Consider the following 57,671-nt stretch of genomic DNA (forward strand, 5'->3'; position numbering starts at 1 on the left):
CTTTTTGGGGTCAGATCAAAGTGAAATACGCACTTTTTAATGTAATGACTAAAAAAGCTAGAAACGAATCTCAACGGAGGCGGCAAAATTTCTGCCCGGTGCATAGAAACGTTGAAGTCCATAACCGTTACGGTCAACAGTATTTGTTGTGCTATGCGCATTAATTCCCCGTAACGCATCCCAAGTGTGATATTTTTTATCAAACAAATTATAAACGCCCGCACGCAATGTGATGCTTTCCGTTGGATTGTAATAACCGAATAAATCGGTAATAAAGGCTGATTTATTGAGATATTTATACTTAACAATTTCTTGTTTAAATTCATGTTCGACACATTGAAACATACCATACCAATAATCAAATTCTTCACGGACACAATACCGATTATTTTCAATGGTTTTTGCATCTTTTGCTTTTTTGCCGCCTAAATAAGTGAAACGGCTAAAAATACCCCATTTTCCATTTGGATCTTCATAATCTAATCCAAACACGGTTTTTATCGGTTGGATAGAAAGTAAATCGGTACCATTTGAAAGTTTGCCTTTGCTATAACCTAAGGAACCATAAAACTTAAATCCTTTTGGAATGAATGAGACGATTTGATCCAAATTCAAATGGGTTTTAACTTCAATACCGCTCACTCTTGCACGATCAATATTGACCATTTGTTGTTCCAAACTTTGGAATTTTTTGCCATAAGGATAAGAAGTGATCACACTTTCTTGTTCAAATAAGAAATTGCGATAACGGGATTGGTAAACACCGACATCAAATAATCCAATGTTGTTACGGGATTGAGCAAAAAGCGTGTGGCTAATACTACGTTCCGATTTTAAATCCGGATTTGCCCGCCAAGAACCATAAGCATTTTGAAAGGTGAAATACATTTCTGATGCTGTTGGAATGCGATAGCCTGTCGAGAGTTGATAACCGAGTTTCCAGGTTTCCGTCACCTGGGCATTTAATCCGATAAAACCGCTCCAATTCGCAAAACTACTTTGGTTTGGTTCTCCACCTTCCAAACAAGCTTTAGAACATTGTGCATTAAGTGCTTTAGGTTTTAATTTGGCATAGTCATAGCGAATGCCTAAATCAGAAGAAAAAATAGGATTCCAAACAATATGATCTTTTAAAGAAAAGCCATACATTTTGGTTTTAACCGGACGTTGAATCGTGTACCAAATATCGCTTTCATAATTTTTCCCAATGCCGATTTTATCGTGGTTGATATTTTTAAATTCACGTTCACTTATATAGCCTTTTAGCGTAAGCGTATGTTCGCCCAATAAATTAAACGATAAACTTTCAAGTTCCAGACTTGCACGTTTAAACTCGGTTTTCATTCTTCTATCGAAAATTTCATCAAGCTCTTTTGCATTTGTCTGCCAATTAGAACCACCTTTATAATTAACTGATGCAAGATCTGTTTTTTGATAATCCAAATCCAGTTTTGCAAAAGCCAGCCAATTTGATTCCGGCGCATAGGTATAATTCAAATTAATGTTGTAGCGTTTATTTTGGTCATCCGCTTCGCGCCAAGCGCCACCGTAAAGCGCATAGCTACGTTCATCCGTATAACGATTTCCTTTTTGTCCGTTTATTGCAAAGGCAATCCGATGATGATCACTAATTTGATAACCTAATTTTGCTAAATAGCTATGGAAACGATGTGTCGATGGATCAGGATGTTGACTTTCACTACTGTAGTATAAATCCCCTTCACCATTGCTTTTCATTTCATGACCCGTACGTTGTGAATACATAAGCAATGCATCAAATTTCTCGCCTACGTAACCTACGCCGAAGGTACGAATCCATTCACTGTTTTTTCCTGCATAGCCACCACGTAATAGAGCACCGAATTTTTGACCGGGTTTAACAATATCAATTGCTTCAAGTGTACGGTAAGCCACAACACCGCCTAAAGCACCACTTCCCGAATTAAAGGCATCTGCACCTCTCACAATGTCGATCTCACGCACTAATTCAGAATCAATGGATAAACGTGAGCTGTTAAAGTTGCCATAACGGGCATATAAAGAATTTTCTTCGCTATCTGGTAAATTAACGCCATCAATACTAATACCAACCCGATTTCCTTCAACTCCCCCGAATTGAAAAACCTTTTAAAAAACGCCCGTTATCACTGATACCGACATCGGAGGTATAGCGCACTAAATCTCGGGTATCGCGAATTAATTCTTTTTGAATTGTTTCTGCATTTTTGTGAATCACGGAGGACTGTGTTTGACGATTTGAAATCAGTTCATCTTGAACATTAATTTCATCTAATTTTTCTTCTGTATTTGCTAAACTGGCACTTGATAAAGCAACGCCTATAGACAATAGAGCGAAAGTTGCCATCAAAGGTTTATGTGGTTTCATTCTCATTTTCCCCAAAGTTAAAAGATGAGAATGATTATAAAAAAGGAAACTAAAGAAAAATAGGGTTGTTGAGAATTATTTTCATTTTATGATATTTGTCAAAAAAATAACCGCACTTCATTTCTAAAGTGCGGTCATTTTTCCCGATGTTTTTAACTAAATGTCGAGATTTGCTCTTAAAGCGTTTAATTCGATAAACTCACGACGAGGTTCTACTTCATCACCCATTAGCGTGGTGAAAAGCTGATCGGCGGCAACCGCATCTTTAATTGAGACTTTCAACATACGGCGGGCATTCGGATCCATGGTGGTTTCCCAAAGCTGATCGGCGTTCATCTCACCCAATCCTTTATAGCGCTGTACTTCTAAGCCCTTGCGGGATTCTTTCACTAACCATTCTACGGCTTGTTCAAAGGTGCGTACCGGTTGGACTTTCTCACCACGGGCAACATAAGCTCCCTCTTCCAGCAAGCCGTTTAATTGATGATTAAGTGAAACGATTTTCGCGTATTCATTACCGCTCACAAAATCAAAATTAATAAAGTAATCGTTGTCGATACCGTGTTTACGAACAGTGATAATGGCTTCATAAACCTGACGTTCAGCATTAAATTGGGTGCGCAACGCATATTGATGGGCTTCCGTTTCTTTTTCTTCAAGTAATTGAACAAAAGATTTAGCCCAATTTTCAACGGCATTTTCTTCACGCATCATCTCAACTGAAATCGCCGGTTGATAAATCAACCCTTGTAATAAAGGTGTCGGATAATGGCGGCTTAAACGCACAATCAATTTTTGTACACTATTGTATTCCGCCACCAATTTTTCAAATGCAAGGGCATTCATTGCCGGGGCATTTTCGCTAATATGCAATGCCGCACCATCAAGGGCGAGTGTCAGTTCATATTGCTCCATTTCCTCTGCATCTTTAATATAACGCTCTTGTTTGCCTTTTTTTACTTTATAAAGTGGTGGTTGAGCGATATACACATAACCCCGCTCAATTAGCTCCGGCATTTGGCGATAGAAGAATGTGAGTAAAAGGGTGCGAATATGTGAGCCATCTACGTCCGCATCGGTCATAATGATAATGTGATGATAACGTAATTTATCCGGGTTATATTCATCACGTCCAATACCACAACCCAATGCCGTAATTAATGTTCCCACTTCTTGAGATGACAGCATTTTATCGAAACGGGCTTTTTCAACGTTTAGAATTTTTCCTTTTAACGGCAAAATAGCTTGGGTTTTACGATCACGCCCCACTTTCGCCGAACCACCTGCAGAATCCCCCTCCACTAAATAGAGTTCGGAAAGTGCCGGGTCTTTTTCTTGACAATCTGCCAGTTTGCCCGGAAGTCCAGCAATATCCAATGCGCCTTTACGGCGTGTCATTTCACGGGCCTTACGCGCGGCTTCACGAGCACGTGCCGCCATAATGATTTGATTTACAATGATTTTGGCATCTGCAGGATTTTCCAATAAATACTCCTGCATTTTTTCATTCATTGCCGATTCCACCGCACTTTTTACTTCAGAAGACACCAATTTATCTTTGGTTTGTGAAGAAAATTTCGGATCAGGCACTTTCACGGAAATAATCGCCACCAAACCTTCACGGGCATCGTCACCGGAAGTGGATACTTTTTCTTTTTTCAATAACCCTTCATTTTCCATATAGCTGTTTAAGCTACGGGTTAATGCACCACGGAAACCGGCTAAATGCGTACCGCCGTCACGCTGTGGAATATTGTTGGTAAAACAATAGACGTTTTCATTCACCCCATCATTCCATTGCAATGCGACTTCCACACCAATACCGTCTTTTTCTGCGGTGAAATAGAAAGGTTTTGGGTGAATGGGGTTTTTATTTTTGTTTAAATATTCCACGAAAGCTTGAATTCCGCCTTCATAGTGGAAATGATCTTCCGTGCCATCACGTTTATCCACTAAACGAATAGACACACCGGAATTTAAAAATGAAAGCTCACGCAAGCGTTTAGCGAGAATTTTGTAATCAAAGGTGGTGATCGCAAAAATATCAGGGCTCGGCCAAAAACGTACGGTTGTACCGGTTACCTCGGTATCACCAATAATCGTTAATGGCGATTGCGGTTCGCCTAAATGATAAAACTGTTCGTGAACATGGCCTTGACGACGAATAGTGAGTTGCAGCTTATCAGAAAGCGCATTAACAACAGAGACCCCCACCCCGTGTAAACCACCGGATACTTTATAAGAGTTGTCATCAAATTTACCGCCGGCGTGTAACACCGTCATAATCACTTCTGCTGCAGAAACGCCTTCTTCCGGGTGAATATCCACAGGAATACCACGTCCATCGTCCTGCACGGAAACAGAATTATCATCGTGAATAGTGACGATAATATCAGAGCAGTAGCCCGCTAAGGCTTCATCAATGGCGTTATCCACCACTTCAAACACCATATGATGTAAACCGGTGCCATCATCGGTATCACCAATATACATCCCCGGGCGTTTGCGGACGGCATCAAGCCCTTTCAATACTTTAATACTGGATGCACCATAGTTCTCGGTCGTGGTCGTTTCTGACATAATTAATCTCTGTTTTGTAAATGGAAAATTAGGCAGAATTATAGCAAAAAATAGACGGATTGGCGAATTTGACTCGGGGAGATAAAAGGAAAGTGCGGTCGAAAATCTTGATGAATTTTAACCGCACTTTTGTTTTAGATTACCAATGATAGCGATAAAGCGCTTGGATTTGATAAGGTTTGTCGTAACGTTTTCCATCCGCTCGGCTTACTTCTAAACCGATACGATGGTTGGCGACACCTGCATTCACACCCAACACACTTTCAAAACGTCCACGGCTGTCTTCAACATTCAGCGCCGTATTGGAATGATGAATTTTGCTGTCGTTGTTGCGGCTGGTGATCCCATTGATTTCCGCATAAGGTTGTAAATTCCAGCCGTTTGCAAGGGCGAAACTTTTTGCGACACGAACACCGACACGAGAGTAAATGGAAGAGAGACTGTCTTCATTATCTTTACCTTGAATATGTGTCCAAGCTAATTGCGCTTGCGGTGTGATGACCCAATCGCTACTTAGTTTGAATTGTTTACCAAACTCGCTTGACAGCGTATAGGTATTATAATGGCGGTAATGGTGTGTTTTCTTGTGATCGTATTGGGATTTTAAGCGGCTATATTTCGCAATGTTATCCACATAAATGCCGTTATCGGCGAGGTAAGTAGCGTATAACCCCACGCTATGGCTACGCACTTTGCTATCACCATAATTGCCGTTGAAATCAACATTGGCTTGGCTGCGGCCGACAAATCCACCAAGGCGGAAATTATCACTCACAGCGGCATCCGCTCCCACTTGTAGGCTGTGAACATTTTGCTTAAAGCCTGAAGTTTGGCTGTCACCGGTGGAAAGTGCGGTCAATTTTTCACGAGAATTCACATTGCGTACCCACACATTGCCTTTTTCGCCGTTTTTCACTTCTCCTAAGCGTTGGTGAATACCGCTGAGTTCATTTTCCAAAAGCAATAATTGAGCCTGACGGAGTGAAACCTGTGCGTTGGCTAAATCAGATAATAATTTTGTTTCCGGCAATGGCGGATTGGTAGGCTGAGCCGGGTTCACCGGTGTTGGTGGCGTAGGTGTGATCGCACTTCGTGAATTTGCCAAGACCCAGTTATCCCCTTCTTTGGCTAAGCCATATTTATAGGCACCTAAATCCACAAGTCCATTTGGATTGGTTAAGCTAAATTTAGCATCACCTCCGTGGGTTTCCACAAGTGTTAGTTTGTGATTGGCAACAGGCGTGCCGTGATCGGTAACGTTGAGTTTGTGTTCGCCGCTCGCCGTGCCTTCTACGATAATTTTATCGCCTTTGTTTTCCGAAATATTGGTATTGAGATTAAATGTACCGTTGCCGGTGAGATTGCCTTTGATGGTGAGGGTTTTATATTCTGAGTTTGGTTCGAATGTCACAACTGAATCATTAACGGTTAAGTGATTCAACCGGCTTGATTGATTAAAACGCCATTGACTCTCTTCCAAATAAAGATTCGTTTCAACCTTCGCCGGTTTCTCAGGGTTTTCGATAATCGCACCTGTGAATATTGAGTTTCGTGAACCTGTTATATTTAGTTGATATACTTCTGCTTTTGCTATATCAATAACTTCATCGTCATCATCTCCATCCCCATCAAGTAGCATTTTGTCATTAATAGAAACTAAAGCTTGAGTTGCATTGAGGGTGCTATTTTGCAAGTTCAGATTAGTCGTGTAGCGATCAAGTGGAAATATAAGCACGCCATAACCGGTCTTAATATTTGAATGATTAAAGTTAACAATAGATGAAGTGGAATCTGAGTTTGTCATTAATCCACTTTTATCATTAAGTGATACATTTAAATGGTCTGCATTAATATTGGCAGTTTCACTATCATCATTTCCTATATCAAAAGCAAATTGTTTATCTCTATTACCGGAAATATTGACATTGTTTATAGTTAAAGTATCTCTACCAAATAAAGCATAAGCAATGTTATTTTCACCATTCATTATTATGCGGTGATTTGATGAGGTTATATTTGAGCTTTCTTGTGATTCGATTGCTACATTTGCACCATTATTATTGATTTCAATATCGGCTTCGGTATCAACTCTACTATTGCGAGTCGAAATAGCTGAATTTCCATCATCATCATCGCCGTAAGCATCTGTCGTATTATGAAGTTGAGCATAATTTTGCTCTAGTATTAATTTGACACCCTTTTCAAGGGTTGCAGTTGCTCTCCATAAGTCAATTAGGTTACTTGAAGGATAATCTTCTTTAAGTGTGGCATTAACACCAGATTTAAAGGTGATTATATTGTCTCTGTTTGATAAATCCCGAATACGAAATAAGGCATCGGCAGAAGCAATGGACTCTCCATCAGTTATAATTGTTCCTACATCGGTTTTAGCGATATTTTGATAATTTCCGGGTAACACTTCCACATTGATGGTATCGTTAAATGAAGTACTTTGGTTATTGATCATCCAAGTATTATCTCGCCCACCGTGAAAATCATATTTACATCCTGTTAAAGTAGAGCAAGTGAGATCTGTTGCCCACGCCTGATTGAATAACCCGAGTGCGATAGCCAACAAACTCAATTGAAAAGTGCGGTTAAATTTTGCTTTGTTTTTCATTTTTGGTTCCTCTTAAATATAAAAAAAAACACTATGCTAATAACAAATTGGTTAAGATTTTATCGATTTAATAATTAACCTGCAACCAAGATTTAGACGAGGCGTGGCGCCTCTCATATTCTAATAATGTCAGGCGTTTACGGTAAGTTTTTAATACGGTTTCAATATGAGATTGAGGCATAAAAGAATGTTGGTAAACGCTTTCGACTTTCTCTTTGGTGATTTCCGGTATTAATTTCTGCAATATCACTTTCTTGTTCAAACCAATATTTTCACCAAACTCAATAAAATCATCACCAATGTATTCGCTGTAGCGGTATGCCTTGATAATCAGGCTTATAGGCAAAATAAAAACCATGCTTATCCTCCCGAAGTAGATCAATAAATTCACCGTGGAGAAAGACACGGGCTGAACGCACTAGATCGCGCATAGTGATACTCCTAATGTTTGTGAGACGGTGAGTACGGTGGAAAACCGCACCTGACTTGGATCTTGGAACAAACGGTTTAAGGTGGAGATTGAAACGCCGGTTTGCAATTTAAGCATACTGAGCTCAATGCCAAGGGCTTTGCGTTTATCATTTAATGCATGTCCAAATGCTTTAAGATCAACAATTTTCCCCTCATAAAGTTGGTTGCGTTGTGCTTCTTCATAAGCGAGAAAGGATTTTTGCAGCTTTTTTAATTCATTGATTTGTGTTTCTAATTTTGCACTTAGATTTTCCATATTTGAAATTTTTTTTAATTAAAAATGTTTTAAATAATCATAAATGAAATTTCAAAGAGTTTAAATGTCTTTTTTGATATTTCTAATAAAAAAATTATTCAAAATAATCAAAAATAGTATTTTTGTAGTTCTAAATTTCTTTTGTAGTACTTTTTAAGAAAAGATAACAATAAAAATATCATAAATGATGATTTTGAGACTAAACTTAAGAAATGGGGGAAACAAAAAACCGGCTTAGTTTGCGCTAAACCGGTATTTCATTAGATTAATTTGAAATTAACCACCAACCGCAATACGTTTCATATCCGTCATATAACCGCGTAGCTCTTGACCGATTAATTCCACCGGGTGGTTGCGGATGGCATCGTTGACATCACGCAAGGTGATGTTGTCGATTTCAACAGTCGGAGTCGGTTCACCCAAGTCACCTTTTTGCAAGGTTGGGATAATTTCTTTGGCAAGAATTGGGGTCGCGACGTTAGAGAATAAGTAGTTACCGTATTCTGCCGTATCAGAAATGACCACGTTCATTTCATATAAACGTTTACGCGCAATGGTGTTGGCAATTAATGGTAATTCATGAAGAGATTCGTAGTAAGCGGATTCTTCATAAATGCCACTTTCCACCATCGCATCAAAGGCAAGTTCCACACCGGCTTTTACCATGGCAATCATTAACACGCCGTTATCAAAATATTCTTGTTCACTGATTTTGCCATCATATTTCGGGGCATTTTCAAAGGCCGTTTTGGCGGTGGCTTCACGCCAAGCGAAGAGATCTTTATCGCCGTTTGCCCAGTCTGCCATCATGGTTTCAGAGAACTGACCGCTGATGATATCATCCATATGTTTGTAGTATAAGAAACCGAGTTTTTCTTTAATTTGCTCGGAAAGCTCAAAGGCACGCAATTTCGCACTGTTGGATAAGCGATCCATCATTAAGGTGATACCGCCTTGTTTTAAGGCTTCAGTGATGGTTTCCCAGCCATATTGGATTAATTTTCCGGCATAGGCAGGATCTTTACCGTCAGCCACTAATTTGTCGTAGCACACGATAGAACCGGCTTGTAACATACCGCAAAGAATGGTTTGTTCACCCATTAAGTCAGATTTTACTTCTGCTACGAATGAGGATTCCAGCACGCCCGCACGATGACCGCCGGTTGCCGCAGCCCAAGCTTTTGCAATCGCCATACCCTCACCTTTCGGGTCGTTTTCAGGGTGAACGGCGATTAAAGTTGGCACACCAAAACCACGTTTGTATTCTTCACGCACTTCTGTCCCCGGGCATTTTGGTGCCACCATCACCACGGTTAAATCCGGGCGAATTTGTTCACCTTGCTCAACGATGTTGAAACCGTGGGAATAACCGAATGCCGCACCTTGTTTCATTAACGGCATCACATCTGCCACCACTTTCGAGTGTTGTTTATCCGGCGTGAGGTTTATCACTAAATCGGCTGTTGGAATTAATTCTTGATAAGTGCCGACGTTGAAACCGTTTTCGGTGGCACGTTGGAATGAGGCACGTTTTTCTGCAATGGCCTCAGGGCGTAAGGCATAGCTCACGTCTAAACTGGAATCACGCATATTTAAACCTTGGTTTAAACCTTGTGCACCACAGCCCACGATAACGATTTTTTTCCCTTTTAAGAAATTTGCTTCATCGGCAAATTCTTCACGATCCATAAAACGACAACGACCTAATTGGTCTAATTTTTGACGTAAATTCAATGTGTTGAAATAGTTAGCCATATGTTTTCCTTGATTTTATCAGGGTGAATGATTGTATGATGTTGTGTTTGCATAGTTTTTAATATGAGTAGGATTATAAGGTTTTTTGTGATTGCGTAAAGTGATATTATGGGAATGATTTGTTTCATTTTTTGCAATTATTAATTTGGTATTGGGTTTCGCTGATGACGAACTACTTTCTTTATTTATTTGAAATCGCCTTTCGCTCGATGAGCGACCTACTTTTTCTTTGCTCGTGCAAAGTAAAAGTAGGCAAAAAGAAAGCACGCCCTGCTTTTCCTTGTTTCCTTTGTTCCACTGAATTTGCTTAACGGAAATTTTCTGAACTCGCTACGCTCAAACAGACGAAAATTTCCTACAAATTCAATTCCACAAAGGCGGAAAAGAAGGGAATTTATTTCTTTCTACAAATAAAGTGCGGTTAAAAATTTTAATATTTTTAAAACCATGCGCTCTTTTAAATAATGCTCCGATAAAGGAACCCCATATAAATCGCCTTTGCGACTTGGCATTTTTAGCTAAATTTGTACTGTTTGAGCGAAGCGAGTTGACAAATTTAGCGTGAAGAAAATGACAATAAAGCAAAGATCAGCGATTTAACTGGGGTGTGTTTTCTTTGCCTACTTTCTTTTACACAAGTAAAAGAAAGTAGGTCGCTCATCGAGCGAAAGGCGATTTCAAATAAATAAAGAAAGTAGGTCGCTGTCAGGCGAAATCTGACTTTGATAAAACCGGAATGATTATGGACTTTACCGATCTCAACTTATTCATAAAACTAGCGGAAACCAAAAACTTCGCCAAAACCGCTACGCAAAATCATATGTCCCCTTCTACCCTTTCACGTCAAATTCAACGTCTGGAAGAAGAGCTGGGGAAAACCCTTTTTGTTCGTGATAACCGTCAAGTGAACCTCACCGAATATGGTGAGAAATTTCTTCGCTTTGCCAAGGCAGAGTGGCAAAACTGGCAACAGTTTAAACAACAGCTTAATGATGAATCGGATGAATTAAGCGGTGAATTAAGGCTTTTTTGTTCCGTTACGGCTTCTTATAGCCATTTACCACAGATATTAAAGCAATTTCGCCAACGTTATCCGAAAGTGGAAATTCAACTCACCACTGGTGATCCGGCGCTCGCTTTGGAATTAGTGCAAAGTCAGCAAGTGGATCTTGCACTTGCAGGGAAACCGAATAATCTGCCCGCCAGTGTAGCATTTCATAAAATTGACGATATTCATCTTTCACTGATTGCCCCCCGCATTGCCTGCTTGGCGACACAATTATTACAAGAGAAGCCTATTGATTGGCAACACATGCCGTTTATTTTTCCCGTGGAAGGTCATGCAAGGCAGCGGATTGAACAATGGTTGCGTGAAAAACACATTAAACACCCGAAAATTTATGCCACCGTGGCAGGGCATGAGGGCATTGTCCCTATGGTGGGGCTTGGTTTTGGCTTGGCGATGCTGCCTGATGCGGTGATTGATAACAGCCCTATGCGTGATCAAATTTCCCGGCTAAATTTAGATAGGCCTATTGCACCTTTTGAATTGGGAATTTGCACCCAAAAAAGGCATTTGGTGCAACCCTTAATTCGTGCCTTTTGGTCTATGTTGGAATAAAATGGTGCAAAAATTCTGATTAAGGATTTTCTATGTTAAAAGGTATTTTGGTTTCGCTCTTCGCCTCGTTTTTGTTTGGCTATCTGTATTATTTTTCCACCTTGCTTAAACCCTTAAGCGGTACGGATATTTTTGGCTATCGAATGATTTTTACTTTTCCCTTTGTGGTATTAGCCGTGCTGATGTTCAAACAAAAAAATGCTCTGATTGAACGTTTAAAATACCTTCAAAAACGACCGCACTTTGCCCTTACTTATATTTTCTGCGGGGCATTAATGGGCTTTCAAATGTGGTTGTTTTTGTGGGCACCGAATAACGGTAGTTCGCTGAGTGTGTCTTTTGGCTATTTATTATTACCTATTGTGATGGTGGCAGCGGGACGATTAATTTTTAAAGAACGGATTTCTACCTTTAAATTGATTGCCGTATTCATTGCTGCACTAGGTGTTATTTCAAATATCGTCATCAAAGGCGGATTATCTTGGGAAGCCATTGTCATTTGTGTGGGCTATACCACCTATTTCTCTATCCGAAAAGCATTAAAAAATACGGATCTTGCCTCTTTTTGCCTTGAAATGCTCAGTTTAATCCCGATTAGCATTTACTTTGCCTTACAAACGGATTTTACCATTGTGGAACAAACCAACCCCAATATTTGGGCGTTATTAGTGCTGCTTGGCATTATCAGCGGGACGGCATTGATTGCCTATGTGATTGCCAGCAATATGTTGCCGATGAATTTGCTCGGACTGTTGGGCTATGTGGAAACGATTTTGATGGTGTTTATTTCCTTTTTTATTGGAGAAAACATTGATCCGGAAAGCTACCCGCTTTTTATTTGTTTAATATTGGCGATGAGCCTTGTGATGATTGATGGTGTGTATAAACAGCACGCAAAAGGAACTTTATAATGTCGTTTAAAGAAATTACCCCACAACAAGCGTGGGAAATGGTGCAGCGGGGGGCTATCCTTGCCGATGTGCGTGATGCGCAGCGTTATACCTATTCACACCCCAAAGGGGCCTTTCATTTAACCAATCAAACCTTTTTACAATTTGAAGAATTAGTGGATTTTGATACCCCCATTATTATCAGCTGTTACCACGGTATCAGCAGCCGCAATGTCGCCGGCTTTTTAGTGGAACAAGGCTATGAAGACGTGTATAGCGTAGTAGGGGGATTTGATGGCTGGATGAGGGCGGCATTGCCGATTGATAAAATATCCAATAAATATAAATAATGTTTAGCTTGTAAAAATAACTGATAAAACTAACCGCACTTTTGAATTATGCGGAAGGCAAATAACACATCGTACCACTTGCGAATATTAAGTTTAAAAATGCGCTTTAAAATAACAAAATCTTGTTTTAATTAATTGATTTTGTTATTTTTTTTTTTTTTTTTTTTGAGGTGATTTTGCCTAAATATTTAATGATTTTTTAACAAAAAAATGCTTGTCTTTTATTTTCTTTAGGGTAAATTTTCAGAAATTTATAGGTTGAAAAATTATAAAAAGAGAGCGTCTTATGAATAAAGTGTTTAAAGTTATTTGGAATAATGCGATGCAAAATTGGGTTATTGTATCGGAAGTCAGTAAATCAAAGGGGAAAACAAAGTCTTTCTCTTTGGTTCATTCGGGAATTTTAACCGGTTTGTTTTTTGCTTGCGGTCAAGTTTTGGCGATAACCGGTACGGAAAATCAATCTTCAGGCAATAGCGTTAATTATTGTTATTACAACCCTCAGTATCCTAATGGTCAAATTGTATGTGGCAGCGGTTCAACACAAGCTACTGGATTCGGTGCTATTGCAATAGGCAATGGTTCGGTTGCTAATTCTATACATGGCAATGGTGTTGTTGCAATCGGTATTAATTCAAAAGTAGATGGTGCATCATCGGTTACATTGGGTGCGGGAAATATAGCAAACGCTTCATATTCAAATGCAATTGGTTACGGTAATTTCGTAAATAGTAATTATGCTAGTGTTTTGGGATTTCAAAATAGAGTTGTCACTCGTGATGTTAGTGGGGCTTTTGGTCAAGGTAATCAAATATTTAATAGTGATCACTCTTATGCATTTGGGGTAGATAATATTATCGGTTCTACAACTAATTCTGTCGGTAACGGGCTAGCATTAGGCAGGGGTAACAATATTTTGGGTTCTAATTCTATCAGTATTGGTGGGGCTACTATTGGAGCTCGAGAATCTAATGCTATTGGTAGAAATAATATTATTAGTAGCTCTTCCGAATTTAGCACAGTGATTGGTAGTGTCATTCAAATTGGCGCGAGTGAGACCACTATTACGAAGGGTAATAATGGAAATCATACCGTAACTTATCAAAATCAAACAAGAGCTCCGAATACCGTTGCAATTGGTAATAGGATTAATGTAAATAATGGCGGTAATTCCATTGCAATTGGTGCTAACCTTAATGTGAGTAATGGTAGTAATTCCATCTCACTGGGGAAATTAAATACTGTAGAGGGTAGCGATTCTATTACTACAGGGGTAAACAATAAAGTAAATGGCTATAATTCCATTGCGACAGGGCGTGCGAATACTTTGAAGGGAAATGAAGCATTCGCCTTAGGAAGTGAGAATATTATTAATAATGACGGTGTGGTATATCAGTTTGTAAATATGGGGTTAGGAAAATGGAATACGATATTTAATAGCAAGAAGGCTTACGCCCTTGGGTTGAATAATGTGATTGGTTCTTCAAATCATCCTGTAGAAGGTGCTTTGGCATTGGGTAACCAGAATTTTGTATTTGGGACCGGTTCTACCAGTATTTCAAGTGGTTATAACGGACGATGGAATGATGTCACCAGATACCATGCAAGTATCATTGGCGGAGCAAATTCTTATTCAATAGGAACCTACAATGTTCTAGGCTCTTCATCGAGTGATAGTGTGTTACTTGGTAATAGTATACGGGTTGGGGCAAGTAATGCACTTGTTCATACGAGCAATGATGGAAATCATACTGTAACCTATGACGATCTAAATTATGCGGCTAACACCGTGGCAGTTGGTCGAAATATTACAGTGAATAACGGTACTCAATCCATTGCGGTAGGGGATTCCGTTTCTGTTAATGGAGCTAGTTCGATTGCTATGGGAAATAGAGCTAAAACAAGTGCAATTAATACCATTGCTGTCGGTCAGAATGCAAATGCCTCAGGGATTTATTCAACGGCAATTGGCACTAATTCTGTGGCATCCAATAATCAGGCTTTAGCACTTGGTTACGGAGCGCAAGCAACCAATCAATTTGCCGTTAGTCTTGGTGTTCTCACTAATGCTTCCGGCAATCGTGCCATCGCTTTAGGGGCGGATACCAATGCGACAGGAGATTTTTCAACCGCAATTGGACGTCTAGCCAAAGCAAGTGAAACCAATGCGATTGCAATTGGGCGATCATCCAATGCTTCTCACGAAAATTCGGTAGTATTAGGCAGCAATTCGGTTTCGGCTGCAGCCAACCCAACGGCAAGTATGGCAATCAATGGTACAACTTATAAATTTGCCGGAACAAACCCGACTTCAACGGTAAGTGTAGGGCGTGTTGGAAATGAACGCCAAATTGTGAATGTGGCGGCAGGGCGTGTTTCTGAAACTTCTACCGATGCGATTAACGGTAGCCAATTATATGCTTTTGCACAGCAGATCAATAATAATATGGCTGCACCTAATACTTATTTCCATGTGAATGATGGCACAAATGGTGGCACCGGTAATGCCACAACAAATCTGGGCGGTATTAATGATGCAGCCGGTGCTCAAACTAAAAATTCCATTACTATAGGCATAGGAGCGAGAACGCCAACGTCTCCAAAAGGAGGGGAATCTTCAATTGCTATTGGTACAAATGCGGTTTCTGCACACCAAAGTGTGGTCCTTGGAGCGAATGCAACCAATGAGCAAGAAAATTCGGTTGTGATTGGGACCAATGCAAAAAGTGTAACTAAAATGGGGTATAGCCAAGCAACTGCGGTAGGTTTTAGTTCTACTGCGGCGAATGATAGTGTAGCGATTGGTTCAGGTGCTAGTGCAACAGGGCATTTAACAAATAGCGCTTATAGTGGTTGGGGGACGGCGGTTGGTCGTCTTTCAAATGCAAGTGGGCGGGGTGCGACAGCAGTAGGTAATGGTGCAACTGCTTCGGGGATTGATTCTATTGCCTTTGGCTCTTTTGCCAACGTTAGCGGGTTTCATGCATATTCGTTTGGTTATCGTTCCAATTCTTCCGGCAGTTATGCCCTTGCTTTTGGCGATTATGCAAATGCTACCGGGTCTTCATCAATGGCTTTAGGGGCTCAGGCGGATTCTAGAGCTCCTTCAGCAATAGCTTTGGGGAACAGCGCGAGAGCTATGGGAGGGGCTTATTCGGCAATTGCTTTAGGTAATAAGGCAACGGTATATGGTTTAGGAGCACTTGCTTTAGGTAATAGTACACTAGCAACTGAAGAAAGCTCTATTGCTTTTGGTAACGAGGCGGAGGCTCTAGTTAAAGATAGTGTAGCCCTTGGTGCTCGATCATATACAGGGTATCTGGCTGATCCGCTTGTTGGAACAAGTAATGCAACAGTAAATGGAATCACTTATGGCAACTTTGCGGGGGATTCACCTATTGCAACGGTTTCCGTAGGGAATACTAATGAAAAACGCACCATTACCAATGTGGCGGCTGGGCGTATTTTAGCCAATTCAACAGATGCGATTAATGGTAGCCAATTATATATGGTCGCTAGCAAACTTGCCGATGAGATCGCAAATGTCACCAAAAAGATAACTTGGTATGCAAATGCAACGGCAAATAGTGATGGTACTGTAAAAAATAATAATACACCTGCCGAAATAGGCGACAAAGACACCGTTACCCTTGAGGCAGGTAAAAATATTACCATTACCCAAGACGGTAAAAAATTTACTATTGAAGCGAAGGATTCAGGTTCAAACAACGTTAATATCGTTGGTGGAAAGGGGATAAATGTTGAATCAAACAGCGGAACTTATACTATAACCGCAAAAACTGATGGCACGACCATCATAATTGATAGTGACGGGAATATTGCGGCAAATACCGGCACGATTAATACCGCACCGCAAAGCGGAGATGGTGCAGGTGTTGTTACCGTAGATGATTCGGATAAAGGCAAACTCGCCACAGTTGATAATGTCGCTAATGCAATCAACAGTGCGGGTTGGATTGTCAATACAGGTAAAGCCGAAGATCAAAATAGCTTTGATACCACAGCACAAACCCACAGTGAAACGACAATTTCCGCCGGTAAACGGGTAAACTTCAAAGCCGGTAAGAATATGGAAGTGAAACGTGAGGGCGATAATATTATCTATGCCACATCCGATAATGTTAGTTTCAATAAGGTAACTGTGGGGGATACTGAAGTGAATAATAACGGTGTGACGATTAAAAACGGTCCGAGTATGACCATTGAGGGGATTAATGCCGGCAATAAGAAAATCACTAATGTTGCCCCGGGCGAAGTTTCCGCAACATCCACTGAGGCGGTGAATGGGTCCCAATTATACGCCGTTAATCAAAATGTCAATAATATCAACAATAGAGTGAACAAAGTTGATAAAGATTTGAGAGCGGGTATTGCGGGTGCCGCAGCGATTGCCGGTTTACCGCAAGTGAGAGGGAATGGTAAATCAATGGTGGCGGTTGCAGCGAGTAATTATCGCGGCGAAAATGCCGTAGCTTTAGGTTATACCCGAGCCAGTGATAATGGAAAAGTATTGCTAAAATTAAGTGGTAGCTCCAATACGAGGGGGGATGTCGTGAGTGCTGTGGGCGTCGGTTATGAGTGGTAATCCTCACTAACGCATCCATATCTCGTTAATTTTCAGTCCCTAAATGTCGCAAATATTTAGGGGCTTTTATTTTCCTAAAAGTGCGGTCAACATTGATGTTGTTTTTGTCTTTCACTGTTTTATTTTCCTTATTGGTACATTTTGTGAGAGCATAACGAAAAATTGTGAAAATCCAGACCTCTACTGATAATTTAGTAAATTAACACTAGAATAATCCTAGAGGTCTAATTATGCGTACAAAAACACAGGGGGAAATTGCCTATAAACTTCGTGTCTTTTCCCACACCATAACAATTTGGTAATGTTTCTTCGTTTTTTCATCAATAAATTTTATACTGATGCCATTTTTATTTAGAGGTTTTTTTATGTCATATTCAATTCAAGACTTTATCCAACTAATCGCCCGGCTTCGTGATCCAAATGGCGGTTGCCCTTGGGATCTTAAGCAAAACTATGAATCAATGATTCCTTGTCTTATTGAAGAAACCTATGAAGTGGTTGAGGCTATTCAAAAAAAAGATATTCCTAATTTACGCGAAGAACTGGGCGATTTGCTTCTCCAAGTGGTTTTCTTTAGCCAACTCGCCTCAGAAGATCAGCATTTCACTTTTAATGATGTGTTAAATGACGTGGCTGAAAAAATCGTTCGCCGTCATCCACATGTTTTTGCAGATGCTACAGCAGGCAATGAAGAGGAAGCCCTTGCACGTTGGAATAGTATTAAAGCCTTAGAAAAATCCAAAACACAAAACCAATCCATTTTAGATGAAATTCCCTCTGCCTTTCCTGCATTAATGAGAGCGCAAAAATTGCAGAAACAATGTTCAAAAATAGGTTTCGACTGGACTGAAATTTCTCCTGTTTTTGAAAAAATTGAAGAAGAATTGCAAGAAGTGAAAGAGGAAGTAAATAAAAATCCACAAAATAAGGAAAGTATTGAAGAAGAAATCGGCGATTTGTTCTTTGCCACCGTTAATTTATCCCGCCACTTAAAATGCAATGCTGAAGAAAGCTTACGCAAAGCAAATCATAAGTTTGAACAACGTTTCCGTAAGGTTGAACAAAAAGCTAAGGAAATGGGAAAAGAATTGACCGCACTTTCTTTAATCGAAATGGATGTATTGTGGGATGAGGTAAAAAAAGAAGAGAAAATAGCGAGCTAATGCTCGCTATTTTTTACGGTTTAATAATCGCTTTGTATATTATTGGCTTGACCGATAATGGCAATACCGGCACTTGCACCAATTCGTGTTGCACCGGCTTCAATCATCGCCAAAGCCGTGGCGGTATCACGCACACCACCGGAAGCTTTTACGCCGATATGTCCCACTGTTTTTTTCATAAGCGCCACATCTTCCACGGTTGCCCCACCTTTGCTAAATCCGGTAGAGGTTTTGACAAATGCCACGCCTAATTCTTTGCAGATTTCACAGGCTTTAACAATTTCATCTTTGGTGAGTAGGCAGGTTTCTAAAATGACTTTCAAAGGCACAGCATTACAGGCATTCAATACAGCCTGGATATCTTCTTTTACCGCCTGCCATTGGTTCGATTTAATCCACCCCACATTAATCACCATATCAATTTCGTTCGCCCCGGCTTTGATGGCTTCTTGGGTTTCAAAGGCTTTTACCGAGGTGAGATTAGCCCCAAGAGGAAAACCCACAACAGTACAAATTTTCACTGCCGTTCCTGCCAATTTTTCTTTTGCTAAAGGGATATATCCCGAGTTGATACACACAGAATAAAAACCATATTTTATGGCTTCATCACAGAGTGTTAAAATATCTTGCTCGTTTTTTTCAGCGGTCAATGCGGTGTGGTCGATATATTTTGCTAGGGTTTTGCTGTCCATTTTTCTTCTCCTTAATAATGAAAATTTTGTCGGGCTATGATAACAAAATATGCTGAAAATTGACCGCACTTTTATGATAAATTATCGCCATACTTTTTTATCAAACAGATTATGAAACTCACCACCTTACTCAAAAATGGCGTTTCCCTTGCGCTTACCTTCATTGTCGCAAGTCATCTTTTAGATGTTATTCGTCAACCTGAAATTCCGCCCGAAATCAGCAAAACAGCCCTCTATGATTTACAAGGTAATGGTTTTTTCTCCCACAAATCGCCCAAGATAAGCCCGTATTAGTTTATTTTTGGGGAACCTGGTGCGGTTATTGCCGATATACCTCACCTGCAATCAATGATTTAGCAAAAGAAGGGGTTCCGGTGGTGTCGATTGCCCTGCGTTCAGGCAATGAAAAAGAGGTTGAAGATTATTTAACCCAACATAATTATCGCTTCACAACGGTCAATGACCCCCAAGGGCAGCTCGCCCAAAAATGGCAAGTGAATGTCACCCCTACGATCATTATTTTAAATAAGGGAAAAATGGATATTGCGACAACGGGCTGGACAAGTTATTGGGGGTTAAAAGTGCGGTTATTTTTCAGTGAATTTTTAAGTTAAGCGCCGTGTGGCTTTTACCTTATTCTGAAAATCCATTACAATGACAACACATTTATACATCTAAAAAAGGACAAGATTATGATTATTGTAACCGGTGGCGCCGGCATGATTGGCAGCAACATTGTCAAAGCATTAAATGAAATGGGACGTAAAGATATTTTAGTCGTCGATAATTTAAAAGATGGGACGAAATTTATTAATTTGGTGGATTTGGATATTGCCGATTACTGCGACAAAGAAGATTTTATCGCCTCCATCATTGCCGGTGATGATTTTGGTGAAATTGATGCGGTTTTCCATGAGGGTGCTTGTTCTGCTACCACGGAATGGGATGGCAAATATTTAATGCAAAACAATTATGAATATTCGAAAGAATTATTGCATTATTGCCTAGATCGCCAAATTCCGTTTTTTTATGCCTCCAGTGCCGCCACTTATGGCGGACGTACCGAGAATTTTATTGAAAAACGAGAATTTGAAAGCCCGCTTAATGCCTACGGCTACTCAAAATTCTTATTTGATGAATATGTAAGAAAAGTTTTACCAACAGCAAACTCGCCGGTTTGTGGGTTCAAATATTTCAATGTGTATGGGCCAAGAGAGCAACATAAAGGCTCAATGGCCAGTGTGGCATTCCACCTCAATAATCAAATGTTGAAAGGGGAGAATCCGAAATTATTTGCCGGCTCAGAAAACTTTTTGCGTGATTTTGTTTATGTGGAAGATGTGGCGAAAGTCAATATTTGGGCATGGCAAAATGGCATTTCCGGTATTTACAATCTTGGGACGGGCCGTGCGGAATCCTTCCAAGCGGTTGCCCAAGCGGTGATCAAATTCCACGGTAAAGGACAGATTGAAACCATTCCTTTCCCTGATCATCTCAAATCCCGCTATCAAACCTTTACTCAGGCGGATTTAACCGCATTACGCGCCGCCGGTTACAAAGGCGAGTTTAAATCCGTTGCCGAAGGAACGGCAGACTATATGGCGTGGCTCAATAAAAAGTAATCGATCATTAGATTGAATTTATCTGAGATATTTAAAAAGTGCGGTCAAAAATTTCGGTATTATGCAGCAGTTGCACAACGTTGTTTTTTGTTATCTTGTAGGGACACACTGCGTGTGTCCGAATTTTAACTTATTGAAATAATTTGATTTTATAACGGATACACGCAGTGTGTCCCTACGTTTTGGTTAAAATTTCTGTTTTGTGCATTTGCTACATAATACCGAAAAATTTATTTGTTTTTCACCGCACTTTCCACAAGGTGAAATATGAACATTCTCATTATCGGCCCCTCTTGGGTAGGCGACATGATGATGTCGCACAGTTTGTATCAACAACTCAAAATCCAATATCCTCAATGCAATATTGATGTAATGGCACCGAATTGGTGTAAGCCGTTGCTCGCCCGTATGCCGGAGGTTCGAAATGCTATTGAAATGCCTTTAGGACACGGTGCATTGGCACTCGGTACACGTTATCGTTTAGGAAAAAGCCTCCGCCATCAATATGATATGGCGATTGTTTTACCCAACTCATTAAAATCTGCTTTTATTCCCTTTTTCGCCAACATTCCTTTACGACGTGGCTGGAAAGGGGAAAGCCGCTACCTTTTATTAAATGATTTGCGATCCAACAAAAAAGATTACCCAATGATGGTGCAACGTTATGTTGCGCTCGCCTTTGAAAAAAATCGTGTTCCCGAAGCGGCAACGATTCCGGTATTAACGCCTTATTTAACCGTCAATCAAACACAGCAGGCAGAAACCTTAAAAACCTTTGAAAAACAAACCGCACTTTTAGCAGACCGCCCGATTATCGGCTTTTGCCCCGGGGCGGAATTTGGACCTGCAAAACGTTGGCCTCATTATCATTATGCGAAACTGGCTGAAATGCTCATTGAGCGAGGTTATGCAATAGAAATTTTCGGTTCGCCGAAAGATGTGGAAGCGGGGGAAAGCATCCGCAACGCCTTACCGCAAGCACAGCAAGTGTTTTGTCTAAATTTAGCCGGGCAAACCAATCTCAATCAAGCAGTGGATTTAATTGCAAACTGTACGGCGGTGGTGAGCAATGATAGCGGTTTAATGCATATCGCCGCCGCAACCCAACGTCCGCTCATCGCCCTTTACGGCCCAACCAGCCCAACTTATACCCCACCGCTTTCCGATAAAGCGGTGATTATTCGGTTAATTGAGGGGGATTTAATCAAAGTGCGGAAAAGTAAAGACAGTGCAGAGGGATATCATCAAAGTTTGATCGATATTACACCTCAAAAGGTGATAGAAAAATTGGATGAATTATTAGCAAAATCATGAAAATTTGTTTAGTAAAAACCTCCTCAATGGGCGATGTTATCCACACCCTGCCAGCCTTAACAGACGCCCTTCAGGGTATACCAAACTTGCAAATTGATTGGGTGGTGGAGGAAGGTTTTGCAGAAATTCCCCAATGGCACCCTGCGGTAAACCAAGTGATCCCTATTGCCCTTCGCCGTTGGCGAAAATCCCCTTTTTCAGCCAACACGAGGAAAGAATGGAAAACCTACCGCACTTTACTTGAAAAAGAACGTTATGATGCTGTAATTGATGCTCAAGGCTTATTGAAAAGTGCCTTTTTCGCTACCCACCTGACCCAGGGCATAAAGTATGGCTATGATCGCCACAGTATCCGAGAGCCTATCGCCTCCTTTTTCTATGATAAAAAATATGCCATTTCCTATCAGCAACATGCGGTAGAGCGTATTCGACAACTCTTTGCACTCAGCTTGAATTATGCATTGCCGACTTCACAGGGTGATTATGGTATCGCACAGCATTTTGCGTCCCCCCTCCCCTCTCCTTATGTGATTTTTTTTCATTCCACCACCCGAGAGGATAAACATTGGGTTGAACAGGAATGGCAAAATTTAATCGAAAAAATGGCTGCACTTTCCCAGCAAATCCGTTTACCTTGGGGCAATGAAAAGGAAAAAGCCCGAGCAGTGCGTCTCGCCCAAGGTCACCCCAATGTGGTAGTGCTTCCCCGCTTATCCTTAACTGAACTTGCACAGCAAATCGCCGCCTCACAAGCTGTCGTTTCTGTTGATACGGGATTGGCACATTTAACCGCCGCCTTAGACAAACCTAACATCACACTTTATGGCGCAACGGATCCTAAACTTATTGGCTGTTATGGTAAAAACCAACATTATTTATCTGCTAATTCGATGAATAACATTTCTGCCGATCAGGTTTTTGAATGCCTTAATTTATTAATCGATGGAAATTAAGTGGGGTTATGCTTTTTCGTCATATCATAGATGAAAAATTGCTTGATCCCTTTCCCGCAGAGGGATAAACTCCAAAAAGTTCAATTTTTTTCTCCATTTTTATAAGGAAAGCATTATGAAAAAACACTTCTTGCATTAACCGTAGCAGCCTTCACTGCAGGTTCAGCCCAAGCTTACCAATTCAACATTGAAGAAACCGGTACTGAAATTGATTTCAGCGGTTCACTTCGTTTGAAGTGGGAAAGTACATCAAATAAAACAAACTATGTAAATGGCGCAGAAACCAAAGAGCATATCAATCATGCTGTGGATAACAATGGTTCACGTTTTGGCTTCAAAGTAAAACAAAATCTTGGCGGTGATTTCTATGCGCTAGGTCGTGTTGAGTGGCGTTTCCGTGGTGAGGCTGCATCACAACATGATTTTGATCATATTTATACCCGTCAGCTTTACGCCGGTTTTGGTCATAAACGATTCGGTGAATTGGTTTACGGTAATATGACAACAATCACTGATGAAGTGAAACAAACCGATTTGCCGAACACCTATAGCTTATCCGATGGTTTATTAGACTCCGCTGCTCGTCGAGTACTTCAATATACCTATCGCGGTAACTATGGTGATAATAAAGTAAAATTTGGCGTGTACTACGGTGGCGCAAGTAAACGTGGTGATACAAATTTAGACTTAGCGAATCGCCGTAAAAATGTGTGGGGTACCGCATTTATTTTCAATCACAAAATTGATGATATCCAAAATTTCACCGTTGCAACCGGGTTTACTCGTGAAATTTCCGAAAACCAATCTATTGCACCATCATTCTCACAAAACGCCTATGCACTAGGCTTGGCTTATAATTTTGCTCACACCACTTATGGTTTGGATATTGAGCAACAAGTAACCAAAAATAAAGGGGCAATTGGCAATAAACAAACGAAAAATGAAGTTCGTGCCGTGGTGCGTCAAGGGTTGAATGAAGACTGGAATGTTTATGCGATGTACGCTTATAAAACGGATAAAAAAGAACCAGCTTCCGGTTTAGAAACCAAGGAAACAAAACGTCAATTTATGGTGGGAACCGAATATTATCTTTATCAGCAAGGTTCTCTGAAAGTAAAACCATTCTTAGAATGGCAAGCGACACGCACAAAATATGAAAATAGCAGTGTTGATCGTAGCCGTGATTTAAAAACAGTCATTGGTTTACGAGCATACTGGTAATCATTAAATTTATCTCTTAAAGCGGGTCAGAAATGGCTCGCTTTTTCTTTGGGATTGTAATTGTCTAAAATGCCCCCATAATAAAGCCCAAGCTAAAAGTGCGGTGGCGATTATTCATCAATCACTAAAGTGATTTATTTACGCCTTTGGCATCGTGGGCAGCACCAGCGTTCAAAGCACCTTATTTTTTGACCGCACTTTTTAGTTCACTAAAATAAAGGAACAAACAATGAATGACACACAAGACAATGACAAACTTTACCGCTATCTTTTCCAAAATCGTGCCGTTCGTGGGGAATGGGTACGCCTAAATCAAAGCTTTGTCGATACTTTAAATACCCATCACTATCCAGAGCCTGTGCAAAATTTGTTGGGTGAAATGATGGTCGCCACGACATTACTCACGGCAACATTAAAATTTGAAGGGAATATCACCGTACAAATTCAAGGTGACGGCCCCCTTCGATTGTCATTAGTCAATGGCAACGATCAGCAACAAATTCGTGCTTTAGCACGTGTGGAAGGAGAAATATCACCTGAAATGACCTTGCATGAGATGATCGGCAAAGGGGTACTAGTGATCACCATTGCCCCCAAAGAAGGTGAGCGTTATCAAGGGGTAATCGGATTGGATAAACCCACCATTACCGAATGTTTGGAAGATTATTTTGCCCGCTCCGAGCAACTTCAAACTCAGTTAATTATTCGCACAGGGGAGTACGCCGGCAAACCGGTGGCGGCAGGAATGTTATTGCAAATTATGCCGGATGGTGAAGGCTCTCCAGAGGATTTTGAACATCTCGCCACCTTAGCGTCAACAGCAAAAGACGAAGAACTCTTCGGTTTACCGGCAGAAGAAATGCTCTATCGTCTTTATCACGAAGAAACCGTGGAAGTGTATGAACCACAAAACATTCAGTTTTTCTGTGGTTGCTCCGCTGAACGTTCAGGCGCTGCCCTCTTATTAATTCCTGAGGCAGAGATTGATGAAATTTTGGAAGAGCACAAAGGCAGTATTGATATGCAATGCGAATGTTGTGGCACCCATTATTTCTTTAATAAAGAAGCCATTAATAAATTAAAAGCAAACGCACAGGCAGAATAGCAAAAATCCCCGTTTATGCGGGGATTTTTCTAAAGTGCGGTTAAATTCCGCTTTGTTTTATTCCGGCGTAATCCATTCCACCGTCCATCTAGCGGTTCCTTCCGGTATGAGGGTTTTCGCTAAATAAGGCAAAATGGCTTTCATTTGGTTTTCTAATGTCCAAGGCGGGTTAATCACAATCATACCGCTTGCAGTCATTCCTCTCTGCTCGCTATCTGGGCGAACAGCTAATTCGATTTTTAGAATTTTCCGAATACCGGTGGCTTCCAATCCTTTAAAAATCCGTTTCGTTTGTTGGCGTAGCACCACGGGATACCAAATGGCATAAGTCCCGGTGGCAAAACGTTTATAGCCTTCCTCGATGGCTTTAACCACTAAATCGTAATCTTCTTTAAGTTCATAAGGGGGATCAATTAGTACAAGCCCACGGCGTTCTTTGGGGGGCAAGGTGGCTTTAAGCTGTTGAAAACCATTATCACGTTTTACGCTGATATTTTTAAATTCCTTAAAATTATTGCGTAATAATGGGAAATCGCTAGGGTGTAATTCGGTCAGCAACGCACGATCTTGTGGACGCAATAATTGCGCTGCAATCATTGGCGAACCGGCATAATAACGTAGGGCTTTTCCGCCATAATTGAGCGTTTTGATTAAGCCCACATAGCGACTCACCATTTCCGGTAAATCCGTTTGTTCCCACAAACGCCCAATGCCTTCTTTATATTCCCCGGTTTTTTCTGCCTCATCCGAAGATAAACGATAACGCCCCACGCCTGAGTGGGTATCCAAATAATAAAACCCTTTTTCTTTAAGTTTTAGATTTTCCAAAATGAGCATAAGCACAATATGTTTTAACACATCGGCATGATTGCCCGCATGGAAGGAATGACGATAACTGAGCATAGTTGTCCTTTTGTTAAAAAGTGCGGTGAAAATTATTCACAAATAATGAAAGTGATTTATTCACACCTTTGAAAGTATTGGTTGCACTAACGTTCCAAACACCTTGTTTTTTAACCGCACTTTAGCGTGATTAGAATAATTCTTCCGGTTGTGCAACCGGAGTTGCATCTTGAATTTTGCCTGTACCGCCATTTAAGCGTTGTTGCAATTCAGGTGGTACATAATAACCGCGTTCTTGCATTTCTGCCGCATAGGTGCGTTTTGGCTCTGTACCAACAATAAAATATTCTTTGCGTCCGCCATATTCTGAAAGTAACCCTGAATTACTATCAATGGTTTTCTCCATAATATTTGGCGGAAGCTCAAGATTGCGCTCCGGAATATCTGAAAGTGCGACTTTCATATAGGCAATCCACGCCGGCATTGCGGTTTTTCCACCGGATTCACCACGCCCTAATACCCGTTTATTATCATCAAACCCGACATAGGTAGTGGTGACAAGGTTTGCACCAAACCCGGCATACCAAGCCACTTTGGAACTGTTTGTCGTTCCGGTTTTACCGCCAATATCGTTGCGTTGTTTAATTTCGTTAGCCATTCGCCAACTGGTCCCTTTCCAACTTAAGCCTTGTTCCCCATAAATGGCAGTGTTTAATGCACTACGAATTAAGAAAGCCAATTCACCACTAATTACGCGTGGTGCATATTCCACTTTTGATGTGCCATCTTTGGCATTTGCCATTAAATTAACCGCATCATCATTTAACATTCCACTCTGTGCTTGTAATTCTGGTAAATCAGGCACATTGTCAGGTTGAACATCTTCTTCCGTGTCCGTGTTGATATTGCCTTTTGCGGCTTTTAAATCATCGGGTTTGGCAATATTTTGGAAACCATCAATTTTATTTTTTGTTTCGCCGTAAATTACCGGGATATCGTGACAGGTTATACAGGCTATTTTAGGGTTGGCAATAAATAAATCCTTACCGTTATTGTCTTGGATTTTTTCAATAATATAAGGATCGATTAAAAATCCGCCATTATCAAACACCGCATAAGCCCGAGCCATTTCAAGCGGTGTGAAAGAAGCCGCACCCAAGGCTAACGCTTCGCTGGCAAAATATTGTTCCCGGTTAAAACCAAAACGTTGTAAGAAATCGACGGTGAAATCAATACCGGCAGTTTGTAAAGCTCGAATGGCGATCATATTTTTTGATAGCCCTAACCCAACCCGTAAACGCATTGGGCCATCATAGCGATCCGGTGAGTTTTTAGGGTTCCATACTTTTTGCCCCGGTTTGGCAATAGAAATCGGGCTATCTTGCAACACACTGGAAAGGGTTAATCCTTTTTCTAATGCGGCAGCATAAATAAAGGGTTTAAAAGAAGAGCCCACTTGAACCAAGGATTGCGTTGCTCGGTTAAATTTACTTTGCTCAAAACTAAAGCCGCCCACCAAGGCTTCAATCGCCCCGTTATCGGAATTTAAAGAAACCAAGGCCGAATTGGCAGCGGGGATTTGTCCTAAAATCCATTCGCCGTTATCACGCTGACGAATCCAAATTTGATCGCCCACTTTAACCGGGGATTTTCCAGCCCAACGCATTGCATTAAATGAAAGGGTCATGGTTTGATGATTAGCCAGTAATAATTCCGCCCCATTTTTACCTAATGCGGTCACTGCCGCAGGAATAAAGGGAGCGGAGTTGGGTAATTGTTTCAAGAAAGCCACAATGCGTTCAGGCTCCCATGCTGTTTCGCCTTTTTTCCACAATGGTGCACCGCCACGCCAACCGTGACGCATATCATAGTTAATCAAATTATCACGCACCGCTTTTTGGGCTTGGGCTTGGTCTTTGGAAAGTACGGTAGTGAACACTTTATAACCGCTGGTATAGGCTTTTTCCTCGCCGAAACGTTTTACCATTTCCTGACGTACCATTTCCGTCACATAGTCTGCTCGGAAATCAAATCTAGCCCCGTGATAGCTTGCACTAATCGGCTCTTTCAATGCAGCATCATATTCTTCTTTCGTGATGTATTTTTCATCAAGCATGCGTGCCAAAACGATATTACGGCGTTCTTCCGCACGTTTTAGTGAATAGAGCGGGTTCATTGTGGAGGGGGCTTTTGGTAGACCGGCAATCATCGCCATTTCCGACAAAGTGAGCTCATTTAAAGATTTCCCAAAATAGGTTTGCGCAGCGGCGGCAATGCCATAAGAGCGATAGCCTAAGAAAATTTTGTTTAAATAAAGTTCAAGAATTTCCTGTTTACTTAAAGCGTTTTCAATTTCAATCGCCAGCACCGCTTCCCGGGCTTTACGTATCAGTTTTTTTTCCGGTGTTAAGAAAAAATTCTTTGCTAATTGCTGGGTGATCGTACTGGCACCTTGCGAAGCCTCACCACTGCTTAATGCCACATATAACGCACGGGCAATACCCAACGGATCGATGCCATTATGATCATAAAACCGGCTATCTTCTGTGGCTAAAAATGCCTCGATTAAACGTGGTGGCACATTTTCCAATTTCACCGGAATACGGCGTTGTTCTCCTACCTCGCCGATTAATTTTCCATCTGCCGTATAAATCTGCATCGGCTGTTGTAATTCGACATTTTTTAAACTTTCCACCGAAGGTAATTCGGATTTTAGGTGAAGATAAAACACACCACCTGCCACTAATCCCAAAATGCACAGGGTTAAGAGGCTACTGAATATTAATTTTGCGATCCTCATCGTAAAATTCTCTCTTAATTGATGATAATAACTTAAATCACATTATGATTTGGCTGCTAAGTATAAAAGATTCAATGCCCAAATAATAGGAAAAGCATATGCCAATACCTTATAAAAAACGACAAATAATACAAATTGGCGTCCATCAACAAAGGAATCAATTTCAATTTGTTTGGTTTGACAAACAAAGCCAAATTCAATCCTTTTCGATCTCTGATAACGAAAGGGATATCGAAACACATTTAATGAACCGTTTAATACAAGATTTTTCCCAAGTCCGCTTAAAATTGCGTTTGGTTGGCTGCATTTCTCCTCATTTAATTTGGTCAAAAAGTTTGATTTTGCCGCAATCTTTGAATGCACAAGAATGTGAGCAACAATGCCGTTTTGTCTTACAAAAAGAATTACCCATCCCTTTTGAAGAACTTTGGTTTGATTACATCTCAACGCCGCTAAAACAAGGTTTTCGTTTAGAAATTTATGCGGTTCGCAGGATGGTGGCACAGGAGGCACAAAAAGCTTATGGGGCTTTATCGCTTGATGTCTTGGATGTTGCCTATTACGCGATTCTTCGTTCTTTTCGTTTGTTTTTAGGTGAAGATCAAGATAATTCGCTTTATTTATACCAAGATGAATCCCACTGTTTTGCCATGATGAATACTCATCAAGGGTTACAATTGTTACAAACTCAGGAAAATTTAACCGCACTTTATACACAATTTTGCCAACGTTTTGAGACGGAGAGCGCTCGTATTTATGTATATCAAACCGATGATGTTCAACGAACGGATTTACCGGAAAGTTGGCAACGGGTTGAAACTGAGCTCCCTTTTATTGCTCTAGGGAATTCTCTTTGGCAAAAGGATTTCGTGCAAAATAATGGAGATAGTTCAACCGCACTTTTAAACGGGTGTCTCAATGAAGGGCATTAATTTACTTCCTTGGCGGTTAGAAAAATATCGGCAATCACTGATTCTGTTTTTGTTCAAAATGTTTGCCGTATTATTGATTGCTTTTTTGTGCTATGCGGTGTTGGATTGGTTTCAACATCAACAAAAAGCAGCATTAAATCTGCAGTTACAACAGTTTGAACAGCAAAAAAACCGTTTAACTCAAACGCTTCAAAAGGTTGGTCAAATGAAACAAATTATGCAAGATTTAACAGAATTGCATGCTATTGACCCAGAGTTGGTTGAGCAGATTCTTTCTTTATTACCCCAATTTCCATTGCAACAAGGGGAATTGGAGCATTTTAGTTTTAATGAAGACGGGATTCGAATTGACGGTTTTTGCTTGTCACAACAGGAATTTGAATCGCTACATGAATTTTTAAGCAGGCGTTTTAGTAGCGTGAAACTGATGCAATTTAAAACGGAACAAGGACGTTTGATTTTTCAATTCGATCTTTCCTCCGAGATGGTGAGGGGGGGGAATGATACTCCAGATTAAACATCGCATACCGCTTATAGAAAAATGGTTGGCATTGCCAAAAATGTATCATTGGGGCTTTTTTGTTTGTTGCTTAAGTGCGGTTAATTTTGCGACGATTTTCGAGGGATGGTATACCTATCAAAAAGGACAAACGCTAGAACAGGAAGCCAGCCGACAAGCAATGGAATTAGCCCATCAAGAAAAATTGCTTTCCACGTTGAAACAGCATTCCGATAGTCGAGAATTATCCCCTCAGCTAACAAAACAAATTGTGATATTGGATGAGCAAATTCACTCGTTATTAAATGACGAAACCGAGTTGGTGAGCTATCAATGGGATTTTTCTTCTCAGCCTGTTTTACAAATTCAATTAGCCGGGCGCTTTCAAGATTTATATCATTTTCTCACCGCACTTTTGGCACAGGGTTCGCTTTCTTTCGTTCAGTTGGCGATAGAAAAAACGGAAAGTGGGGCACTTCAAAGTCATTTAATTTTACAACTTAAAAGAGGGGAATGAGAATGTGGATATTGCGTCGTTATTTAGGCTTGTTCTGCCTGTTTTTCAGTCTTAATGCGGTGGCGGTTGATCCTTTCGATAGTTCACAACGTCAAACGGGGGAGAATAGAATTAATCTCCCCAAAATACGAAAGGTGCAATGTGCTTTCGATGAGCCTGCTTTCGCAACAGAAACCGCCTTTGAACAACTGAAATTGGTTGGCGTGGTATTGTACAAAAATATGCCTGAAGCCTTATTTTTAGATTCACGGCAACAATTAATTGTGGTCAAGCAAGGACATCGTTTAGGGCTGGAAGGGTATTTATTACAACAAATCCAAAAAAACGGAGTGGTATTGTTGCGCCCCAAAACAGGGCAATGCGACCAAAATGAGCCCGTAGCACTGCAGTTTTAGGAGGACAAATGAAAATAGGGATAAAAAAGTGCGGTCTGTTTTTGTTCGGTTTTTGTGTTGGAAATGGGATGGCGGCAGAAAATCAAATTTTTTCTATTCGCTTGCAACAAGCCCCCATGGTATCAAGTTTGCAGGAACTTGCCTTGGTGCAAAGTACCAATTTGATTATGGACGATGAATTGGATGGTTCGCTTTCCTTACAATTAGATAACGTAGATTTTGACCGGGTATTGAAATCGGTCGCCAAAATGAAAGGGCTTTCCTTACGGCGGGAAGACGGCATTTATTATTTAGGCAAAAAAACATTGGTTTCTTCGGCAATGGCATCGTTGCCCACTGGACAAGAGGTTTTGGCTCATATAAAACCGACCGACACCGCACTAATCAGTAAAACCGTTAAATTACACTTTGCCAAAGCCTCGGAAGTGATGAAATCCCTCACTACCGGTAGCGGATCATTACTTTCGGCAGTGGGGAGTATTGCCTTTGATGATCGGAGCAATATGTTGATAATTCAAGATGATACACAATCCGTTAAAAATTTGCTGAAATTAATTAAGGAATTGGATAAGCCTATCGAGCAAATCGCCATTGAAGCCCGCATTGTCACCATCACCGATGAAAGCCTGAAAGAGTTGGGCGTGCGTTGGGGGATTTTTTCTCCTACGGAAAATGCACATCGTATCAGCGGTAGCCTTGCGGCGAATGGTTTTGCCAATTTAACGGATAATTTAAACGTGAATTTTGCCACGAACACCACACCGGCCGGTTCTTTGGCATTGCAGGTTGCAAAAATTAACGGACGATTATTAGACCTGGAATTGACCGCACTTGAGCGTGAAAACAGCGTTGAAATTATTGCCAGTCCAAGATTGCTCACTACCAACAAAAAAAGTGCCAGCATCAAGCAGGGGACGGAAATTCCCTATGTGGTGACGAACGGCAAAAACGATACCCAATCTGTTGAATTTCGTGAAGCGGTATTAGGATTGGAAGTTACGCCGCATATTTCTAAAGACAATAATATTCTGTTGGATTTATTGGTTAGCCAAAATTCACCGGGCAGTCGGGTATCTTACGGGCAACAAAATAATGAGGTCGTGTCCATTGATAAACAGGAAATCAATACGCAGGTTTTTGCTAAAGACGGGGAGACTATTGTGTTAGGCGGCGTGTTTCACGATACCATCACCAAAGGGGTGGATAAAGTGCCGGTTTTAGGGGATATTCCGTTGATAAAACGTTTATTCAGTAAAGAAAGCGAACGCCATCAAAAACGTGAATTGGTGATTTTTGTCACGCCTCGCATTCTTAAGCAAGGCGAAAGTTTGGAAGGGCTCAAACCCAAACCTAAACCTAAACCGAAAAACCTCTCAGAAAAATAATTGGGGAAATAAAAGTGCGGTTAAATTTCAATGCATTTTTTCGGTTTAGTTGCGTGCTGTGCCAATCATCGTTGAAACAAGGTGCAAACGGTTTATGTTCGACCTGTAGGCGGAAGATTCAGTATTATTCTTATTGTGCCGGGTGCGGTATGCCTTTGCCCTATATCGCCCTCCATTGTGGTTATTGTCGGCAAAATAAATTTATTTGGGATCGCATGGTCGTCATCGGGCGTTACAATCCTCCCCTTTCCTATTTAATTCATCGCTTCAAATTTCAAAAACAATTTTGGCTTGACCGCACTTTGGCAAGTTTAATGTTACTAGCCGTTTATGAGGCGAGACGAACACAAGGGCTGAGTTTTCCCCAAGCGATTATTCCTGTTCCTCTCCACCATTTTCGTCAATGGCAACGGGGCTATAATCAAGCAGATTTATTGGCGAAAATCATTGCTCGATGGCTTGAAATTCCCTGTTTATCCCATATTGTTAAGCGGGTGAAACATACGCCTACCCAGCGTGGTTTAACTGCAACCGCTCGGCGAAAAAACTTGAAAAATGCCTTTGAAATTGAGTTGTCAGCCTCCTTTCATTATCAACGGGTAGCTTTGCTTGATGATGTGATCACCACGGGCAGCACGCTGAATGAGATCGCCAAATTATTACGTCAATCAGGTGTAAAAGAAATTCAGGTATGGGGATTGGCACGTGTTTAATCAGATTGGGTGATAGGTTTAATTCTGATAAAAAAGTGGAAAAAATACCGAGCTAGGCGTATCATCTGACAAATTTTCTCAAGTATTAAGGAATATTTATGGAACAAATTACTATCTCGGAAGCAGCACAGGCGCATTTTCGTAAATTATTGGAGACACAAGAAGAAGGCACAAATATTCGTATTTTTGTCGTCAACCCCGGCACACCGAATGCGGAATGTGGTGTGTCGTATTGTCCACCAAATGCAGTGGAAGAAAGCGATATTGAAATGAAGTATGAGGGCTTTTCTGCTTTTGTTGATGAAATCAGTTTACCGTTTTTAGAGGAAGCGGAAATTGATTATGTCACAGAAGAACTGGGGACACAGCTCACATTAAAAGCACCGAATGCCAAAATGCGGAAAGTGGCGGATGATGCACCGTTAATTGAGCGTGTGGAATATGTTATTCAAACCCAAATAAACCCGCAATTGGCAAGTCACGGCGGACGAATCACCCTCATTGAAATTACCGAAGACGGTTATGCGGTTTTACAATTTGGCGGCGGCTGCAACGGTTGCTCAATGGTGGATGTGACCTTAAAAGACGGCGTGGAAAAACAGTTAGTCGGGCTTTTCCCTAATGAATTGAAGGGCGCAAAAGATATTACCGAGCATCAACGGGGCGATCATTCTTACTATTAACCCTCCCAACTGAAGTTATCCGAATTTTATCTTGGATGCCGGTGTGGTGTCCCTTATTGATGTCTAAAGAGCGGTTAATTTTTCTACGTTCTTATTTTCTTGATGCCGATTGTGATCCGAATCACAAATTTGTAAGAATTTCTTTTTGATAGAAATAAAATCCCGTAAAACTTTACAGAAAACTTGCTATACTTTTTTCGCCTTATTTTATGTTTAAGAGGAAAATACAATGAAAAAAACATTAAAAATGACCGCACTTGCAGCGATTTCTGCGTTGGTATTAGTCGGCTGTTCAAACAAAATGGATCCACAAGAACACGCCAATATGCAATTGGAGCAACAGGCGGTGTTAGGATTAAACTGGATGCAGGATTCGGGTGAATATCAAGCTTTAGCTTATCAGGCTTACAATGCGGCAAAAGTGGCATTTGATCATGCTAAAGTCAGCAAGGGTAAGAAAAAAGCCGTTGTTGTGGATTTAGATGAAACGATGTTAGACAACAGTCCTTACGCCGGTTGGCAAGTGAAAAACAATAAACCGTTCGATGGAAAAGACTGGACCCGTTGGGTGGAAGCCCGTCAATCCCGAGCCATTCCGGGCGCGGTGGAATTTAATAATTATGTCAATTCCCACGGTGGAAAAATGTTTTACGTGAGTAATCGTAAAGACAGTTCCGAGAAAGCGGGAACAATTGATGATATGAAACGCTTAGGCTTTAAAGGCGTGGAAGAATCCGTCTTTTATTTGAAAAAAGATAAATCAGCCAAAGCAGCTCGTTTTGCCGAGATTGAAAAACAAGGTTATGAAATTGTGCTTTATGTGGGCGATAACTTAGACGATTTCGGTGATGCCGTTTATGGTAAATTAAATGCCGAACGCCGTGATTTTGTTGTAAAAAATCAGGCAAAATTTGGTAAAACTTTTATTGTTTTACCAAATGCAAATTATGGTGGCTGGGAAGGCGGTTTGAAAAAAGATTACTTTAAAGGCGATACGCAAAGTAAAATTAAAGCGCGGTTAGATGCTGTTCAAGCTTGGGACGGTAAATAATTTTGATAAAAAAACAAAGCGTTGCGGGAAAAGCAACGCTTTTTTTATGTTATTTAGGCAATTGTTTCTCTTTGGCATTGGCAAAATCCGCTCCTTTTGCCATCATTCGGAGCTGTAAAATCACCCGCTGTTTAAGCTGTTCACGCTCTTGCTTTGTCATGTCCAGTGCATTGGCACCGGCAGTGAACACTATGGTCACGATGCCTTCTGCTTGGACATAAGCGATATATGGCGAATATTGATGTTTTTGTGTGATATATTCCGCCAGCTCATCCACAAAATGTTTAATTTCCCGCGCAGCCGCCGTGCGAAATGCTTGGGATGTACCGGAACTTTCCCGTAATAACAAGCGGAAGACGTTTGTGCTGTTTGTAATAAATTCAAAAAATGTATCAACGGATACGGCAATCACGCTCCCTCCTGCATCAATCCGCTTTCGAGCCTGACGCATAAGTTGGCGTAAAATTAAACCGGCTTCGTCTACCATTTCTAAGCCTAATTCATCCATATCGCTAAAATGGCGATAAAAAGAAGTGGGTGCAATGCCCGCTTCACGTGCCACTTCCCGCAAACTCAGGTTAGAAAAACTTTTCTCCGCACTTAATTGATTAAATGCGGCATCCACCAATGCTCTGCGTGTTTTTTCTTTTTGAATTGCACGGATCCCCGCCATTATTTTGCTCCTGCAAGGATAGATTTAACCGCAGAGCCGACCGCACTTGCTACGCGTTCATAACGATTACGCAATGGCGAGCCCGGACGATAAACCAAGGCGATACTGCGCGCCGGCTCAGGCGAATGGCAGGGAATATATTTCACCCCTTGGCGGGCTCCTTCATTTCGCACTGCCAGTTCCGGCATAAATGTCATACCGGCGTTAGCGGCAACCATATTGCGCAAGGTTTCAAGGCTTGTGGCTTGGAAATGTGAATTTTCCTTCGCACCGGCGGTAAAACAATAATCCAATGTTTGATTACGTAAACAATGTCCATCATCCAACATCAACATTTCCTGCCCGGTCAGGCTGTTCATTGAGATATTTTTTTCTTTCGCCCAAGGATGTTCCTCTGACACCGCCAGTAACATTTTCTCTTCAAAAATAGGCACTTCAATAAACGCCTCGGTCTGTGGTACGCGGGCTAAAATGGCACAATCCAACCGTCCGGTTTCAAGTTGTTCTAACAATTGCTGAGTTTGGGCTTCATAAAGGAAAATTTCTAAATCGGGGAAGGCTTCCTTTAAAGTTGGTACGATGTAGGGGAGTAAATAAGGCCCCACCGTTGGGATTAAACCAATATGCAACGGTCCTGTCATTTCTTTACCTTGGTTACTTGCCATTTCCTTTAGTAATTTTACTTCGCGTAAAACAGTGCGGGCTTGCTCCACCAATAACATTCCGGATTGGGTAAAGAGTACTTTTCGACTGGTGCGTTCTAATAAAATAATCCCAAGTTCGTCTTCAAGTTTACGAATTTGTCCACTTAAAGTGGGCTGACTGACATTACAGGAATCTGCTGCACGGCGGAAATGTTTGTGTTCGGATAACGCTACCAAGTATTCTAAATCGCGAATATTCATCAAATCTCCTCTTATAGAAAAAGTCAATTGAAAAAATAGAATTAATTGATTGCAACTATATCATAAGTTTGACTATAATCCAGCCCGAAAATAAAACTTCACGTCAATAAGTAAGGAGAAAATATGGCACTAACCGACATGACCGGTAAAAAAGTACCGAGCGTTACATTCCACACCCGTCAAGGCGATGCTTGGGTTGATGTGACCACTGATGAATTATTTAACAATAAAACTGTTGTAGTATTTTCACTTCCGGGTGCGTTTACTCCGACCTGTTCATCTACCCACTTACCGCGTTACAACGAATTGGCTTGCGAATTTAAAGCGGCGGGCGTGGATGACATTATCTGTATTTCGGTGAATGACACCTTCGTAATGAATGCTTGGAAAGCGGATCAAGAATCCGAAAATATCACTGTGATCCCGGATGGTAACGGTGAATTTACCGAAGGCATGGGTATGCTTGTCGGTAAAGAAGATTTAGGTTTCGGTAAACGTTCTTGGCGTTATTCTATGCTTGTTAAAAACGGCGTTGTAGAAAAAATGTTTATTGAACCGGAAGAGCCGGGCGATCCGTTCAAAGTGTCTGATGCGGACACGATGATCAAATATTTAAAACCGGGTTGGGAAGCAAAACCTTCCGTTACGGTATTCACCAAACCGGGCTGCCCGTTCTGTGCTAAAGCAAAAGCATTATTAAAAGCGAAAGATTACACTTTTGAAGAAATCGTTTTAGGTCGTGATGCAAGTACCATCTCTGTTCGTGCGATCACCGGCAAAACCAGTGTGCCACAAGTCTTTATCGGCGGTGAATACATTGGCGGTAGCGATGATTTAGAAAAATACTTTGCCTAATGTAGGAAAGCGATTTTAGCGGATTAATTTAATTTGGAACTTTAACGAAAAAGCCAAATCCTTAGGGAATTTGGCTTTTTGTTATTCAATCCTTATTGGCATTTGTGTAAATCAACATTCCAATTTGCACCGGAGTAAACGTCATAGGTTTTAGAAAAACTATCCATATTTAGTGCAAAAGATACATTCAGCAAACTATTTAAATAAAGTAACGGTTTTCCTTCTTCCACATCGCCAAAACTGCTTACATAAGGCATTTTCCCCGAATATTTAATTTGCTCTCCTTCTTTGATTTCAACACAAGCTAAATCCCCTTTTTTAATGTTGGATTTTTCTAATAACTCATCGGTAATATTTGTCCACACATTGCCATATTGAATATCTAAAATAGGAATGTTGCCTTTTAGATGCCCTTGTTCCAATACTGGTTTTTGATAAGGAATCACCAGCACTTTTTTCTCTAATTCATTTCCCACTTCTTCAAATGGAATCGTACCTGAGGCAAGTCTTGCACCGGTATAAGCATAGACATCACGCCCGTGGAATGTATAGGATTTTTCAGAGCCGGAAAGACGGTTTTTCTTTTCATCAATTTCTCTCACTGATTCAATGCCTAAATGTTCTGCTACTAAAGTTAATGTGCCGTTATCAGGAGTGACAAAATAATGCCCTGTCTTAGTTTTTAACACGACCGATTTGCGATCCGTCCCCACACCGGGATCGACCACGCTGACAAAAACAGTTCCCGGCTTCCAATAAGGGGCGGTTTGATGTAAACGATATGCCGCTTGCCAAATATCATAAGGCGGAATTTCGTGCGTTAAATCAAACATTTTGAGGTTTTCATCTACGGAAAACGCCACGCCCTTCATCGCCGAAACTGCACCGTCTTTCAAACTGAAATCCGTTTGTAAAACAAGGGCATTATCCGCCAAAACCATTTTGGAACAGGCGAGAGTAAGAATAAAGGGTAAAAGTTTTTTTGTCATATTTTCTCCTTATGGAAATGGTGAATGTTAGAAAACGCTTAATATTAAAAAATGCCACCGTTTTTTCAATGTTCGTCAAATCATCTAGGAGATTTGGTAAATATCCCGCATTTTAAAATCTTCCTCAAATTTGACCGCACTTTACCCCTTGATTAACGCCATCAATTTGTCGCCGAAGAAATAAAAAATCAGCCCAAAGCCGACAATTGCCAAACCAATGAGTTTTGTACTATTGACCTCCCTTACCGGCATACCGATTAAGCCAAAGTGATCAATCGTTGAGGCCGCAAGAAGTTGACCGACAATGATAAAAAATAACATTGCAGTAATGCCGAGTTTCGGGGCAAGTAATATCGTAGTAAACACCGCCAGCGCTCCCAATGCACCGCCTAATAATTTCCACCAAGGTTGGTGTGGTAGTGCGCTCAGGTTTTGCCATAAATCTGCTTTGAATAAGGCAATAAAAAAGAGCAGGATTGTGCCCACCGCAAAGGAAATAAACGTAGCGATAATAGGTTCGTTACCTACCGCTTTTGCAAGCTGGGTATTAATAGCTGATTGGGATGCCAACGCCACTCCTGCGATAAATGCAATTAATATATAAATGAAAAACATAGCCCCTCCGAACCAAGAAAATTATAGAAGTTTTGCAACAATCGTCAAATGGGAAAATGCTTATAAAATTGACCACACTTTATTTTTTTACGCGGCTATCGTGCTATACTCGCGACCCATTATGACAAAGAAATAATTATTATGATTAAAAAAGCAGGTTTAACAGGGCTTCTGTTATTCGGTATGTTTTTTGGTGCCGGCAATTTGATTTTTCCTCCGAGTTTAGGGGCGTTATCCGGCGGGCAATTTTGGCCGGCGATTTTAGGGTTTGTGTTATCCGGTGTCGGCATTGCCGTACTCACCCTGATAATAGGTATGCTAAATCCCAAAGGCTATGTGGATGAAATTTCGCAAAAAATTTCACCTTGGTTTGCGACCCTTTATTTAGTGATGCTCTATCTTTCCATCGGCCCTTTTTTCGCTATTCCCCGCACGGCAACGGTTGCTTATGAAGTGGGCATTGCACCCATGTTGTCGGAAAATACCGGGGCAAAGGAATTAGGACTATTTACACTATGTTATTTTCTTGCTGCTTATTTTATCGCTCTCAATCCGTCTAAAATCTTAGATAGCATCGGTCGCATTCTCACGCCGATTTTCGCTCTATTAATTGTAGCGTTAGTGGGATTGGGTATTGCCAAATACGGTGCTGATTTGCCACAAACGGCAAGCGGCGATTACGCCCAAAATGCTTTTGGTACTGGCTTTATTGAAGGTTATAACACTTTGGACGCACTGGCTTCTGTGGCATTCAGTTTAGTGGCAATTCAAACGCTGAAACAGCTGGGTTTTCGCTCTCGTAAAGAATATGTATCAACCATTTGGTTGGTCGGTATTGTCGTGGCATTGGGCTTTAGTGTGCTTTACATCGGACTTGCTTATCTGGGTAATCGTTTCCCTGTGCCGATGGAAGTGATGAATACCGATATCAATAAAGGCGTGTATATTTTATCCCAAGCTACGCAGGCTATTTTTGGCAAATCCGCCCAATGGTTTTTAGCGGTCATGGTGGCAATGACCTGTTTCACCACCACCGCAGGGTTAATCGTTTCTACCGCTGAATTTTTCGCAAGCCGTTTCCCACACTTTTCCTACAAACACTATGCCGGTCTGTTTACTTTAATGGGATTAGCGGTCGCCAATTTGGGTTTGAATGCGATTATTCATTTTTCATTGCCTGTATTATTGATTCTTTACCCCATCACCATTTCCATCGTTATGTTAGTGATAGTCAATAAATATGTGGCTTTGTCAAAAATAGGTATGCAACTCACGATTGCCTTTGTCACCATCGTTTCACTTGCAAGCGTACTGGGCGAACAATTCCAAGTTCTATTGCTTCAACAATGGATCAACCATCTACCTTTTGCCGATCTTTCGTTACCTTGGTTCATTCCGTCATTGGTGGGATTGATGCTCGCCTTGGTTTTGCCCCATCGCCAAAAGGGGAATAACGAATAAAAAGAGCGGTTAATTTCGTAATAGTTTTCGAAATTATGTAGCAGTTGCACAAATTTGATTTTAGGTTTATCGGTAGGGATACATTGTGTTTTCTTTATAAAATTCAATTATTTCAATATGTTACAATCTGACACGCACAGCGTGTCGCTACATTTTATCGAAATGATGGCTTTTGTGCATTTACTACATAATCCGATAGTTTTCGTGATGATGTCGCAATCAACAAAACGCACCAAAAGGTGCGTTTTTTTATGGAATTTGGGGGGAATCAGGATAGCTATAAATCCCCAAATAAAGTTTGTGTATCAGCGGCATTGACCTAAAGGGCAGTAAAGAAAGCGATTAAGCCCAATATAACGCCGGGGGAATTGGCTAAGGCAACGGGTAAATCCCGTTTTTGTTTGAATAATCCATAAGTAACCCATAGACTACAATTCACAGCCGTTGCCAGAGGCTGTAAAATCCCCCCCTTTTGTCCTGTAAGATTTAAATTTATTTGCTCTAAATAAGAAACATACATACAAACTGCGGTAAAAGTTGCGATCCATCCTAAAATAGTAATAAAACGTTGATTCGTCATTTTTTCTCCTCATGTTTATTGCTAATTTTTTACTTTTGGTAAAAAATTTCGATTTATTATAACTTATTTTTATATAAAAGTAAATTTAAGACTAGTTTAGGCATAATTAACCTGCCGGTTACCGTCTTTGACGGAGTCTTGTTCTACCCAATTAGGGGATGAGATCTCCACTGTGGGGAAAGATTAAGAGAGATGAGGAAATTAAAATTTATCGAAAATAAAAGGTCGGGCAGAAAAGGCGGCATTATTTTCAGACCGAACTTTTGAGAGATGGTTTTAGTCGGCTTTCGCCTCAGTTCCCGTTAAAATATTTTCCAATAGCTCAAACACAATTTGAACCCGTTTTGGCGTAACAGGTTGGTAGGGGCGGTAAAGATACTGCCCCCAATAAGGGGATTCCGTACCGTTTAGCACCACCTGTAATGTGCCGTTTTCAATGTATTTTTTGCAGTCGTGATACATTATCGGGGCAAAAATCCTCCCTGCCAACACCGCTTGTAACAGACTGCGAATATCGCTCGTCACCACGCTCGGATTTTTTCGTGTATTTTTTAAATCAATTATAAGTTTTTACCTTATTCTCTTTTTATAATTTCTAGGCTAATCAATAGAAATTAAAAAACGTAAAATAAGGGTATTCAAACAACAGGAGAAAAAACATGAACAACATTCAAGGTAAAGTGGTGATTATCACCGGAGCATCATCAGGTATTGGTGAAGCCACCGCCTATAAATTGGCAGAAAACGGTGCGAAATTAGTATTAGGTGCTCGCCGTGAAGCGAAATTACAGGCGATTGTGGAAAACATTAAAGCCAAAGGGGGTGAGGCGGTTTATCGGGTCACCGATGTGGTAAAAGCGGAAGATAATGCGGCGTTGGTGGAATTGGCGAAATCGGCTTTTGGTCAAGTTGATGCAATTTTCTTAAATGCCGGTTTAATGCCAAATTCTCCCCTTTCTGCGTTGGAAACCCACAATTGGAATGCCATGGTGGATGTCAATATTAAAGGGGTGTTAAATGGTATTGCGGCGGTGTTGCCAACCTTTGAGGCGCAAAAATCGGGGCATATTTTAGCGGTGTCTTCTGTGGCGGGCTTGAAAGTTTATCCCGGTGCCAGTGTTTATTGTTGCACAAAATGGGCGGTAAAAGCCATTATGGAAGGCTTGCGTATGGAATCTGCCCAAGCCGGTACGAATATTCGCACAGCAACCATTTACCCGGCAGCGGTGCAATCGGAATTGGTGGATCACATCACTAATGAAGCCACCTCGAAAGGCTATCGTGAACTTTACGATAATTTTGAAATTCCGGCAGACCGTGTCGCCAATGTGGTGGCATTTGCATTATCCCAACCGGAAGATACCAATATCAGTGAATTTACCCTAGGCCCAACAACACAGCCTTGGTAATTCTCTCCAAAAATTCACCGCACTTTAGATTTTGTGTTTAAAGTGCGGTTGTTTTTGGTAAGATTTTTTGGGATTTTCACAGTTTTAATTCTTCCACTAAAGCTTTAAATAAAGGGGAATTTTGTCGGCGGTTTGGATAATAAAGATGATATCCCTCATAATTAAGCGCATGGTCGGATAAAATTTCCACCACTTCACCTTTTTTTAATTCTTCAGCGATTCTATCTTTAGGAATTAAGGCTAATCCTAAGTGGGATAGGCAAGCTTTTTTGACTAAAAAGTTATTATTGACTATCAATCTCCCCGAGGGGGTAAATTTAATGAGCTCTTGGGTTTTAGGAGAGCGAAACTCCCAGACAAATAAGCCTTCGGAAGTGGGCATTCTGACACACAAACATTGATGTTCGGTTAAATCGTTAATGCTTTTGGGCGTGCCGTATTTTTTCAAATATTGCGGGGTTGCAACCAGCGCCATTTGCATATCCTCAGAAATGCGTATAGCGATCATGTCTTGATCCACTTCTTTACCCAAACGAATTCCCGCATCAAAACGACCAGCAACAATATCGGCAAATTTCATATCACTGGTGAGTTCTAGGTTTACTTCGGGATATTTTTGCATAAAGGCTAATAATTTATCCCAAATGGCGTATAAAAATGAGTGATCCGCCCCGTTAATTCTCAATGTGCCATTTAGGGTATCCCGAAATGTGCTGAGTGCATTGATGTTATCTTCAATGCTTTCAAACAAAGGGAAAAGTTTTTTGAAAAGTTGTTCGCCTGCCTCGGTGGTGGATACACTTCGGGTGGTACGGTTAAATAATTTGATTTTTAATTGTTCTTCTAATTTACGCATGGAATGGCTGAGTGCGGATGTGGATACGCCCAACCGTGCGGCGGCTTTGGTAAAGCTGTTAGTCTGTGCCACGACGATAAAACTGCGTAATTCGTTCATATTTTCAATCATCTTTCACCTCAGTGATTATTGAATTTAATTCAAGAGGCTATCAAAAAATATCCTACTAATCAAAACAATCTTAATGCTTTACAATGCGTTCCATTGAACTTAAACAGGAGAGCAAAAATGAAATCAGTCAAACTAAATAACGGTATTGAAATGCCAATGGTCGGTTTTGGCGTATTCCAAGTGAGCGATGAGGAAACGGAAAAAGCGGTATTGGAAGCCTTGAAAACCGGCTATCGTTTATTGGATACCGCCGCCGTTTATGGCAACGAGGCCGGTGTTGGGCGTGCTATTAAAGCAAGCGGCATTCCCCGTGAAGCGATTTTTGTCACCACCAAATTGTGGATCCAACGTGAAAACGGTTATGAAAACACCAAAAAAGCTCTTGAAGCCTCATTAAATCGTTTAGGGTTGGATTATGTGGATCTCTATTTAATGCATCAACCTTTTGGCGATGTGCATGAGCAATGGCGTGCTATGGAGGAATTATATAAAGCCGGTAAAGCCCGTGCTATCGGGGTGAGTAATTTCCATGGCGATCGTTTAATGGATTTGATTACTTGTCATGAGATTGTGCCTGCAGTCAATCAAATTGAAACCCATCCGTTCTATCAACGTGAAGCGGAAATCGCTCTCCATCGGGAATTAGGTGTGGTACAGCAAGCTTGGGGCCCGCTTGCCGAAGGGAAATTTGAAATTTTTAGTAACCCAATTTTAACCGCCATTGCACAAAAACACGGTAAATCGGTGGCACAGGTGGTATTACGTTGGTTGAATCAACGTGGCGTGGCAATTATTCCAAAATCCGTTAAGATTGAGCGGATGGTTGAAAACCGTGATATTTTTGATTTCACTCTTGATGAGCAGGATTTGGCTCAAATTGCGACACTTAATCGTGATGAAATCATTTTCAATCACCGAGATCCGAAAATGGTGCAGTGGTTGGCGGAACATCGTGGGTAAGTATTTTTCGATCACTGGCTTAAAATTATAGTGGATTAAAATAAAAATGAGACAAGGCAGGCTAACGCTATATCATTGAAATTTTAATTCACTATATTTAATTTCTATTAATATTTATGAGGAAATCTTATGTCTAGTTGGTCGGAAGGCTATGTTAGCGATATAAATTATACGTTCGGTTATTATTCGGAGCTCAACCCGAATAATGCCGTTATCCCTTTTTTTAAATTTCGGGAGATATGATGAAATTAAAAAAGACCACAATATTTTCAATATTATTGAGCGCATTTTCCGCTATGAGCCTCTCTTACGCTTCAGAAATGGGAGTTCAAGCGGGTCATAATATTGCTGTGGTGCAAACCCAAGGCGGGGCATTGCAAGGTTTTGTGCAAAACGGTGTGTTCACTTATAAAGGTGTGCCTTATGCGAGTGCTGAACGTTTTATGCCGCCAAAAGCCGTGGCAAATTGGCAAGGGGAAAAATTGGCATTAACTTATGGTGAAGTTTGTCCTCAAGTCCCAATGGGCGGACGTTCTTTCTTTTTTACCGGCCCTGAGATGATAGAAGGCGAACATTGTCAAAATCTTAATATTTGATCCCCCTCTATTTCTGATGGCAAAAAACGCCCTGTGATGGTGTGGATTCACGGTGGTGGTTTTCAATCGGGCGCATCGAACGATTTAGACAGTTATGATGGCACCAATTTAGCGAAAAAAGGTGATGTGGTTGTAGTGTCTGTTAATCACCGTTTAAATGCTATGGGCTTTTTAGATCTCTCGGCTTACGATGGAAAATATAAAGATTCCAGCAACCTCGGTATGCAAGATTTAGTGGCAGCCTTGGAATGGGTGAAAACCAATATCGAACAATTCGGGGGCGATCCCAATAACGTCACCATTTTTGGTGAATCAGGTGGTGGGGCGAAAGTTTTGACCTTAATGGCAATGCCTTCGGCAAAAGGCTTATTCCACAAAGCCATTGAGCAAAGCGGTGCCTTAGAGAAAATGGGGATGATGCTTACCTCTCAACAAGCCAGTCGCCGTGTGGCAGAACTGACCCTTGAGAATTTAGGCGTAAAACCGACCGCACTTGAAAAACTCAACGAATTTACGCCGGCTCAAATTAACGAAGCGGCTATCAAAGCCAATCAACAAACTGCGAAAGAGCTTGGTTTAACGGATTTATACAACCGTGATATGGCGTTATTGTGGGCGCCAAGTTTGGATAGTCGTGTTATTCCACAAGAGCCAGTGGGCGAAAAATACCCTGAAATTGCAAAAGATATTCCGCTTTTAATCGGTTCAAACTTAACAGAATGGGAAAGCTTTGGTGTGCAACTTGATTTGGTAAATGCACAAAAAGACAACCGCTTTACTTGGACAGATACGCAAACCATGGAAAAACTCAAAGCGAAATATGGTGAGAAAACCGATGAAGTGATTGCGGCATTCAAAGAGGCTTATCCAAACCGTCTGGTTGCCGATGCCTTGTATGTGGACAGTTTCTTGCGTGCGCCAGCCTTAAAAACCGCGAGTTTAAAAGCCGATCAAAAAGGGGCACCTGTATATAACTACTTATTTAGTTGGGATACACCCGTATTTAACGGCACACCGATGAGCTATCACACCGCAGAAATTGCCTTTGTATTCAACAATATTCAACGGATGGCACAAGCAACCGGAGGGGGTGAGGAAGCGCAAGCCCTCGCCGATAAAATGACCCGTGCGTGGACAAATTTTGCAAAAACCGGCAACCCAAATGCCGAAGGTTTGCCGCAGTGGGATGCCTACACCCGTGAAAACGGCAATGTGATGATTTTTGACAACCAACCGGAAGTGAAACAACATCACGATGCAAAATTACAGCGTTTGCTTGCACCGAGTATGAAGTTTTAAGTGCGGTTAATTTTTGGCATAAATTTACAAAAACATTGATAAAACGAGGGGGGGGATAAAATCCTCCACCTTACCAATCATTTATAAAGAGGAAACCCAATGAAAAAATTTGCGAAATTTTCCGCTATTTTCACCGCTTGTCTTGCTACACAAGCCTTTGCAGGACCACTTTCTATTGAACAGCAAGGCAGTTTTGCCGTCGGTGGTGAGGTGAAGACCAGCGAAGGGACGTATCAACCCTTACCTGATGTGGCAAAAGGCAAGGAAAGCAATAATTTTATGGACGTTTATTCCGCCTCACTCCAAGCCGGTGGACAAACTTTACACGGCGATCACGCCACTGTGTTTTACCAAATCCCGACGAATTCCCGTCCTTATCCCCTTGTCTTTTTACACGGTGCAGGGCAATCCAGGCGGACATGGCAAACCACTCCAGACGGACGTGAGGGTTTCCAAAACCTCTTTTTACGCAAAAACTACCCGGTTTATTTAGTGGACCAACCTCGCCGTGGCTGGTCTGGACGTAGCACGGTTGATGCTGAAGTAAAAGCCACACCGGACGATCAATTTTGGTTCGCCCAATTCCGCATTGGCACTTACCCGAATTTCAATGAGGGCGTTGCCTTCCCAAAAGACGAGGCATCACTCAATCAATTTTTCCGCCAAATGACCCCAAATGTGGGGGCATTTGATGCAAAAGTCATCAGCGACAGTATGGTGAAATTATTTGAACGCACGGGTAACAGCGTGCTCGTTACCCATTCCCAAGGTGGCATCATCGGCTGGTTAGTGGGAATGCAAAGCGACAAAGTGAAGGCGATTGTTTCTTTTGAACCGGGCAATTTCCCTTTCCCGGAAGATGAAGTTCCCCCAACCATCACCAGCAAATTTGGCGATATCAAACCTGCTGTAGCAAGCAAAACCGACTTTGAAAAACTCACCAAAATGCCGATTATCATCTACTTTGGCGATTTTATCAGTGAACAAGTCTCCAACAACCAAGGTGAAGACCAATGGCGCATCCGGTTAAGCCTTGCCAAACAATGGGCGGAAGTGGTGAACAAACACGGCGGTAAAGTAGAAATTGTTGAGTTACCGAAAGTAGGGATTAAAGGCAATACCCACTTTATGATGCAAGATACCAACAATGCGGAAGTAGCGGAGCATTTGGCGGAGTGGTTGAGGGAGATGGGGTTGGATAAGTAAGGGGAATGCCGTCTGGAAGTTCAGACGGCATTCTTATATTATTCAATTCCTAATCTATTATTAACGACTGTTCGAACATCATCATTTTTATCTAAGATGATAGGAAATCCTTGAACATCTAATACTTTACTCTTCATAGATATTTCTAATTTTCCTACGTCATTAATTCGATAAGTAAAAATAGATGGTAAACTGCTTATCATATCTAAATCAGATTCTTCTGCATAACGAGCATGAATTGGGGAAATGAATGATAGTAGCTCATCTCTAATTGCTCTTGATTCATCAATAGTTTCACTATTTGATGCAAATCTTAAACAGTTCAAAATATCTTGGTATGCAGCTTCTATTTCATCATCAGATAAGGATGAAATATATTCACTTTCACTAACAGCGTCATCAACTTTATCTGTAATTTCCTTGTTGTCATGATAGTAGGATTCAAGAGCTCCTTTTCTCAAAATAAATAATCCTGATTGTTCAAAGATACTAAATAAAACATTGATTCTATTTCTTATTTTTATCCATTTTTCAGTAAAACCATTTTCATTAAATAGGATACATAATGCAGAGCGTCTCTTATTTAAAGATTCATCTTTTGTTAATTTAAAATAAGGATGTTTTTCGGCTAGTTCAGATATATCACTCCAATTATTTTGCATTAATAAACAGAAGTCATTATGAATTTGTTTGGCTGTTCTTAAAATATCCGATAGTCCTTTCTCGCTCGCTAGAATATCAGCACGATTTTTTATTGTTTTATCATGAAAATAAGCATTAACTAAATTCAAACTATCGGCAAAAGCATCTGCATCAACTAAAACTGTCGGTGTTTTCCCCATTAATCGAAATAACTTAACAGTTTCTGGTATAGCTTCCTTGCCATTAATTGGTAATATCTGAGAACCTGCAGCTTCAAGGTTTAGATATAACTTATCTGAAAGCGTATTGCAGACAATAACATCTGTTGGACCTTCAACTAGAAGTGGGATTCGAGAAAACAAAGCTAATTTGTGTTCTTGCCCTAAGCGAGCAATCAATCCTTTAATTTTTTTATTTTTTAGTTCATCTGCATTAGTAGGTATTTGAACAGGTTCTTCTTTTAGATCATTACAAAAAATGAAAGATAACAAATCATCAGTTTTTGAAAGTTTTATCATTTCTGTTGAGTGTGTTGCAATCACAATAATCTTCTGATAGCCATTTTCATTGGGAATGTCTGCAATACGAGAAATTTCTTTTAGTAAAAAAGCTTGTAACTGTGGGTGTAGAGATACTTCAGGCTCATCAATAAGTAAAACACCGACCTCATCATCATACAATGCAGACAAAATTCCAACTAAATGCAGTAAACCTGATGCTTCACGCCCAGAAGAATAATAAGAGTTTCCTTTTCCTAATTTAGAAAATGAAACTTTCAAATCACCTGAATCCCAGTCAATATTGATATTTCTTTTGAATAATTTTTGTAAGCGCTCTCTGACTTTAATAAGAATATCCTTTCTGATAGATAAAGTATGTAAATCTCCATTAATGGATTCAATTTTATGCCTTTCTTTTGTATATCCTTTCCCGCCATGTGTAATTTGATCTACAGTATTATTGCTATAGTAATTATCATTTGTCTTGGAACGATAATGTTCTAAAGGGCCTAAACGCCCAGCAGAAATAAAACGAACTTTTTTATTCGTATGTTGATTAAAGCTGTTTTTTAAACCTTTCAGTAAATGAGTTTTACCTGAACCATTTGGACCAACAATAAAGGTTAGTGGTGATCTTAATTCAACTTCTCGTGAAAAATCACCTTCATGACTATTGATATTAGCTATAATACGTAATGGAAATTCCATAATTCATTCCTTAGTAATAAAAAAATACGAGAGCCATACTATGGTTTTAAAATCCGTCATAGAAAACTGAATTGCTATTCAATCTTTATTTTATCTTCCCCAAAACCACCTTCAAAAACGCCCTCAAACTCAAATACTGCACTCCCTCAAAAGTATTCCCATCAAATTCATCCATCGTCACCACATATTTCGGGTAGTTGTCTTGGATTTTGAGTAGGTTGCCAAATTCTCGTTCAAACGTTTTTTCTTCGTTGATGGTGAGCATCGATTGCACATAGATACGTTCGCCGTTTTTTTCTGCCACGAAGTCAATTTCTTGGCTATTTAAGCCACCGATTTTGACATCGAAACCGGCGATTTGAAGATGATTAAAAATGCAGTTTTCGAGTAGTTTTCCACGATCTTGCGGACGATACCCTATCAAAGCATTTCGCAAGCCTAAATCTTCAAAATAGTATTTTTCGCCAATCTCAAAAATGCGTTTTCCTTCAATATCATAACGTGGCACTTTGTAAATCAAAAAAGCATTAGCAAGGTATTCCGCATAATTTTGTACCTGTCCGCTTGATGTGGTAATTTTCTGTGATTTTAAGAAATCAGAGATTTTTTTAGCGGAAAAAAGATTGCCGATATTGCTTGCCAAAAATTGCGTGAGCTGCTCTAAAAACTGTACATTTCGCAACGCATAACGGTTCACGATGTCACGAATCGCAATAGTGGAATAGATATTTCGTAAATATTCAAACACGATATTGTCTTGTAACGGCAGGTCTTTCAAATAAGGCAGACCACCGTATTTCAAATATAGCGACATCGACTTATCACTATCGTCCAGTTTCATAAATTCAAGAAATTCAAAATAGGAAAGGGAATGCACCTGAATTTCAATCGCTCGTCCACTCAACGCCCCGGCAATATCTCGAGAAAGCAAATGGGCATTGCTGCCTGTGCAATATAAATCCAATTCGTCATCTAATAAAAGTGAACGTAACGCCTGCTCAAAGACTGTAATTTCTTGGATTTCATCAATAAAAATATAATTTTTTTGACCGCTCTTTTTCTGCTCTTGTACAAAATCATTCAGATTTTCAGCAGTTGCAATGTGGCTAAATGCCAGGTCTTCTTTGTTGATATAAATAATATGGGCATTTTCATCTGCTGTTTGAATCTCTTGCATAATCTGAAACAGCAAGTAGCTTTTTCCTACACGGTGTTGCCCTGTGAACACTTTAATCAAACTTTTGCCGATAAATGGACGTACCATTTCAAGGTATTTCTGGCGATAAACCAAATCTTTTTTCATATTCCCCCCTTAATTTATAATAGGTACATTATCACCAAAACAAAAAAGTTTAAAGTATATTTGAAATTTTTTATCTTTATCTAAAGAGTTTTAATTATAAATCTAGCATTCCATTCTTTTACGCCCCTCATAATAATGAGTACCAACATTTTTCCCAACGAGAAACCGGCGCACCTTCACGCTTTTTCCAACGAAAAAATAATAAAAATCACATTTTTTCAAAGGAAAAATGATCTTAAAGCATTTAAAAAATCTAAAGTGCGGTCAGTTTTCTACTATTTTTGATTATTGAATACCATTCACAACCCCTTTGAATTTTTCCTATCTAATCAACACAATGGCTTTCTTTTATAATGCGTCCATTCAATTAATACGAGGAAAGCACAATGAGACAATCATTTAAGAAAAGCCTGATTTCAGGTTTATTTATTTCAACATTATTTTTAGGAGCAAATGCTATGGCGGCTGATTACAGACAAAATCCTTTTACCTTAACCTATGACGGTGCGATCACAGAAAATGTGCAAGGCAAAGTGAACATTCAAACCGTGCATTACAAAGCCAATGGTGTGGATGCTGTTGCCAATGTCTATACACCGGCTAATTTTGATCCCAGCAAAAAATATCCGGCAATTGTAGTGGCTCACCCGAATGGCGGGGTAAAAGAGCAAGTGGCAGGGCTTTATGCACAGAAATTAGCCGAGCAAGGCTATATCACGATCGCTTTTGACGCGGCGTACCAAGGCGGAAGTGGTGGTGAACCTCGCTATATTGATAAACCTCAATTCCGTACTGAAGATATTCGCGCAGCAGCGGATTTCATCAGCACTTTTAAAGGTGTGGATGCCAATCGTTTAGGATTATTGGGCATTTGTGGGGGCGGTGGTTATTCCATTAATGCTGCAAAAAGCGATAAACGCTTTCAATCTGTCGCAACGGTTTCTATGTTTAACAGTGGTGATGCCCGCCGTAATGGCTTTATGCGTTCACAAACCGATACCATTCAAGCGCGCTAAAAACAAGCTTCAGAAGCGCGTGCAAAAGAGGCAGCAGGCGGTGAGATCCTTTATACACCGGCCTTTGCCGCAGGTATGACGCCGGAGCAAGTAGCTGCATTACCTTATGATTTATACCGTCAAGGCTATGAATATTATGCGCAAACTCATGCTCACCCTAATTCGCAAACTAATTTTACCGTGAGCAGTTTATTGGATTTAATGGCGTTTGATGTGAACGATAATGTCGCACTTATCAATCAACCGTTATTGATGATTGCAGGCGAAAAAGCCGATAGTCGCTATATGACGGAAGAAGTGTTTGCGAATGCTAAGGGGACACAAAACAAAGAATTGTTTATCGTACCTGATGCTAAACATATCGAAACCTACTGGAAACCCGAATATGTTAAACAAATCAGTGAGAAATTAACGGACTTTTTTGGTAAAAACTTATAATTCTTGTGGGTGGCTTGAGCCGCCCAATTTTTATGGAGAAGGATATGAGAAAAACGCTGTTATTTTCAACCGCACTTTTGGGGTTGGCGATGCCGGCTTTGGCGGAGCAAGCCATTAGCCCTTATACGCAACATCAATGGATTGAGGCCCCGACCAAGCATTTTTCGGGGGCGGCACGCTTTACCCGATTACCTGAAATTCCCTCTAGCCCCGATGGTTCGGCTATCGTGGAATTTGAAGCCGGCACGATCACCGATTGGCACAGCCATTCTCACGGGCAATATTTAATCGTCATTGAAGGGGAGGGGCGCACGCAGCAATGGGGCAAGCCGATTCAAATCATCAAAAAAGGCGATGTGATTTGGTGTCCGCCGAACGTGAAACATTGGCACGGAGCGGGTGAGCATAGCAAAATGTCGCACATTGTCATCAGCCCGAATGCTAAAGAGAATCACGCCACTTGGCTGGAAAAAGTCGTGTTGCCGAAAACTAACCCGGAAGCGGATTTACAAAAAATCAGTCAAATCACCCCGTTGGAAGATAAGCAGCTTGCCATTGTACCGATTGCTTTTTATGCCGCCCGTGGTGAGCTAACACCACTTAAATCAGCCTTAGAACAAGGCTTGGCAAGCGGTTTAACGGTGAGTGAATTACAAGAAATTTTCGCTCATCAGTATGCCTACGCCGGTTTTCCTCGTGCCTTAAACGGTTTAATTACACTGCAAACTTTACTGAAAGAACGGGCGGAAAAAGGGATAAAAGATGAGCAGGGCAACCTACCAACATTCTCCCACTCTCCCGATTACTACACTTTGGGGACACTCACGCTCAATACCCTAAACGGACGGGATAATTCGGCGGTATTATGGAATGTTGAAGGCATTGATTACGCCCTTAAAGCCCATTTATTTGGCTATTTATTCAGCCGTGATAATTTAAGTGCGGTTAATCGTGAACTGGTTACTGTCAGTACCCTTGCGGGGCTTGAAACGGTGCAAAATCAACTGCGCTCCCATTTCGGTATTTTGCAAAATCTCGGCTTAACTGAAACGGAACTCAAACGAATTATCGCGGAGTTAACCAAACTCAATTCTGGTGCTTCGGATAAGGCAAATGAGGTGTTGAAGCAGTTATAAAAATAATGGGAAAAATCACCGCACTTTTAGATAAAAAACCGTCTGAATCATCATTTAGACGGTTTTTATGCCTCATCTAAATCAACGGCGCGGCGTTGGGCACGGCTGCGTGGTTGTAATTCTAATTCAATATCCGCCACATCAGGACTGCTCGGGCAAAGTGCATCTGCAATGCTGACAAAAGGTTTCTGTGTTTTTTCATAGTCTGAATAACTCATCAAAACAAATGCGGGGGCGCCCCGATTGGTGATAATAACCGGTTCTTTTAAGGCATATTTGGGGGCTTGGCTAGGATTTTGATTAAATTCATGGTTGGTCATAATAGGCATATATCCCTCCCCTTAATATTGTTAATATGCAGGAATACTAGTGCGTTTTTTGCCATAAGAAAGGAGAAATGGTACTTTCTTAACACAGGCATTCGGTATGCTCTTGACTTTAACCTAGGGTCAACCTTTAAGATAGCGACCCAATTCACACAATGGAGTATTTTATGAAAAAACTATTTATCACATTATCTGCTTTGACATTCGGTTTTAGTGCTATGGCAAATACTGCACATCACCACCACAGCACGCATCTTACCCCTATGCAGCAAGAATTAATGGCGGGTATGAACGAGATGCACCAAGATATGATGAAAGGGATGGAAAGCCAAGATGCGGATATCGCTTTTGCTGCGGGTATGATTCCTCATCATCAAGGCGCGGTAAAAATGGCGGAAATTGAGTTGAAATATGGCAAAGATCCTGAACTACGTCAATTGGCTGAAAATATTATTAAGGCACAAGAAGAGGAAATTAAATTTATGCAACAATGGTTGAAAAAACATCAAAAATAACCCATTGTTTTTCCTTTTCAATCATCGCTCAATGATGAGGCTTGGGCGATGATTGTTTTACGCTATCCCAAAATTGGCGTAGTGAATTTTTTCTCGGTACAACAAAAAGTGCGGTGGATTTTGAAGGCGTTTTTACAAAAACTCAAATTCCGCTATTGGCAAAGCAATGTTGAATACTGTTGGCAGCCCAAGCCCGATTTTGGAAAGCAAGGCGATTGTTTTGCAAGCCAAGAGGGCGGTGTAACTTTCAGAAAGTATTATCAGGCGGTGATTTTTAAATTAAATGGAAAATAACCGCTTGGGTAAAACGCTCTACTATGAAGTGCGGTTGATATGTCGCTTGTTTTCAATGTTAAAACCACATCGATAGATTATTGAATTTCACTCAACAACCCTTTTAATTTATCTTATCTAATCAAAACAATTTTTGTCCTCTATAATGCCCGCCATATTATTGATGGGAGAAAATAATGCTTGCTTTATTAGCTGCCCTCATTGGGGCATTGATTGGAATGGGAATTGCCTTTCAAACGGGAATGAATTCGGTGCTACGCAACAATGTGGTGTCGCCATTGCTATCTTCATTTATTTCTTTTGGTGTTGGCTCTCTCTTTTTAATTTTGCTGATTTTAATTCAAAATGCACCAATTGGGTTTCCGGTAGAAAAGGTGATTCAATCGCCTTGGTGGATTTGGTTGGGTGGTTTGTTGGCGATGTTTGGGTTAACGGTGAATATTTTGATTTTCCCCCGTTTGGGAAGCGTTCAAACAGCGATTATGCCGATTTTGGGGCAGGTTATCACCGGCACGTTGGTTGATACATTCGGTTGGTTTTCCGCTCCGCAATATGATTTTTCCGCTTTGCGTTTGGCGGGGTTAATGGCAGTGATGACAGGGATTGGCATTGCTATTATTTTACCCTCGCTCAAGCAACCAAGCCCGAAAAAGAGCGGTCAACCTTCGTTGATTTTCTGGCAAATTCTCGGTATCAGTGGCGGTATTGCCTCTGGTATCACACCGGCGGTTAATACGGCATTACGACAAACCTTGCAATCTATCCCGCTTTCTGTCTTTGTGCCCTTTATTATCGGCACCTTGTTATTGGCATTGATGATTTGTTTTAAAGAGCCCGCTAGCTGGAAATATTTAAAAATGGCTATAAAAAAGCCACAGCCTTGGTGGCAATGGTTTGGCGGTTTATTCGGTGCGGTTTATATCGGCGGTATTGTCATCATCGTACCGCAAATCGGCACCGGTGGAGCGATTGTGACTTCATTATTCGGGTTGTTGGTCGGTAGTTTGATTATTGATCAATTTGGCTTACTTGGTGCGAAGAAAAAACCGATTAGCCTTATTCAAATTCTCGGTTTATTTGTATTATTGGTGGGGTGGTGATGCTTCAAATAAGCAAATAAAAGTGCGGTCGGTTTTATAAAAGTTTTGTAAAACCGACCGCACTTTTTCTACCCAAATTTTAGCCAAATACCTTCATTAAATGGGCTTTATAATCGGCAAGATATTTCGGCACGTCCGGTGATTTGATGACATCATTACAGATGAAAGTTGGCAACGCTTCTTTGATACCGATAAATTCATTGGCTTTATGGAAGTGAAAATATACGCCGTCTACACCTTGTTGTTCAAAGAAATCATTCGGTGCGGTGAAGGCTTCAATCGGGGCATTCCAAGTTAGGGAAAGCATGTGTTTTTTGCCATTGAGCAAGCCGCCTGTGCCGTAGCCTTGGGTTGGATTGACACGGTGACGACCATCACTTTGATAGAGTTTACCATGCCCTGCAGTGAAGACTTCATCAATATATTTTTTCACCGTCCAAGGTTCGCCCATCCACCAACCGGGCATTTGCCAGATCACTGCAGCCATCCATAAGAATTTGTCCACTTCTGCCGCAATATCATAGCCGTTATCTATCACCGTTTCTTGGATATTATGCCCAAGCTGTTCTAAGACTTCACGAGCGGTATTGTGTAATGTATGGTTAAGCTCACCGTTTGAATGACCAAAGGATTTGCCACCGTCTAATAATAAAATGTTCATTTTTACCTCAATTATAAATGACGAGCCGCATCGACCATACCATCAAGCCATTCTTGATGCCCATTAATCATGGGATTGGGTTTCGTTTTGGCGAGTGCTTTGGCTGGGTTGCCATTTTGTGTTTCTTGGGTCAGAATACGAATTCTTTCCCCTTCTAATTCTTCCACCAACCAAGCGTGATGCACATCCAAACGGGTTTCGCCTTCACCTGCCCAGCCACGCCATGCAATGCGTCCGAGCCCGTTTTTCGGTGCGACATATTCTACGACTTTCGCATAAACAGGAAAACCGAAAGTTTCAAAATAAAAGGTTTCATTTAAGGCTAAGTGTGTTTTCGCATATTGAATATTGGCAGAATTGGCATAGTAGTTCGGCCATTTATGGGGATTGGTCAACAATTCCCAAATATCTGCTAACCTCACCCCTTTAACGATAACCTCATTTGAACAGAAATTATCCGTTTCACCGGGAATATAACCTTGTGGAAAAAATGGCAGATTGTGTGTTTGTCATATTTATCCCCCCGGTTTCACTAAATTATTGGCATGGCACGAACGCACCCATCACAGTGAGGCTTTTAAATGGTTGCGGGAAAAAATAGCAGAAACGGTGGCTAAGCCAAACTTGAAAATTTTTTAAAATCTGACCGCACTTGAGTTTGCCAAAATGCCAAACAGGACAATACTGTTTGGCATTTTTTACTTCCAATTTTTGATTAATATTTCAATACCTCACCTTCTTTTGGCACCGCCACTCGATCAAGTTTGTTTTCTTTGACGAATTGACGCATTTCATCGGAGGTTAGGCTGGCGTGGTTTACTGCGTCCATATGCACGGTGATGATATCGGCTTTGGGGGCAGCTTGATGGGCTTTGGCAACATCGGTTTTACCCATAATAATGCTGTCATTAGGATAATTTTCTAGCTGAGCATAGCCGGTATTCATCACGATAATTTCCGGTTTGTAATGGGCAAGTGTATGATCCACCTCATAGTTCCAAATGGTATCACCCACGATATAAAGTGTTTTTTCGCCTACAGCTTGCATCACCACACCCATTGCTTCACCCAATAATTCCGCAATTTGAGGGATG

At 40.8% G+C, this 57,671-nt stretch carries 48 protein-coding genes and 6 pseudogenes (1 of these 54 running past the window's edge); 31 read left to right on the forward strand and 23 right to left on the reverse strand.

What is annotated here, in order from left to right:
* Nucleotides 1-57: 57 nt before the first annotated feature.
* The 7 genes and pseudogenes from BKK52_RS09385 to ilvC all read right to left on the reverse strand — a co-directional run bounded on the left by BKK52_RS09385 (nt 58) and on the right by ilvC (nt 10,068).
* Nucleotides 58-2,365: pseudogene (locus BKK52_RS09385) on the reverse strand (TonB-dependent hemoglobin/transferrin/lactoferrin family receptor).
* A gap of 177 nt (nt 2,366-2,542) precedes the next feature.
* On the reverse strand, nt 2,543-4,966 hold the full coding sequence (gene gyrB / locus BKK52_RS09390) for a DNA topoisomerase (ATP-hydrolyzing) subunit B (protein ID WP_077478562.1): 2,424 nt from the start codon (nt 4,964-4,966) through the stop codon (nt 2,543-2,545).
* Between the two features lie 139 nt (nt 4,967-5,105).
* Entirely contained in the window at nt 5,106-7,586 is a 2,481-nt protein-coding gene (locus BKK52_RS09395; RefSeq protein ID WP_077478563.1) for an autotransporter outer membrane beta-barrel domain-containing protein, read from the reverse strand.
* Nucleotides 7,587-7,653: 67 nt separating this feature from the next.
* A pseudogene (locus BKK52_RS09400) lies at nt 7,654-7,902 on the reverse strand (hypothetical protein); the annotation flags it as partial.
* Nucleotides 7,898-8,017, reverse strand: a pseudogene (locus tag BKK52_RS14165) (HipA N-terminal domain-containing protein); the annotation flags it as partial. The pseudogenes BKK52_RS09400 and BKK52_RS14165, both read right to left, overlap by 5 nt.
* Nucleotides 8,005-8,313 (reverse strand): helix-turn-helix domain-containing protein, encoded by a 309-nt coding sequence (locus tag BKK52_RS09405; RefSeq protein WP_077474550.1) that lies wholly within the window; start codon nt 8,311-8,313, stop codon nt 8,005-8,007. The pseudogene BKK52_RS14165 and the gene BKK52_RS09405, both read right to left, overlap by 13 nt.
* A 276-nt stretch (nt 8,314-8,589) precedes the next feature.
* Nucleotides 8,590-10,068: a ketol-acid reductoisomerase gene (gene ilvC / locus BKK52_RS09410; RefSeq protein ID WP_077421553.1), complete on the reverse strand. Its 1,479-nt coding sequence runs from the start codon at nt 10,066-10,068 to the stop codon at nt 8,590-8,592.
* A 742-nt stretch (nt 10,069-10,810) separates the two neighbouring features.
* Between ilvC and ilvY the strand changes: the two genes are divergently transcribed.
* The 5 genes from ilvY (at nt 10,811) to mazG (ending at nt 18,698) form a co-directional block, all read left to right on the forward strand.
* Nucleotides 10,811-11,689 carry an HTH-type transcriptional activator IlvY gene (gene ilvY / locus BKK52_RS09415; protein ID WP_077474552.1) on the forward strand — a complete coding sequence of 293 codons (879 nt, stop codon included), beginning with the start codon at nt 10,811-10,813 and terminating at the stop codon, nt 11,687-11,689.
* Between the two features lie 32 nt (nt 11,690-11,721).
* On the forward strand, nt 11,722-12,600 hold the full coding sequence (gene rarD, locus BKK52_RS09420) for an EamA family transporter RarD (RefSeq protein ID WP_077474553.1): 879 nt from the start codon (nt 11,722-11,724) through the stop codon (nt 12,598-12,600).
* Complete coding sequence (glpE, locus tag BKK52_RS09425; RefSeq protein ID WP_077474554.1) at nt 12,600-12,929, forward strand: thiosulfate sulfurtransferase GlpE; 330 nt, start codon at nt 12,600-12,602, stop codon at nt 12,927-12,929. Before rarD ends, glpE begins: the two co-directional genes overlap by 1 nt.
* Before the next feature lie 286 nt (nt 12,930-13,215).
* A complete protein-coding gene (locus BKK52_RS09430; RefSeq protein WP_077474403.1) occupies nt 13,216-17,535 on the forward strand; it encodes a YadA-like family protein in 4,320 nt (1,439 codons plus the stop codon).
* 365 nt (nt 17,536-17,900) lie between these two features.
* The gene (mazG, locus tag BKK52_RS09435) at nt 17,901-18,698 is read left to right on the forward strand and encodes a nucleoside triphosphate pyrophosphohydrolase (protein ID WP_077421060.1); all 798 of its coding nucleotides are present in this window, start codon (nt 17,901-17,903) and stop codon (nt 18,696-18,698) included.
* A 20-nt stretch (nt 18,699-18,718) separates the two neighbouring features.
* On the opposite strand, the gene deoC is transcribed toward mazG, so the two are convergent.
* Nucleotides 18,719-19,390: a deoxyribose-phosphate aldolase gene (gene deoC / locus BKK52_RS09440; protein WP_077474402.1), complete on the reverse strand. Its 672-nt coding sequence runs from the start codon at nt 19,388-19,390 to the stop codon at nt 18,719-18,721.
* A 111-nt stretch (nt 19,391-19,501) separates the two neighbouring features.
* Between deoC and BKK52_RS09445 the strand changes: the two are divergent.
* The 6 genes and pseudogenes from BKK52_RS09445 to hslO all read left to right on the forward strand — a co-directional run bounded on the left by BKK52_RS09445 (nt 19,502) and on the right by hslO (nt 25,605).
* Nucleotides 19,502-20,004: pseudogene (locus BKK52_RS09445) on the forward strand (protein disulfide oxidoreductase).
* A 78-nt stretch (nt 20,005-20,082) separates the two neighbouring features.
* On the forward strand, nt 20,083-21,012 hold the full coding sequence (gene rfaD, locus BKK52_RS09450; protein ID WP_077478564.1) for an ADP-glyceromanno-heptose 6-epimerase: 930 nt from the start codon (nt 20,083-20,085) through the stop codon (nt 21,010-21,012).
* Nucleotides 21,013-21,279: 267 nt separating this feature from the next.
* Entirely contained in the window at nt 21,280-22,326 is a 1,047-nt protein-coding gene (gene waaF, locus BKK52_RS09455; RefSeq protein WP_077478565.1) for a lipopolysaccharide heptosyltransferase II, read from the forward strand.
* A complete protein-coding gene (rfaC, locus tag BKK52_RS09460; RefSeq protein WP_077478566.1) occupies nt 22,323-23,279 on the forward strand; it encodes a lipopolysaccharide heptosyltransferase RfaC in 957 nt (318 codons plus the stop codon). Before waaF ends, rfaC begins: the two co-directional genes overlap by 4 nt.
* Before the next feature lie 117 nt (nt 23,280-23,396).
* Nucleotides 23,397-24,500, forward strand: a pseudogene (locus BKK52_RS09465) (porin); the annotation flags it as partial.
* A gap of 229 nt (nt 24,501-24,729) precedes the next feature.
* Nucleotides 24,730-25,605, forward strand: a complete 876-nt coding sequence (gene hslO, locus BKK52_RS09470) for an Hsp33 family molecular chaperone HslO (protein ID WP_077418383.1) — start codon at nt 24,730-24,732, stop codon at nt 25,603-25,605.
* Between the two features lie 57 nt (nt 25,606-25,662).
* Here hslO and BKK52_RS09475 read toward each other — a convergent pair whose 3' ends face one another.
* Together BKK52_RS09475 and BKK52_RS09480 are read right to left on the reverse strand one after the other, a co-directional pair.
* A complete protein-coding gene (locus BKK52_RS09475; protein WP_077478567.1) occupies nt 25,663-26,508 on the reverse strand; it encodes a 23S rRNA (adenine(2030)-N(6))-methyltransferase RlmJ in 846 nt (281 codons plus the stop codon).
* Between the two features lie 130 nt (nt 26,509-26,638).
* Nucleotides 26,639-29,248 carry a penicillin-binding protein 1A gene (locus BKK52_RS09480; protein WP_077478568.1) on the reverse strand — a complete coding sequence of 870 codons (2,610 nt, stop codon included), beginning with the start codon at nt 29,246-29,248 and terminating at the stop codon, nt 26,639-26,641.
* A 98-nt stretch (nt 29,249-29,346) separates the two neighbouring features.
* Here BKK52_RS09480 and BKK52_RS09485 point away from each other — a divergent pair, with 98 nt between their 5' ends.
* The 8 genes from BKK52_RS09485 (at nt 29,347) to BKK52_RS09520 (ending at nt 35,423) form a co-directional block, all read left to right on the forward strand.
* The gene (locus BKK52_RS09485; RefSeq protein WP_077474394.1) at nt 29,347-30,180 is read left to right on the forward strand and encodes a type IV pilus biogenesis protein PilM; all 834 of its coding nucleotides are present in this window, start codon (nt 29,347-29,349) and stop codon (nt 30,178-30,180) included.
* Nucleotides 30,167-30,697 (forward strand): PilN domain-containing protein, encoded by a 531-nt coding sequence (locus tag BKK52_RS09490; RefSeq protein ID WP_077478569.1) that lies wholly within the window; start codon nt 30,167-30,169, stop codon nt 30,695-30,697. Before BKK52_RS09485 ends, BKK52_RS09490 begins: the two co-directional genes overlap by 14 nt.
* On the forward strand, nt 30,681-31,196 hold the full coding sequence (locus tag BKK52_RS09495; protein WP_077421048.1) for a hypothetical protein: 516 nt from the start codon (nt 30,681-30,683) through the stop codon (nt 31,194-31,196). Before BKK52_RS09490 ends, BKK52_RS09495 begins: the two co-directional genes overlap by 17 nt.
* A 2-nt stretch (nt 31,197-31,198) precedes the next feature.
* Complete coding sequence (locus BKK52_RS09500; RefSeq protein WP_077421047.1) at nt 31,199-31,591, forward strand: hypothetical protein; 393 nt, start codon at nt 31,199-31,201, stop codon at nt 31,589-31,591.
* A gap of 8 nt (nt 31,592-31,599) precedes the next feature.
* Nucleotides 31,600-32,976, forward strand: a complete 1,377-nt coding sequence (locus tag BKK52_RS09505) for a type IV pilus secretin PilQ (protein WP_077421046.1) — start codon at nt 31,600-31,602, stop codon at nt 32,974-32,976.
* Between the two features lie 14 nt (nt 32,977-32,990).
* The gene (locus BKK52_RS09510) at nt 32,991-33,689 is read left to right on the forward strand and encodes a phosphoribosyltransferase family protein (protein ID WP_077421045.1); all 699 of its coding nucleotides are present in this window, start codon (nt 32,991-32,993) and stop codon (nt 33,687-33,689) included.
* A 98-nt stretch (nt 33,690-33,787) separates the two neighbouring features.
* Complete coding sequence (nfuA, locus tag BKK52_RS09515) at nt 33,788-34,372, forward strand: Fe-S biogenesis protein NfuA (RefSeq protein WP_077421044.1); 585 nt, start codon at nt 33,788-33,790, stop codon at nt 34,370-34,372.
* Between the two features lie 229 nt (nt 34,373-34,601).
* Entirely contained in the window at nt 34,602-35,423 is an 822-nt protein-coding gene (locus BKK52_RS09520) for a 5'-nucleotidase, lipoprotein e(P4) family (protein WP_077421043.1), read from the forward strand.
* 49 nt (nt 35,424-35,472) lie between these two features.
* Here the strand turns inward: BKK52_RS09520 and fabR are convergent, their stop codons facing one another.
* On the reverse strand, nt 35,473-36,096 hold the full coding sequence (fabR, locus tag BKK52_RS09525) for an HTH-type transcriptional repressor FabR (protein ID WP_077421042.1): 624 nt from the start codon (nt 36,094-36,096) through the stop codon (nt 35,473-35,475).
* Nucleotides 36,096-37,001, reverse strand: coding sequence for a DNA-binding transcriptional regulator OxyR (gene oxyR, locus BKK52_RS09530; protein ID WP_077478570.1), 906 nt, complete (start codon nt 36,999-37,001; stop codon nt 36,096-36,098). Before oxyR ends, fabR begins: the two co-directional genes overlap by 1 nt.
* 123 nt (nt 37,002-37,124) lie before the next feature.
* Here oxyR and BKK52_RS09535 point away from each other — a divergent pair, with 123 nt between their 5' ends.
* Complete coding sequence (locus BKK52_RS09535; RefSeq protein ID WP_077473798.1) at nt 37,125-37,856, forward strand: glutathione peroxidase; 732 nt, start codon at nt 37,125-37,127, stop codon at nt 37,854-37,856.
* Between the two features lie 92 nt (nt 37,857-37,948).
* Here the strand turns inward: BKK52_RS09535 and BKK52_RS09540 are convergent, their stop codons facing one another.
* Both BKK52_RS09540 and BKK52_RS09545 read right to left on the reverse strand, forming a co-directional pair.
* On the reverse strand, nt 37,949-38,845 hold the full coding sequence (locus BKK52_RS09540; RefSeq protein WP_077473799.1) for an SAM hydrolase/SAM-dependent halogenase family protein: 897 nt from the start codon (nt 38,843-38,845) through the stop codon (nt 37,949-37,951).
* A gap of 141 nt (nt 38,846-38,986) precedes the next feature.
* Entirely contained in the window at nt 38,987-39,460 is a 474-nt protein-coding gene (locus tag BKK52_RS09545) for a DMT family transporter (RefSeq protein WP_077421038.1), read from the reverse strand.
* A gap of 141 nt (nt 39,461-39,601) precedes the next feature.
* On the opposite strand from BKK52_RS09545, the gene brnQ reads away from it, so the two are divergent.
* Nucleotides 39,602-40,921 (forward strand): branched-chain amino acid transport system II carrier protein, encoded by a 1,320-nt coding sequence (gene brnQ / locus BKK52_RS09550; RefSeq protein WP_077473800.1) that lies wholly within the window; start codon nt 39,602-39,604, stop codon nt 40,919-40,921.
* A gap of 319 nt (nt 40,922-41,240) precedes the next feature.
* Here the strand turns inward: brnQ and BKK52_RS09555 are convergent, their stop codons facing one another.
* Both BKK52_RS09555 and BKK52_RS09560 read right to left on the reverse strand, forming a co-directional pair.
* On the reverse strand, nt 41,241-41,501 hold the full coding sequence (locus BKK52_RS09555) for a SemiSWEET family transporter (protein WP_077421036.1): 261 nt from the start codon (nt 41,499-41,501) through the stop codon (nt 41,241-41,243).
* A 276-nt stretch (nt 41,502-41,777) separates the two neighbouring features.
* The gene (locus BKK52_RS09560; RefSeq protein ID WP_208606157.1) at nt 41,778-42,026 is read right to left on the reverse strand and encodes a type 2 periplasmic-binding domain-containing protein; all 249 of its coding nucleotides are present in this window, start codon (nt 42,024-42,026) and stop codon (nt 41,778-41,780) included.
* A 134-nt stretch (nt 42,027-42,160) separates the two neighbouring features.
* On the opposite strand from BKK52_RS09560, the gene BKK52_RS09565 reads away from it, so the two are divergent.
* Nucleotides 42,161-42,910: an SDR family oxidoreductase gene (locus BKK52_RS09565; protein WP_077478571.1), complete on the forward strand. Its 750-nt coding sequence runs from the start codon at nt 42,161-42,163 to the stop codon at nt 42,908-42,910.
* 76 nt (nt 42,911-42,986) lie between these two features.
* Here the strand turns inward: BKK52_RS09565 and BKK52_RS09570 are convergent, their stop codons facing one another.
* Complete coding sequence (locus BKK52_RS09570; RefSeq protein ID WP_077478572.1) at nt 42,987-43,877, reverse strand: LysR family transcriptional regulator; 891 nt, start codon at nt 43,875-43,877, stop codon at nt 42,987-42,989.
* Between the two features lie 117 nt (nt 43,878-43,994).
* Here BKK52_RS09570 and BKK52_RS09575 point away from each other — a divergent pair, with 117 nt between their 5' ends.
* The 3 genes and pseudogenes from BKK52_RS09575 (at nt 43,995) to BKK52_RS09585 (ending at nt 47,938) form a co-directional block, all read left to right on the forward strand.
* Nucleotides 43,995-44,837 (forward strand): aldo/keto reductase, encoded by an 843-nt coding sequence (locus BKK52_RS09575; protein WP_077421033.1) that lies wholly within the window; start codon nt 43,995-43,997, stop codon nt 44,835-44,837.
* Nucleotides 44,838-45,076: 239 nt separating this feature from the next.
* Nucleotides 45,077-46,732: pseudogene (locus BKK52_RS09580) on the forward strand (carboxylesterase/lipase family protein).
* 99 nt (nt 46,733-46,831) lie between these two features.
* The gene (locus BKK52_RS09585) at nt 46,832-47,938 is read left to right on the forward strand and encodes an alpha/beta hydrolase (protein ID WP_077478573.1); all 1,107 of its coding nucleotides are present in this window, start codon (nt 46,832-46,834) and stop codon (nt 47,936-47,938) included.
* Nucleotides 47,939-47,976: 38 nt separating this feature from the next.
* Here the strand turns inward: BKK52_RS09585 and BKK52_RS09590 are convergent, their stop codons facing one another.
* Both BKK52_RS09590 and BKK52_RS09595 read right to left on the reverse strand, forming a co-directional pair.
* On the reverse strand, nt 47,977-49,788 hold the full coding sequence (locus BKK52_RS09590) for an ATP-dependent nuclease (protein WP_077473803.1): 1,812 nt from the start codon (nt 49,786-49,788) through the stop codon (nt 47,977-47,979).
* 85 nt (nt 49,789-49,873) lie between these two features.
* Nucleotides 49,874-51,091 (reverse strand): ATP-binding protein, encoded by a 1,218-nt coding sequence (locus tag BKK52_RS09595; protein WP_077421030.1) that lies wholly within the window; start codon nt 51,089-51,091, stop codon nt 49,874-49,876.
* Between the two features lie 386 nt (nt 51,092-51,477).
* Here BKK52_RS09595 and BKK52_RS13900 point away from each other — a divergent pair, with 386 nt between their 5' ends.
* The 3 genes from BKK52_RS13900 (at nt 51,478) to BKK52_RS09605 (ending at nt 53,681) form a co-directional block, all read left to right on the forward strand.
* Complete coding sequence (locus BKK52_RS13900; protein WP_242650024.1) at nt 51,478-52,107, forward strand: alpha/beta hydrolase; 630 nt, start codon at nt 51,478-51,480, stop codon at nt 52,105-52,107.
* A 75-nt stretch (nt 52,108-52,182) separates the two neighbouring features.
* Nucleotides 52,183-52,545, forward strand: a complete 363-nt coding sequence (locus BKK52_RS13905; RefSeq protein ID WP_242650025.1) for an alpha/beta hydrolase — start codon at nt 52,183-52,185, stop codon at nt 52,543-52,545.
* 44 nt (nt 52,546-52,589) lie between these two features.
* Entirely contained in the window at nt 52,590-53,681 is a 1,092-nt protein-coding gene (locus BKK52_RS09605) for a cupin domain-containing carboxymuconolactone decarboxylase family protein (protein ID WP_077478574.1), read from the forward strand.
* 65 nt (nt 53,682-53,746) lie between these two features.
* Here the strand turns inward: BKK52_RS09605 and BKK52_RS09610 are convergent, their stop codons facing one another.
* The gene (locus BKK52_RS09610) at nt 53,747-54,010 is read right to left on the reverse strand and encodes a type II toxin-antitoxin system Phd/YefM family antitoxin (protein ID WP_077478575.1); all 264 of its coding nucleotides are present in this window, start codon (nt 54,008-54,010) and stop codon (nt 53,747-53,749) included.
* A gap of 215 nt (nt 54,011-54,225) precedes the next feature.
* On the opposite strand from BKK52_RS09610, the gene copM reads away from it, so the two are divergent.
* From copM to BKK52_RS09625, 3 genes are all read left to right on the forward strand, one after another.
* Entirely contained in the window at nt 54,226-54,522 is a 297-nt protein-coding gene (gene copM / locus BKK52_RS09615; protein ID WP_370597052.1) for a CopM family metallochaperone, read from the forward strand.
* Nucleotides 54,523-54,570: 48 nt separating this feature from the next.
* Complete coding sequence (locus tag BKK52_RS09620; RefSeq protein ID WP_077478576.1) at nt 54,571-54,816, forward strand: hypothetical protein; 246 nt, start codon at nt 54,571-54,573, stop codon at nt 54,814-54,816.
* A 176-nt stretch (nt 54,817-54,992) separates the two neighbouring features.
* On the forward strand, nt 54,993-55,916 hold the full coding sequence (locus BKK52_RS09625; protein WP_244160238.1) for a DMT family transporter: 924 nt from the start codon (nt 54,993-54,995) through the stop codon (nt 55,914-55,916).
* A gap of 79 nt (nt 55,917-55,995) precedes the next feature.
* Here BKK52_RS09625 and BKK52_RS09630 read toward each other — a convergent pair whose 3' ends face one another.
* The 3 genes from BKK52_RS09630 to BKK52_RS09640 form a co-directional block, all read right to left on the reverse strand.
* Nucleotides 55,996-56,577, reverse strand: a complete 582-nt coding sequence (locus BKK52_RS09630; protein WP_077478577.1) for an NAD(P)H-dependent oxidoreductase — start codon at nt 56,575-56,577, stop codon at nt 55,996-55,998.
* Nucleotides 56,578-56,588: 11 nt separating this feature from the next.
* On the reverse strand, nt 56,589-56,999 hold the full coding sequence (locus tag BKK52_RS09635; protein WP_242650026.1) for an SRPBCC family protein: 411 nt from the start codon (nt 56,997-56,999) through the stop codon (nt 56,589-56,591).
* A gap of 293 nt (nt 57,000-57,292) precedes the next feature.
* Nucleotides 57,293-57,671, reverse strand: the 3' end of a protein-coding gene (locus tag BKK52_RS09640) for an MBL fold metallo-hydrolase (RefSeq protein ID WP_077478578.1). 467 nt of this gene lie beyond the right edge of the window; the window shows 379 of its 846 coding nt (coding positions 468-846); its start codon lies off the right edge, out of view; the stop codon is at nt 57,293-57,295.

Origin of the sequence: Rodentibacter trehalosifermentans, assembly GCF_002000545.1 — a bacterium.
In the GTDB taxonomy this organism is placed as follows: domain Bacteria; phylum Pseudomonadota; class Gammaproteobacteria; order Enterobacterales; family Pasteurellaceae; genus Rodentibacter; species Rodentibacter trehalosifermentans.

Coding starts and splice junctions, on each gene's coding strand:
- ilvC (WP_077421553.1), bottom strand. CDS start 10,068: ATGGCTAACTATTTCAACACATTGAATTTACGTCAAAAATTAGACCAA.
- BKK52_RS09500 (WP_077421047.1), top strand. CDS start 31,199: ATGTGGATATTGCGTCGTTATTTAGGCTTGTTCTGCCTGTTTTTCAGT.
- BKK52_RS09575 (WP_077421033.1), top strand. CDS start 43,995: ATGAAATCAGTCAAACTAAATAACGGTATTGAAATGCCAATGGTCGGT.
- BKK52_RS09590 (WP_077473803.1), bottom strand. CDS start 49,788: ATGGAATTTCCATTACGTATTATAGCTAATATCAATAGTCATGAAGGT.
- fabR (WP_077421042.1), bottom strand. CDS start 36,096: ATGGCGGGGATCCGTGCAATTCAAAAAGAAAAAACACGCAGAGCATTG.
- rarD (WP_077474553.1), top strand. CDS start 11,722: ATGTTAAAAGGTATTTTGGTTTCGCTCTTCGCCTCGTTTTTGTTTGGC.
- BKK52_RS09610 (WP_077478575.1), bottom strand. CDS start 54,010: ATGCCTATTATGACCAACCATGAATTTAATCAAAATCCTAGCCAAGCC.
- BKK52_RS09505 (WP_077421046.1), top strand. CDS start 31,600: ATGAAAATAGGGATAAAAAAGTGCGGTCTGTTTTTGTTCGGTTTTTGT.
- BKK52_RS13905 (WP_242650025.1), top strand. CDS start 52,183: ATGACGCCGGAGCAAGTAGCTGCATTACCTTATGATTTATACCGTCAA.
- BKK52_RS09620 (WP_077478576.1), top strand. CDS start 54,571: ATGATTGTTTTACGCTATCCCAAAATTGGCGTAGTGAATTTTTTCTCG.
- hslO (WP_077418383.1), top strand. CDS start 24,730: ATGAATGACACACAAGACAATGACAAACTTTACCGCTATCTTTTCCAA.
- BKK52_RS13900 (WP_242650024.1), top strand. CDS start 51,478: ATGAGACAATCATTTAAGAAAAGCCTGATTTCAGGTTTATTTATTTCA.
- copM (WP_370597052.1), top strand. CDS start 54,226: ATGGCAAATACTGCACATCACCACCACAGCACGCATCTTACCCCTATG.
- deoC (WP_077474402.1), bottom strand. CDS start 19,390: ATGGACAGCAAAACCCTAGCAAAATATATCGACCACACCGCATTGACC.
- BKK52_RS09495 (WP_077421048.1), top strand. CDS start 30,681: ATGATACTCCAGATTAAACATCGCATACCGCTTATAGAAAAATGGTTG.
- BKK52_RS09540 (WP_077473799.1), bottom strand. CDS start 38,845: ATGACAAAAAAACTTTTACCCTTTATTCTTACTCTCGCCTGTTCCAAA.
- BKK52_RS09555 (WP_077421036.1), bottom strand. CDS start 41,501: ATGACGAATCAACGTTTTATTACTATTTTAGGATGGATCGCAACTTTT.
- BKK52_RS09405 (WP_077474550.1), bottom strand. CDS start 8,313: ATGGAAAATCTAAGTGCAAAATTAGAAACACAAATCAATGAATTAAAA.
- mazG (WP_077421060.1), top strand. CDS start 17,901: ATGTCATATTCAATTCAAGACTTTATCCAACTAATCGCCCGGCTTCGT.
- BKK52_RS09565 (WP_077478571.1), top strand. CDS start 42,161: ATGAACAACATTCAAGGTAAAGTGGTGATTATCACCGGAGCATCATCA.
- brnQ (WP_077473800.1), top strand. CDS start 39,602: ATGATTAAAAAAGCAGGTTTAACAGGGCTTCTGTTATTCGGTATGTTT.
- BKK52_RS09535 (WP_077473798.1), top strand. CDS start 37,125: ATGGCACTAACCGACATGACCGGTAAAAAAGTACCGAGCGTTACATTC.
- BKK52_RS09625 (WP_244160238.1), top strand. CDS start 54,993: ATGCTTGCTTTATTAGCTGCCCTCATTGGGGCATTGATTGGAATGGGA.
- oxyR (WP_077478570.1), bottom strand. CDS start 37,001: ATGAATATTCGCGATTTAGAATACTTGGTAGCGTTATCCGAACACAAA.
- BKK52_RS09490 (WP_077478569.1), top strand. CDS start 30,167: ATGAAGGGCATTAATTTACTTCCTTGGCGGTTAGAAAAATATCGGCAA.
- ilvY (WP_077474552.1), top strand. CDS start 10,811: ATGGACTTTACCGATCTCAACTTATTCATAAAACTAGCGGAAACCAAA.
- rfaC (WP_077478566.1), top strand. CDS start 22,323: ATGAAAATTTGTTTAGTAAAAACCTCCTCAATGGGCGATGTTATCCAC.
- gyrB (WP_077478562.1), bottom strand. CDS start 4,966: ATGTCAGAAACGACCACGACCGAGAACTATGGTGCATCCAGTATTAAA.
- BKK52_RS09570 (WP_077478572.1), bottom strand. CDS start 43,877: ATGATTGAAAATATGAACGAATTACGCAGTTTTATCGTCGTGGCACAG.
- BKK52_RS09605 (WP_077478574.1), top strand. CDS start 52,590: ATGAGAAAAACGCTGTTATTTTCAACCGCACTTTTGGGGTTGGCGATG.
- BKK52_RS09545 (WP_077421038.1), bottom strand. CDS start 39,460: ATGTTTTTCATTTATATATTAATTGCATTTATCGCAGGAGTGGCGTTG.
- BKK52_RS09520 (WP_077421043.1), top strand. CDS start 34,602: ATGAAAAAAACATTAAAAATGACCGCACTTGCAGCGATTTCTGCGTTG.
- BKK52_RS09395 (WP_077478563.1), bottom strand. CDS start 7,586: ATGAAAAACAAAGCAAAATTTAACCGCACTTTTCAATTGAGTTTGTTG.
- waaF (WP_077478565.1), top strand. CDS start 21,280: ATGAACATTCTCATTATCGGCCCCTCTTGGGTAGGCGACATGATGATG.
- nfuA (WP_077421044.1), top strand. CDS start 33,788: ATGGAACAAATTACTATCTCGGAAGCAGCACAGGCGCATTTTCGTAAA.
- BKK52_RS09585 (WP_077478573.1), top strand. CDS start 46,832: ATGAAAAAATTTGCGAAATTTTCCGCTATTTTCACCGCTTGTCTTGCT.
- BKK52_RS09430 (WP_077474403.1), top strand. CDS start 13,216: ATGAATAAAGTGTTTAAAGTTATTTGGAATAATGCGATGCAAAATTGG.
- BKK52_RS09475 (WP_077478567.1), bottom strand. CDS start 26,508: ATGCTCAGTTATCGTCATTCCTTCCATGCGGGCAATCATGCCGATGTG.
- BKK52_RS09595 (WP_077421030.1), bottom strand. CDS start 51,091: ATGAAAAAAGATTTGGTTTATCGCCAGAAATACCTTGAAATGGTACGT.
- BKK52_RS09485 (WP_077474394.1), top strand. CDS start 29,347: ATGCCAATACCTTATAAAAAACGACAAATAATACAAATTGGCGTCCAT.
- BKK52_RS09630 (WP_077478577.1), bottom strand. CDS start 56,577: ATGAACATTTTATTATTAGACGGTGGCAAATCCTTTGGTCATTCAAAC.
- glpE (WP_077474554.1), top strand. CDS start 12,600: ATGTCGTTTAAAGAAATTACCCCACAACAAGCGTGGGAAATGGTGCAG.
- rfaD (WP_077478564.1), top strand. CDS start 20,083: ATGATTATTGTAACCGGTGGCGCCGGCATGATTGGCAGCAACATTGTC.
- BKK52_RS09480 (WP_077478568.1), bottom strand. CDS start 29,248: ATGAGGATCGCAAAATTAATATTCAGTAGCCTCTTAACCCTGTGCATT.